The 56,205-nt window shown below is 59.3% G+C and carries 58 protein-coding genes (1 of these 58 only partly in view); 29 read left to right on the top strand and 29 right to left on the bottom strand.

Annotated elements, in window-relative coordinates:
- The 4 genes in view from PMI22_RS19985 to PMI22_RS20000 are tightly spaced (at most 34 nt apart) and all read right to left on the bottom strand, a layout consistent with a single transcriptional unit that may run on beyond the window.
- Positions 1-221 carry the 5' portion of a YeaC family protein gene (locus PMI22_RS19985; RefSeq protein ID WP_007944602.1) on the bottom strand. Its footprint begins 40 nt before the window's first position, so 221 of the gene's 261 nt are visible here — the first part of the coding sequence; its start codon is at positions 219-221; its stop codon lies off the left edge, out of view.
- A 34-nt stretch (positions 222-255) separates the two neighbouring features.
- A complete protein-coding gene (locus tag PMI22_RS19990; protein ID WP_007944597.1) occupies positions 256-1,125 on the bottom strand; it encodes a rhomboid family intramembrane serine protease in 870 nt (289 codons plus the stop codon).
- Positions 1,122-2,096 carry a metallophosphoesterase gene (locus tag PMI22_RS19995; RefSeq protein ID WP_405046857.1) on the bottom strand — a complete coding sequence of 325 codons (975 nt, stop codon included), beginning with the start codon at positions 2,094-2,096 and terminating at the stop codon, positions 1,122-1,124. The genes PMI22_RS19990 and PMI22_RS19995 overlap by 4 nt, the downstream gene beginning before the upstream one ends.
- Positions 2,093-2,983 (bottom strand): NAD(+) kinase, encoded by an 891-nt coding sequence (locus PMI22_RS20000; protein WP_007944594.1) that lies wholly within the window; start codon positions 2,981-2,983, stop codon positions 2,093-2,095. Before PMI22_RS20000 ends, PMI22_RS19995 begins: the two co-directional genes overlap by 4 nt.
- A gap of 108 nt (positions 2,984-3,091) precedes the next feature.
- On the opposite strand from PMI22_RS20000, the gene PMI22_RS20005 reads away from it, so the two are divergent.
- Positions 3,092-4,042, top strand: coding sequence for a DUF1853 family protein (locus PMI22_RS20005; RefSeq protein ID WP_007944593.1), 951 nt, complete (start codon positions 3,092-3,094; stop codon positions 4,040-4,042).
- Positions 4,043-4,085: 43 nt separating this feature from the next.
- Here PMI22_RS20005 and PMI22_RS20010 read toward each other — a convergent pair whose 3' ends face one another.
- Together PMI22_RS20010 and PMI22_RS20015 are read right to left on the bottom strand one after the other, a co-directional pair.
- The gene (locus PMI22_RS20010) at positions 4,086-5,369 is read right to left on the bottom strand and encodes an arsenic transporter (RefSeq protein WP_007944592.1); all 1,284 of its coding nucleotides are present in this window, start codon (positions 5,367-5,369) and stop codon (positions 4,086-4,088) included.
- Between the two features lie 276 nt (positions 5,370-5,645).
- A complete protein-coding gene (locus PMI22_RS20015; RefSeq protein ID WP_007944591.1) occupies positions 5,646-6,206 on the bottom strand; it encodes an NADPH-dependent FMN reductase in 561 nt (186 codons plus the stop codon).
- A gap of 176 nt (positions 6,207-6,382) precedes the next feature.
- Here PMI22_RS20015 and PMI22_RS20020 point away from each other — a divergent pair, with 176 nt between their 5' ends.
- Positions 6,383-6,643, top strand: coding sequence for a hypothetical protein (locus PMI22_RS20020; RefSeq protein ID WP_007944590.1), 261 nt, complete (start codon positions 6,383-6,385; stop codon positions 6,641-6,643).
- Between the two features lie 88 nt (positions 6,644-6,731).
- A complete protein-coding gene (locus PMI22_RS20025) occupies positions 6,732-7,625 on the top strand; it encodes a LysR family transcriptional regulator (RefSeq protein WP_007944589.1) in 894 nt (297 codons plus the stop codon).
- On the opposite strand, the gene PMI22_RS20030 is transcribed toward PMI22_RS20025, so the two are convergent.
- The 5 genes from PMI22_RS20030 to PMI22_RS20050 all read right to left on the bottom strand — a co-directional run bounded on the left by PMI22_RS20030 (position 7,591) and on the right by PMI22_RS20050 (position 12,980).
- Complete coding sequence (locus tag PMI22_RS20030) at positions 7,591-8,205, bottom strand: GNAT family N-acetyltransferase (RefSeq protein WP_007944587.1); 615 nt, start codon at positions 8,203-8,205, stop codon at positions 7,591-7,593. The genes PMI22_RS20025 and PMI22_RS20030 overlap by 35 nt on opposite strands.
- Positions 8,206-8,219: 14 nt before the next feature.
- Complete coding sequence (locus PMI22_RS20035) at positions 8,220-10,475, bottom strand: Orn/Lys/Arg decarboxylase N-terminal domain-containing protein (RefSeq protein WP_007944585.1); 2,256 nt, start codon at positions 10,473-10,475, stop codon at positions 8,220-8,222.
- Positions 10,476-10,771: 296 nt separating this feature from the next.
- Positions 10,772-11,530 carry a DNA polymerase III subunit epsilon gene (dnaQ, locus tag PMI22_RS20040; protein WP_007944584.1) on the bottom strand — a complete coding sequence of 253 codons (759 nt, stop codon included), beginning with the start codon at positions 11,528-11,530 and terminating at the stop codon, positions 10,772-10,774.
- A gap of 147 nt (positions 11,531-11,677) precedes the next feature.
- Positions 11,678-12,130 (bottom strand): ribonuclease HI, encoded by a 453-nt coding sequence (gene rnhA / locus PMI22_RS20045; protein ID WP_007944583.1) that lies wholly within the window; start codon positions 12,128-12,130, stop codon positions 11,678-11,680.
- A 91-nt stretch (positions 12,131-12,221) separates the two neighbouring features.
- Positions 12,222-12,980, bottom strand: a complete 759-nt coding sequence (locus tag PMI22_RS20050; RefSeq protein ID WP_007944582.1) for a methyltransferase domain-containing protein — start codon at positions 12,978-12,980, stop codon at positions 12,222-12,224.
- Between the two features lie 65 nt (positions 12,981-13,045).
- On the opposite strand from PMI22_RS20050, the gene gloB reads away from it, so the two are divergent.
- The 9 genes from gloB to PMI22_RS20095 all read left to right on the top strand — a co-directional run bounded on the left by gloB (position 13,046) and on the right by PMI22_RS20095 (position 24,357).
- On the top strand, positions 13,046-13,813 hold the full coding sequence (gloB, locus tag PMI22_RS20055) for a hydroxyacylglutathione hydrolase (RefSeq protein ID WP_007944580.1): 768 nt from the start codon (positions 13,046-13,048) through the stop codon (positions 13,811-13,813).
- A gap of 99 nt (positions 13,814-13,912) precedes the next feature.
- Positions 13,913-15,364 (top strand): transglycosylase SLT domain-containing protein, encoded by a 1,452-nt coding sequence (locus tag PMI22_RS20060; protein WP_007944578.1) that lies wholly within the window; start codon positions 13,913-13,915, stop codon positions 15,362-15,364.
- A gap of 192 nt (positions 15,365-15,556) precedes the next feature.
- The gene (locus PMI22_RS20065; protein WP_007944577.1) at positions 15,557-17,389 is read left to right on the top strand and encodes an extracellular solute-binding protein; all 1,833 of its coding nucleotides are present in this window, start codon (positions 15,557-15,559) and stop codon (positions 17,387-17,389) included.
- Positions 17,386-19,227 carry an extracellular solute-binding protein gene (locus PMI22_RS20070; protein ID WP_007944576.1) on the top strand — a complete coding sequence of 614 codons (1,842 nt, stop codon included), beginning with the start codon at positions 17,386-17,388 and terminating at the stop codon, positions 19,225-19,227. Before PMI22_RS20065 ends, PMI22_RS20070 begins: the two co-directional genes overlap by 4 nt.
- A gap of 4 nt (positions 19,228-19,231) precedes the next feature.
- Positions 19,232-20,305, top strand: a complete 1,074-nt coding sequence (locus PMI22_RS20075) for a microcin C ABC transporter permease YejB (protein WP_007944575.1) — start codon at positions 19,232-19,234, stop codon at positions 20,303-20,305.
- A 1-nt stretch (position 20,306) separates the two neighbouring features.
- On the top strand, positions 20,307-21,326 hold the full coding sequence (locus tag PMI22_RS20080; protein WP_007944574.1) for an ABC transporter permease: 1,020 nt from the start codon (positions 20,307-20,309) through the stop codon (positions 21,324-21,326).
- 1 nt (position 21,327) lies between these two features.
- Positions 21,328-22,935, top strand: a complete 1,608-nt coding sequence (locus PMI22_RS20085; RefSeq protein ID WP_007944573.1) for an ABC transporter ATP-binding protein — start codon at positions 21,328-21,330, stop codon at positions 22,933-22,935.
- Positions 22,936-22,959: 24 nt separating this feature from the next.
- A complete protein-coding gene (fabI, locus tag PMI22_RS20090; RefSeq protein WP_007944572.1) occupies positions 22,960-23,754 on the top strand; it encodes an enoyl-ACP reductase FabI in 795 nt (264 codons plus the stop codon).
- 177 nt (positions 23,755-23,931) lie between these two features.
- Positions 23,932-24,357 (top strand): VOC family protein, encoded by a 426-nt coding sequence (locus tag PMI22_RS20095; protein ID WP_007944571.1) that lies wholly within the window; start codon positions 23,932-23,934, stop codon positions 24,355-24,357.
- On the opposite strand, the gene PMI22_RS20100 is transcribed toward PMI22_RS20095, so the two are convergent.
- From PMI22_RS20100 to PMI22_RS20125, 6 genes are all read right to left on the bottom strand, one after another.
- Positions 24,335-24,925 carry a GGDEF domain-containing protein gene (locus tag PMI22_RS20100; RefSeq protein WP_007944566.1) on the bottom strand — a complete coding sequence of 197 codons (591 nt, stop codon included), beginning with the start codon at positions 24,923-24,925 and terminating at the stop codon, positions 24,335-24,337. The genes PMI22_RS20095 and PMI22_RS20100 overlap by 23 nt on opposite strands.
- Positions 24,926-24,998: 73 nt before the next feature.
- The gene (locus PMI22_RS20105; protein ID WP_007944565.1) at positions 24,999-25,577 is read right to left on the bottom strand and encodes a hypothetical protein; all 579 of its coding nucleotides are present in this window, start codon (positions 25,575-25,577) and stop codon (positions 24,999-25,001) included.
- A 1-nt stretch (position 25,578) separates the two neighbouring features.
- The gene (locus PMI22_RS20110; protein WP_007944564.1) at positions 25,579-27,747 is read right to left on the bottom strand and encodes a xanthine dehydrogenase family protein molybdopterin-binding subunit; all 2,169 of its coding nucleotides are present in this window, start codon (positions 27,745-27,747) and stop codon (positions 25,579-25,581) included.
- A 14-nt stretch (positions 27,748-27,761) separates the two neighbouring features.
- Positions 27,762-28,223 carry a (2Fe-2S)-binding protein gene (locus PMI22_RS20115; RefSeq protein ID WP_007944562.1) on the bottom strand — a complete coding sequence of 154 codons (462 nt, stop codon included), beginning with the start codon at positions 28,221-28,223 and terminating at the stop codon, positions 27,762-27,764.
- A 320-nt stretch (positions 28,224-28,543) separates the two neighbouring features.
- Positions 28,544-29,698, bottom strand: a complete 1,155-nt coding sequence (locus PMI22_RS20120) for an NnrS family protein (protein ID WP_033049036.1) — start codon at positions 29,696-29,698, stop codon at positions 28,544-28,546.
- Between the two features lies 1 nt (position 29,699).
- Positions 29,700-29,948, bottom strand: a complete 249-nt coding sequence (locus PMI22_RS20125; RefSeq protein ID WP_007944559.1) for a hypothetical protein — start codon at positions 29,946-29,948, stop codon at positions 29,700-29,702.
- Between the two features lie 254 nt (positions 29,949-30,202).
- Between PMI22_RS20125 and PMI22_RS20130 the strand changes: the two genes are divergently transcribed.
- Together PMI22_RS20130 and PMI22_RS20135 are read left to right on the top strand one after the other, a co-directional pair.
- The gene (locus PMI22_RS20130) at positions 30,203-30,706 is read left to right on the top strand and encodes a VOC family protein (RefSeq protein ID WP_007944558.1); all 504 of its coding nucleotides are present in this window, start codon (positions 30,203-30,205) and stop codon (positions 30,704-30,706) included.
- A gap of 35 nt (positions 30,707-30,741) precedes the next feature.
- The gene (locus PMI22_RS20135; RefSeq protein ID WP_007944557.1) at positions 30,742-31,575 is read left to right on the top strand and encodes an AraC family transcriptional regulator; all 834 of its coding nucleotides are present in this window, start codon (positions 30,742-30,744) and stop codon (positions 31,573-31,575) included.
- Here the strand turns inward: PMI22_RS20135 and PMI22_RS20140 are convergent, their stop codons facing one another.
- From PMI22_RS20140 to PMI22_RS20165, 6 genes are all read right to left on the bottom strand, one after another.
- Complete coding sequence (locus PMI22_RS20140; RefSeq protein WP_007944556.1) at positions 31,576-32,163, bottom strand: LysE family translocator; 588 nt, start codon at positions 32,161-32,163, stop codon at positions 31,576-31,578.
- A 248-nt stretch (positions 32,164-32,411) separates the two neighbouring features.
- Positions 32,412-33,920, bottom strand: coding sequence for a tripartite tricarboxylate transporter permease (locus PMI22_RS20145; protein ID WP_007944555.1), 1,509 nt, complete (start codon positions 33,918-33,920; stop codon positions 32,412-32,414).
- A gap of 24 nt (positions 33,921-33,944) precedes the next feature.
- Positions 33,945-34,439, bottom strand: coding sequence for a tripartite tricarboxylate transporter TctB family protein (locus tag PMI22_RS20150; RefSeq protein ID WP_007944554.1), 495 nt, complete (start codon positions 34,437-34,439; stop codon positions 33,945-33,947).
- 1 nt (position 34,440) lies between these two features.
- Positions 34,441-35,406 (bottom strand): tripartite tricarboxylate transporter substrate binding protein, encoded by a 966-nt coding sequence (locus PMI22_RS20155; RefSeq protein ID WP_007944552.1) that lies wholly within the window; start codon positions 35,404-35,406, stop codon positions 34,441-34,443.
- Between the two features lie 122 nt (positions 35,407-35,528).
- On the bottom strand, positions 35,529-36,581 hold the full coding sequence (locus PMI22_RS20160; RefSeq protein ID WP_007944551.1) for a sterol desaturase family protein: 1,053 nt from the start codon (positions 36,579-36,581) through the stop codon (positions 35,529-35,531).
- A 64-nt stretch (positions 36,582-36,645) separates the two neighbouring features.
- Positions 36,646-37,977, bottom strand: coding sequence for an aminotransferase-like domain-containing protein (locus PMI22_RS20165; RefSeq protein ID WP_007944549.1), 1,332 nt, complete (start codon positions 37,975-37,977; stop codon positions 36,646-36,648).
- Positions 37,978-38,063: 86 nt separating this feature from the next.
- Here PMI22_RS20165 and PMI22_RS20170 point away from each other — a divergent pair, with 86 nt between their 5' ends.
- The 4 genes from PMI22_RS20170 (at position 38,064) to PMI22_RS31705 (ending at position 40,459) form a co-directional block, all read left to right on the top strand.
- Positions 38,064-38,960 (top strand): DMT family transporter, encoded by an 897-nt coding sequence (locus PMI22_RS20170; protein ID WP_007944548.1) that lies wholly within the window; start codon positions 38,064-38,066, stop codon positions 38,958-38,960.
- 90 nt (positions 38,961-39,050) lie between these two features.
- Positions 39,051-39,671 carry a LysE family translocator gene (locus tag PMI22_RS20175; RefSeq protein ID WP_007944547.1) on the top strand — a complete coding sequence of 207 codons (621 nt, stop codon included), beginning with the start codon at positions 39,051-39,053 and terminating at the stop codon, positions 39,669-39,671.
- A gap of 43 nt (positions 39,672-39,714) precedes the next feature.
- Positions 39,715-40,269 carry a YdeI/OmpD-associated family protein gene (locus PMI22_RS20180; protein WP_007944546.1) on the top strand — a complete coding sequence of 185 codons (555 nt, stop codon included), beginning with the start codon at positions 39,715-39,717 and terminating at the stop codon, positions 40,267-40,269.
- 13 nt (positions 40,270-40,282) lie between these two features.
- Positions 40,283-40,459, top strand: a complete 177-nt coding sequence (locus PMI22_RS31705; protein WP_177323426.1) for a hypothetical protein — start codon at positions 40,283-40,285, stop codon at positions 40,457-40,459.
- Between the two features lie 195 nt (positions 40,460-40,654).
- Here the strand turns inward: PMI22_RS31705 and PMI22_RS31760 are convergent, their stop codons facing one another.
- Together PMI22_RS31760 and PMI22_RS20190 are read right to left on the bottom strand one after the other, a co-directional pair.
- Complete coding sequence (locus PMI22_RS31760; protein WP_007944545.1) at positions 40,655-41,359, bottom strand: hypothetical protein; 705 nt, start codon at positions 41,357-41,359, stop codon at positions 40,655-40,657.
- Positions 41,360-41,672: 313 nt separating this feature from the next.
- Entirely contained in the window at positions 41,673-42,014 is a 342-nt protein-coding gene (locus PMI22_RS20190) for a hypothetical protein (protein ID WP_007944543.1), read from the bottom strand.
- A 177-nt stretch (positions 42,015-42,191) separates the two neighbouring features.
- Between PMI22_RS20190 and PMI22_RS20195 the strand changes: the two genes are divergently transcribed.
- From PMI22_RS20195 to PMI22_RS20215, 5 genes are all read left to right on the top strand, one after another.
- Entirely contained in the window at positions 42,192-42,428 is a 237-nt protein-coding gene (locus tag PMI22_RS20195) for a hypothetical protein (protein ID WP_007944542.1), read from the top strand.
- A gap of 277 nt (positions 42,429-42,705) precedes the next feature.
- The gene (locus PMI22_RS20200; protein WP_007944541.1) at positions 42,706-43,557 is read left to right on the top strand and encodes a sugar phosphate isomerase/epimerase family protein; all 852 of its coding nucleotides are present in this window, start codon (positions 42,706-42,708) and stop codon (positions 43,555-43,557) included.
- A gap of 13 nt (positions 43,558-43,570) precedes the next feature.
- The gene (locus PMI22_RS20205) at positions 43,571-44,641 is read left to right on the top strand and encodes an isopenicillin N synthase family dioxygenase (protein ID WP_007944540.1); all 1,071 of its coding nucleotides are present in this window, start codon (positions 43,571-43,573) and stop codon (positions 44,639-44,641) included.
- A 46-nt stretch (positions 44,642-44,687) separates the two neighbouring features.
- Positions 44,688-45,482 (top strand): ABC transporter substrate-binding protein, encoded by a 795-nt coding sequence (locus tag PMI22_RS20210; RefSeq protein WP_007944539.1) that lies wholly within the window; start codon positions 44,688-44,690, stop codon positions 45,480-45,482.
- 64 nt (positions 45,483-45,546) lie between these two features.
- Positions 45,547-47,094, top strand: coding sequence for an amino acid ABC transporter permease/ATP-binding protein (locus PMI22_RS20215; protein ID WP_007944538.1), 1,548 nt, complete (start codon positions 45,547-45,549; stop codon positions 47,092-47,094).
- A 233-nt stretch (positions 47,095-47,327) separates the two neighbouring features.
- Here the strand turns inward: PMI22_RS20215 and PMI22_RS32235 are convergent, their stop codons facing one another.
- Positions 47,328-47,453: a hypothetical protein gene (locus PMI22_RS32235; RefSeq protein WP_007944537.1), complete on the bottom strand. Its 126-nt coding sequence runs from the start codon at positions 47,451-47,453 to the stop codon at positions 47,328-47,330.
- 351 nt (positions 47,454-47,804) lie between these two features.
- A complete protein-coding gene (locus PMI22_RS20220) occupies positions 47,805-48,215 on the bottom strand; it encodes a VOC family protein (protein ID WP_007944536.1) in 411 nt (136 codons plus the stop codon).
- A gap of 118 nt (positions 48,216-48,333) precedes the next feature.
- Here PMI22_RS20220 and PMI22_RS20225 point away from each other — a divergent pair, with 118 nt between their 5' ends.
- From PMI22_RS20225 to PMI22_RS20240, 4 genes are all read left to right on the top strand, one after another.
- Positions 48,334-49,416 carry a bifunctional transcriptional activator/DNA repair enzyme AdaA gene (locus tag PMI22_RS20225; RefSeq protein WP_007944535.1) on the top strand — a complete coding sequence of 361 codons (1,083 nt, stop codon included), beginning with the start codon at positions 48,334-48,336 and terminating at the stop codon, positions 49,414-49,416.
- A 31-nt stretch (positions 49,417-49,447) separates the two neighbouring features.
- Positions 49,448-50,251 (top strand): isocitrate lyase/PEP mutase family protein, encoded by an 804-nt coding sequence (locus tag PMI22_RS20230; RefSeq protein WP_007944534.1) that lies wholly within the window; start codon positions 49,448-49,450, stop codon positions 50,249-50,251.
- Positions 50,252-50,256: 5 nt separating this feature from the next.
- The gene (locus PMI22_RS20235; RefSeq protein WP_007944533.1) at positions 50,257-50,874 is read left to right on the top strand and encodes a DNA-3-methyladenine glycosylase family protein; all 618 of its coding nucleotides are present in this window, start codon (positions 50,257-50,259) and stop codon (positions 50,872-50,874) included.
- 77 nt (positions 50,875-50,951) lie between these two features.
- Positions 50,952-51,440 (top strand): GFA family protein, encoded by a 489-nt coding sequence (locus PMI22_RS20240; protein WP_007944532.1) that lies wholly within the window; start codon positions 50,952-50,954, stop codon positions 51,438-51,440.
- 13 nt (positions 51,441-51,453) lie between these two features.
- Here the strand turns inward: PMI22_RS20240 and PMI22_RS20245 are convergent, their stop codons facing one another.
- Entirely contained in the window at positions 51,454-52,062 is a 609-nt protein-coding gene (locus PMI22_RS20245) for a tRNA-(ms[2]io[6]A)-hydroxylase (protein WP_007944531.1), read from the bottom strand.
- 165 nt (positions 52,063-52,227) lie between these two features.
- Here PMI22_RS20245 and PMI22_RS20250 point away from each other — a divergent pair, with 165 nt between their 5' ends.
- A complete protein-coding gene (locus PMI22_RS20250; protein WP_007944530.1) occupies positions 52,228-53,088 on the top strand; it encodes a universal stress protein in 861 nt (286 codons plus the stop codon).
- Positions 53,089-53,122: 34 nt separating this feature from the next.
- On the opposite strand, the gene PMI22_RS20255 is transcribed toward PMI22_RS20250, so the two are convergent.
- On the bottom strand, positions 53,123-53,593 hold the full coding sequence (locus tag PMI22_RS20255; protein WP_007944528.1) for a DUF1289 domain-containing protein: 471 nt from the start codon (positions 53,591-53,593) through the stop codon (positions 53,123-53,125).
- A 406-nt stretch (positions 53,594-53,999) separates the two neighbouring features.
- Here PMI22_RS20255 and acnB point away from each other — a divergent pair.
- Positions 54,000-56,205, top strand: a 2,206-nt coding sequence (gene acnB, locus PMI22_RS20260; protein ID WP_033049035.1) for a bifunctional aconitate hydratase 2/2-methylisocitrate dehydratase, incomplete at its 3' end; no start/stop codon positions are given.

Raw genomic sequence — 56,205 nt, 5'->3', positions numbered from 1 at the left:
CTGATCGACTTTGAACTGCATTCCTGCGGGCCCATGTAACCGGTGCGCTCGTCTTCGGGCAGGTTCTGGATTTCCCAGGCGATCATCGCTTGCAGCGACAGTTCACGTTGCTCGGCGGTGAGCTTGTTACCGTCGGCCCATTTTCCGATTTCCACCGCCAGTTTCAGGCTCTGGTAGATATCGGGGGTGATGTTTTTGATCATTTCGTTAAAAGAGGACATCAAGGTCTCCGCGCTCTTTAATTCATAAACTGTTTTAGGCGGCCAGTTTACGGCGGTTGTACAAACCACCCAACAAACCGGTGAAGCATCCGATGAGTAACCCGCTGACATGGGCGGCGTTGGCGATTTCACCAAAGCCGATCATCGAGACCAGCCCGGACAGGCACAGCACCAGCCACACCAGCATCATCACCAGCACGCCGCGCGGCAGGCGATAAGCCGGGTTCGGCGCCAACAGCTGGAAGATCCAGCAATGCCCGAGCAGACCGTACAACACGCCGGACAACCCGCCGAACAAGGTCGGACCGCTGAAAAAGTACTGGGCGCAATTGGAAACGAGGCTGAACAGCAACGTCAGGCCGATCAGGTTGATGCTGCCCTGACGCGACTCGATACGCCGGCCCAGTTCCCAATACCACATGCCGTTCATGGCCAGGTGCAGGATGCCGAAGTGGATCAGCATCGGCGTCATCAGTCGCCACCACTGCCCCGCTGCCAGACTGTCGGCCAATGGCACGAAGTGGATGTACTCGCCGATCACGCGAAAATCGAGGAAGGTCAGCCAGCGCATCGTGTCGAGGTTTTCACCCAGCAGCGTCACCGCGCCCACGAGGATACTCAACAGCAAAACGGCCGCGGTCGCCTTGGCGTAGCGCAGTTGCTCGACAAAACCGGGACGGCGGGTGGTTTGCACCGCCGGAATGTCCAGTTGCTGATCAGGGTCACCAGCCGGAAACCGCTCGTACAGCGAGCGCACGTCTTCGCTGATGTTGGCAGGCACCCAAAGCACCTGTTCGCCCGACTCTTCGCTGACGCGATGCGGCACCTGCATGCGCTGCAACAGTTTGACGAACCCGCTCAAGTCCACCGCCAGCGGCAGCCGCAATACGGCAACAGCACTCATTGCAACACCTCCGGCCGTTCGACATCGACCCAGACAAATTTATTCGGATCGAGCCGGGTTTCCTGATCCAACCGATAGGCAACCAGTTTGCCGTAGAGCACGGCGCTGTAATCCAGACAGGCCAGGTTCGGCCGAATCGGCACCGGTTTGCCGCTGCGCCAGTAGTGGCCGACGAACAACAGTGGCTCATCGGCGCCGTAACGCAGCAGGGTGTTTTTTTCCGTGGACGTCAGGGGTGTCTGCGCCACTGGCTCGGGCAACGCGTCAGGCTGGAACACGATGTCTCCGTAGGTTTGCGGGTCGTCTTCCCAGAATTTTGTGCGAAAGAACGAACGCACCAGACCGTCGCCGCTGGTCATGGTCAGGCCATGGGGCAAGCGCATGTCGGTGCCGCGCAGCAGCCGGTCGAACACGGTGCAGGCGAAACTGCCCGGCTCGGCTGACGCCTGGAGGAAATGTTCATCGACACAGCCATTGGGGAACAGCGCGCGCAACGGCGCGATCAGGCCCGAATCCCAGCACGCATGCACCACCCGGAAACGGCCGGCATCGACAAATAACGGCAACTCGTAGAACCACTCCAGGAAGTCATGCCAGTCACCGGGATGGTTTTCGAACTGGGTCAGGGTTTCACCGAGCAAGCGGGCATGGCGCGGCGTATGCTCACGAACGAACTGCTTGCCGCTGCCCGGTAGCGCCGGTGTGCTCCAGCCCAGTGCGTTGAATTCATGGTTGCCCATGATGCACAACGCCTGGCCGGCCACGACCATGTCATGGACGATGTGCAGCGCCTCGCGAATTCGCGGGCCGCGATCAATGATATCGCCCACAAACACGGCCATCCGCGACGAATGCCGCCAGACGCCGCCTTGTTTGTGATAACCGAGCCGGTCGAGCAAGTGCTCAAGGGTCAGAGCGCAACCGTGCACGTCACCGATCAGGTCGTAGCTACGCGCGGGATCGAGCATCAGTCGCCTCCACCACCCAGTCGACTGCCCCAACCGAGCTTGGTCCGGCAGACTTCATAGTAATTGTGGTCAAGCGGATGAATCAGCCGCAACTTCTGCGCTTTCTTGCTGATGGTGATGGTGTCGCCGGGGGCGCAGGTGAAGTGGTTCTGCCCGTCACAGGAGACTTGCGGGTAAATCTGCATATCTTTGGACACAACGATTTTCAGCTCACTGTTGCCATCGACCACAATCGGCCTGCCCGACAAGGTATGGGGGTACATCGGCACAATCACAATAGCGTCAAGCTTGGGATGCATGATCGGTCCACCCGCCGACAGCGCGTAGGCGGTCGAACCGGTGGGCGTTGCGACGATCAGGCCGTCGGCCTTCTGACTGCAAACGAACTGGCCGTCGATGTAAAGCTCGAACTCGATCATCCGCGTCGATTTGCCGGGGTGCAGCACCACGTCATTGAGGGCATCGCCCTGACCGATGGCCTCGGCATGGCGGCGGACTTCGGCCTGCAGCAAAAAGCGGTTTTCCACCAGATAGTGGCCGTCGAGCACTTCGGCGACTTTGATTTCAAGCTCATCGGGGCGAATATCGGTCAGGAAACCGAGGCTGCCACGGTTGATGCCGAGCACCGGAATATTGTGCTTGGCCAGCGCCCGGGCGGCGCCGAGCAGGCTGCCGTCACCGCCGACCACAATCACCATGTCACAGACTTCGCCTAGCATCTTGCGTGACGAGGTTTGCAGGCCATGACCGGGAAGGACTTCGGCGATGGTGTCTTCGAGGATCACGTGCAAGTGACGATCGAGCAGAAACCGTTTCAGTCGGCGGACGGTATCCAGCACCTGAGAACTGCCCAGGCGACCGATGATGCCGATATTACGAAATTGCTCCATGGGGTTCCTGCGAGGACGGCGAAAAGGACGATTATGGGCGAAAGCGCGGGATAGACAAAATCCTTTCAGCCACAAGGGTGCACTCATGTTTAGGGCTATGCTCGCAAGATGATCCTATTTCCCGATTTGCTCTCGCTGCCCCATCAGTTGCGCCACCCCGAAGTGCGCGACCTGGCCTGGGTCATCCTCGCGCCGCCGATGCTCGTCGATACGCCGTGGCCGCAACGCCATCCGCTGGCCGGCAGCGAATGGGTGCAAGAGCCGGAACGGCTGGAGCGCTGGCTGCGGCAACTGGACCGTGACAGTTATGATTTGCTGCACTGGCTGTCCCAGGCCCGCACCCGGCGCCTGGGCCTGTACTACGAGCGACTGTGGCAGTACGCGGTGCGTCACGCGCCGGGGATCGAGCTGATTGCCGCCAACCTGCCGATCCGCCGTGAGGGCCATACACTGGGCGAACTGGATATGCTGCTGCGCGACCGCGACGGCGTGCATCACCTGGAACTGGCGATCAAGCTCTATCTCGGGCCGCAAAATGGCGACGGGCATGACACTGCGCAGTGGCTCGGCCCCGGTTGTCACGATCGGCTGGACCGCAAGCTGGCCCACCTGGCCCACCATCAATTGCCCATTTCTGCCCGCAGCGAAAGTCGCGAAGCGCTGGCGGCCCTGGATATCCAGCAGTTCAGTGCACACCTGTGGCTCGGCGGTTACCTGCTGTATCCGTGGCCGGGACGCTCCGCGCCTCCCGGCGGCGCACATCCGCAGCATTTGCGCGGTAGCTGGCTGCATCAGAAAGACTGGCCGGACTTTGTCGTACAACGCCCCTTCGGTCGCTGGCAACCCCTGCCCCGCCATGCCTGGCTGGCGCCGGCGCATTATCCAGCGGAGCACACCTGGAACGACGAGCAATTGCGCGCATGGCTCAACGAACTGGAGCCTCTGGCGCCCGCACAATTGATGGTGCGCCTGGTCGAGAATGCCGAGGGGGATTGGGAGGAAGCAGAGCGGTTGTTTCTGGTGGCGGATCTTTGGCCGAATGTGCCGGGTAGTGGTTGAGATGTGTGGTGTCTGGACTGGCCCGCGATGGGGTCGACTCGGTCTAGACCGACAACCGTAATGCCAAAGCCGCCAACGTCACCAACAACACCGGCACCGTCAACACCACCCCGACCTTGAAGTAATACCCCCAGCCAATCCGGATACTCTTGCGTTCCAGCACATGCAGCCACAGCAACGTCGCCAGACTGCCAATCGGCGTGATCTTCGGCCCCAGATCGCTGCCGATGACGTTGGCATAAATCATCGCCTCCTTCACCACACCATGGGCCTGACTCGCATCGATCGACAGCAAACCGATCAGCACCGTCGGCAAATTGTTCATCATCGACGACAGAATCGCCGTCAGCACGCCTGTGCCCATCGCCGCGCCCCAGACACCGTAATGGGCAAACCCGTCGAGCCATCCCGCCAGATACCCGGTCAACCCGGCATTACGCAGGCCATACACCACCAAATACATGCCTAGTGAAAAAATCACGATCTGCCACGGCGCTTCTTTCATCACCTTGCGCGTGGAAATCTTGTGGCCTCGGGCAGCGATACCCAGCAGCAACGCGGCGCACACCGCAGAAATGGCGCTGATCGGGATACCCAGCGGCTCCAGGGCAAAACATCCCAGCAACAAAATCCCCAAGACCACCCAACCGGCATAGAACGTCGCCTTGTCATGGATCGCGGTGGCCGGCTGCGCTAATTGGTCGGGGTCGTAATTCTTGGGAATGTCGCGCCGGAAGAACCACATCAGCATGGCCAGCGTCGCCGCGACGCTCACCAGATTGACCGGGATCATCACGGCCGCATACCGGTTGAACGTGATATCGAAGTAGTCGGCGGAAACAATGTTCACCAGGTTCGACACTACCAGCGGCAGGCTCGCGGTGTCGGCAATGAAACCGGCGCCCATCACGAACGCCAGCGTGGCGGCCGGGGAGAATCGCAGCGCCAGCAGCATGGAGATCACGATGGGCGTGAGAATCAGTGCCGCGCCGTCGTTGGCGAACAATGCCGAGACCAACGCCCCCAGCAACACCATATATGCAAAGAGTTTGCGCCCGCTGCCCCGGCCCCAACGCGCCACATGCAAGGCGGCCCAGGCAAAAAAACCCGCCTCGTCCAGCAGCAGACTGATGATGATCAGCGCCACAAACGTGCCGGTGGCGTTCCAGATGATCTGCCACACAATCGGGATATCGATTAGCTGCACGACGCCGAAAACCAGCGCCAGTACAGCGCCGAATACCGCACTCCAACCGACGCCCAGGCCTTTAGGTTGCCAGATCACCAGCGTGATGGTCAGCAGGAAAATGAGTGAGGCGATGAGCATGCAAAAACCTTGTGCGGAAAAACAAACCGCGATTCAGCCGCAATGCTCGGGCGGAGTAAAGCCAAAACTTGCTGCACACCGCGAGGCCCGCAGCTGTCGAGCAGCGCGAGGCTGCGTTCGGCTGCGAAGCAGTCGTAATACCTGCAAACGCGGTCTGTTTGAATTACCACGCCGCCTGATTTCACGAGTGCTTCGCAGCCGAACGCAGCCTCGCGCTGCTCGACAGCTGCTACCAGCGAACGCAGCCTCGCGCTGCTCGGCAGCTGCTACAGGCAATTAGGTCTTTTTGTGTTGTTCGACCCATTTTCCATAGGCGTCGATGAACTTCTGCAAAAACGGCTTCACCGATTCGGACAGTTTGTCCGCCTCGTCGAACAGCGACCCGGCACCTCCGAGATAGGCTTCCGGCTGCTGCATGCACGGCACATCCAGAAATACCATGGACTGACGCACGTTATGGTTGGCGCCAAACCCGCCAACAGCCCCCGGCGAAACACTGATGACTGCGCCCGGTTTGCCGCTCCAGGCACTCTGGCCATACGGCCGTGATCCCACGTCGATGGCATTCTTCAAAGGTGCCGGCACCGAACGGTTGTATTCCGGGGTGACGAACAGCACTGCGTCGGATGATCGCACCTGTTGCCGGAAAGTGCTGTAGGCTGCCGGCGGTGAAGCGCCATCGATGTCTTCGTTGTAGAGTGGCAAGTCACCAATTTCGACGATTTGAAGGTTGAGATTGGCTGGAGCAAGGTCGGCCAGTGCCAGTGCCACCTTGCGATTGATCGATGCCTTTCTCAAGCTGCCGACTATGACGGCGATCGTATAGACGTTGCTCATGGAAGATGTCTCGACTGTCCGATGGAAAGAACTTGTAGTTATAGATGACGAATCACCCAGCGGGCTGTTGAATTTCACACCCCTGACTATTTTTTTCTTGCACGAAAACTTACTTCGCCCTACCACGGTCTACACAACCGAAAATTGAGTGATTTATCTCCAGAGGTTCTAAACAGATGGCAGCAGTACTTGTCGGTCAGTTCCACGCAAGAGATGCGGAAGGCCGCGTATATTCCGTGCACGAGTTCCAGGAATCCACCCCGTCGGCAGACGGCCTCGGTGGTACGGAGTCTGTCACCACCTACAAACTGGCCATTGGCGACCGCGTCAGGAAGCTGGATGACAACCAGTTTCTGCTGGTCCAATCGGACGTAACCATCGTGCGCGAACCCGACACCTTTGTCGGTAGCGTGCCGGTAGCCAGCGTCGCGTCATAACCCCGCGTTATGAGCAGAAGTCATATGGATGCACTTGAGTTAGGATTCAGTCACTGATTCCCTCACCTGCCGAACATGGACTTCACGCATGCGTTTACGCCATATCGAAGTGATCCACGCACTTGTGCAAACCGGTCACCTGGGCACCGCCGCCGAATGGCTGCAGTTGCCGGTGGCCGAGGTTGAAGGCATTTTGCGCGAGGCCGAGGGTCAGTTGGGTTTCATGCTGTTTTCCAGCGTGCGTGGACGTTTGCAGGCGACCCGCGAAGCGCGGGAGCTTCAGGTCGAAATCGCCCACGTCTACGAAGCGCTTGAGCCCATCCAGCGCTTGGCCGCCAGCCTCAAGCAATATCAGGCTCCCCCCCTGCGCATCATCTGCACCCCGCCGCTGGCCCAACAATTGCTGCCCCAGAGCATCGCCGCCTTACGCCGACGGCTGCCCGATGCACCCTGCAACCTGCTGAGCCACCCGACCCGTGAGATCATCAGAACCCTGTTATTGCGCGAAAGCGATCTGGGATTGAGCCTGCAGGATCCCGATCACGCCGACATCCATTGCCAAGTGATTGCCCAAGGCAAGCTCCAGCTCCTGGCGCCCCATGGCTGGCTGCAGCCCAAGCAGAAATACATTTCGTTGCAAGATCTGGCAGGCCAGTCGATGGTCGGCCTGGAAGGCCACGACCCGCTGAGCCCGGCGCTCGAAAACAAATTGCAGGCCTTGCGCCCGGCTCCGCTCGTGCATATCCGGGTGCAGACGCATCAGATGATGCGCAGCATGGTCGAGGCCGGAGAGGGTCTGGCGATTGTCGACCCGTTTACCGCCCTGGGCGCCAAATCCAGCGGACTGGACGTTTGCCCACTGGCGCCGGCGGTGCCTGTCAGCCTCTACGCGCTGACCCTGAAAAACGGCGAACCCTCCACCGCCGTTCAGACCCTGCTGGACATCGTTACGGAACAAGCCGTGGCGATGCTGGCGAACTGAGCGGGTATTCCGGCGCATTATCGAACAAGCGATACCAAAACAGCGCCACTTCGGCGGTGTTTGGATCGATCCCGCGGTAGCGCAGATGATCGATCCCGCCAATCACATAACCACACCGCTCATAGAGCCGACAGGCGCCCAGATTGTTGTTCTGGGTTTCGAGCATGATGCCCGGCAGTTTTTTCTTGCGACTCCAGAACTGAGCCACGTCCAGCAACGCTTTGGCCACGCCATGGTGCCGCGCCGGCGCATGCACCGCCAGTTCGTCGATATGGGCAAAGCCGTTCCAGTTGGTGCTGACCACCAGATGACCGACGGGCTCATCGTCGAGATAGGCCATGAAAATCGCACTGTCAGTGGCATCGCGAAAACTGCTGAACTCTTCGGGATCGATGCCGTAGCACTTTCGATAAGGGGTGATCGGCGTGATCGGCCACTGCTCGACCGGCTTGCCCATTTCAGCAGCACCATAGGCGGCGACTTCAAAACTGAAATCACTGCCCCAGATGTAAGCCGCGAACCCGTCGTCGGCGACACGCACCGAAAGGCCGGGGTACTGGGGATTAATGACAGGTTGCATACTGGGAAAGGTCCTCATTCCTTGATGCAATCGACGGTGTAGTGCCGTCCATTGCCCTCGTCTTCGTGTTGCAAGCCATGCACATCGACGACGAATCCGGGGAAACTGCTATCAAATGTACGTGCAAATGAAAGGTAGTCGATGATTGACCGGGTCGCCTCGGTGAACCGCTCGCCCGGCATGATCAGTGGGATGCCCGGCGGATACGGAACCAGCATCACCGCTGCGATCCGCCCGTCCAGGGCGTCGATCGAAACCGCCTCCACCTCGCCCCGTACCAAATGATCATAGGCGTGAGCCGGCTTCATGACGATTTCCGGCAGCACGGTATACATGCGCTTGAGGTGTTTGGCCGTGGCGTTGCTGCGATAACAGGCGTGCAATTGATCGCACAAGTCGCGCAAGCCCATGCCTTGATAACGCCCGACGCTCTGTTGCGCCACACAGGGCAGGCAGGTCGCGAGGCTGACGTTGGCATCGTAGCTGCGCTTGAACTCCAGCAACTCGGTCAACAGCGTGCTCCATTTGCCTTTGGTGATGCCCATCGAAAACAGCACCAGGAACGAATACAGCCCGGTCTTCTCGACCACCAGCCCGCGCTCCCAAAGAAATTTACTGACCACCGCCGCCGGAATTCCGCGTTCGCTCAGCGCACCGCCCGCCGTCAGCCCGGGCATCACCAGAGTGACTTTGATCGGATCGAGCAAAACGTAATCGTCAGTCACGCCACCAAAACCGTGCCAGTCGGCATCGGGTTGCAGCAACCAGTCGTCGGTGACCACGCGATCAATGCCTTCCACCGACGGCGGCTGCCAGATGGAAAACCACCAGTCGTCCGCCGCGATGTGCTGTCGCAGATTGGCCAGGGCGCGACGAAAACTCAGGGCCTCGTCGAACATCTCCTGCAACAGCGAACGCCCGGCCGGACCTTCCATCATCGCCGAGGCCACGTCCAGCGACGCAATGATGCTGTACTGCGGCGACGTGGAGATGTGCATCATGAACGCTTCGTTGAAACGGTCGCGATCCAGCTGTCGTGCGCCGCCGTCCTGAACATGAATCATCGAGGCCTGACTGAACGCTGCCAGCAACTTGTGCGTGGAATGCGTGGTGAACACCAGTGGACTGTCTTCGCTGCGCGAGGTGCCCATGCCGTAACGTCCGGCGAAAAACTCATGGAACGGCGCGTAGGCGTACCAGGCTTCGTCAAAATGCAGCACCTCGACGCTGTTGCCCAGGCTCTGTTTGATCAACTCGGCGTTGTAGCAAAGACCGTCGTAGGTCGAGTTGGTGATGACCGCTAACTTGACCTTGGGCACTCGACCCAGGGTCAGCGGGCTGGCGTCGATCTTGGCCTGGATCGATTCGCGGCTGAATTCGCTCAACGGATTCGGGCCGATGATCCCCAATTCGTTGCGCTCCGGGCACAGGTACAACGGGATCGCGCCGGTCATGATGATCGAATGCAGCACCGACTTGTGACAGTTGCGGTCCACCAGCACCAGATCATCGCGGGCAACCATCGAATGCCAGACGATCTTGTTCGCGGTCGAAGTGCCATTGATCACGAAAAAAGTGTGATCGGCACCGAAATTACGCGCAGCGCGTGCTTCCGCTTCGGCCAGCGGACCGGTGTGATCGAGCAAGGAGCCCAATTCAGGCACCGACACGGATAAATCCGAACGCAGGGTGTTTTCCCCAAAAAACTGGTGAAACGCCTGCCCGACCGGGCTCTTGTGATACGCCACGCCGCCGCCGTGGCCCGGTGTGTGCCAGGAATAATTGGAGTCGGCGGTGTGTTGCACCAGCGCCTTGAAAAACGGTGGCAGCAGACCGTCCAGGTACTTGCGCGCGGCCCGGGCTACTTGCCGGGCCAGGAACGGCACCGTGTCTTCGAACAGATAAAGAATACCGCGCAACTGATTGAGTTCGGCCATCGCATCGGCCGGCGCGTTTTCCAGCGTCACTTGTTCGCCGAGGGCGAAGATCGGCAGGTCCGGCGCACGCACTCGCGCCAGACCGATCAGCTCGGCCATGTTTTGCAACAAATGTGAGTTGGTGCTGGCGTCTTCGGCGGCAATCAACATGCAGGAAAGGCCGTGATGGGTCGATGCGACCAACCGCCCTTCGGTGTAATCCACCGCCGAAACAATGCTGAAGCCTTCCTGCTCCAGCTCCCGTGCGATGCCCCGCACGCGATCACCGGCGACGGTGTCGACCTTGATGTCGCGGTGGACGATCAGGACCGGGAATTTCAAATCTTTATACATGGGGCTCAGTGTCCTGAGGCGGCAGACCGTGGCCTGCCAATACCCTCAGGGTAGAGGGTTGCTGCGGATGTGGCGAGTGCCGATGCCCCAAACCGGGTCGCCATGTGCACGCTAATGTCGCAATCGTGCAAGACCGGTAGCAGCTGCCGAGCACCGCGAGGCTGCGTCCGGCTGCGAAGCAGTCGTGAAATCAAACCCCGCGGTTTTACAGAACATCGCGCATTCAGGTTTTACGACTGCTTCGCAGCCGAACGCAGCCTCGCGCGGCTCGTCAGCTGCTACAGGCTCGGCAGCTGCTACGCCTGTGCTTTGGCATCCGCCAGTTGCTGCCACAGCGACGGGGCGCCAGCGGCCTTGGCGATGGCTTCAAGACGCGCCACGTGCTGGGCCAGGTCATCTTCGCTGGCGCGGATGATGCGGGCGCGTGTGCGGTCGGCCGGCAAGCGGCGGATTTCGGTGGCGGAGTTGTCCGCACCTTCGCCGGAGCCATTACCGTCGGACGCGTTACCCGCCAGCGACAGGCTGGTCTGGCCGCCAGTCATGGTCAGGTAGACGTCGGCGAGAATCTCGGAGTCGAGCAAGGCGCCGTGCAGTTCACGACCCGAGTTGTCGACGCCATAACGTTTGCACAAGGCGTCGAGACTGTTGCGCTGCCCCGGGTGACGTTCCCGGGCCATCATCAAGGTGTCGAGGATCGAGCAGTGTTGCGTGATGTCCGCACGATCGTGCTGGCCCATCAGGGCGAATTCGTTGTTGATGAAACCAACGTCGAACGCCGCGTTATGGATGATCAGTTGCGCGCCCTTGATGAACTCGAAGAACTCATCGGCCACTTCGGTGAAGCGCGGTTTACCTACCAGAAATTCGTTGGTGATGCCGTGGACGCCAATGGCGCCTTCGTCGCTCTCGCGATCCGGTTGCAGGTAAACGTGAAAATGCCGGCCGGTCAGGCGCCGACCGATCAACTCGACACAACCGATTTCAATAATCCGGTGGCCGTCGGTCACCGGCATGCCGGTGGTTTCGGTATCGAGTACAACGGATCTGGTGGCCATCAGTGCTCAGCTCTCAACGGGACATTCGTGCAAAAGCGGCGATGTTAACACGCTCGCCGGGGTGTTTCAGATAGACCGGGGCGCGGCCATCGCGGACAAGTCGAATCGTCGCACCGCCGCTCCCACAGGGAACGATCAGTGTGTGATTTATGCCTGTTTGAACCCACGCACCTCATCCACCCCCCTGTTGGCCAGCTGGTCCGCTCGTTCGTTACCGTGGTGACCAATGTGCCCACGCACCCATTTCCAGGTGACGTTGTGGCGATTGACCTGCTCATCCAGCAACTTCCACAAATCAGCATTTTTAACCGGTTCCTTCGCAGCGGTTTTCCAGCCGCGCTTCTTCCAGTTGTCCATCCATTCGTTGATGCCTTTCATCACGTACTGGGAGTCGGTTACCAGCAGCACGTCGCACGAACGCTTGAGCTCTTCGAGGCCACGAATCGCGCCCATCAGCTCCATGCGGTTGTTGGTGGTGTTGGCTTCGCCGCCCCACAGTTCCTTTTCCACGCCTTTGCACACCAGCAGTGCACCCCAGCCACCCGGGCCAGGGTTGCCTTTGCAGGCACCATCGGTAAAGAGTTCTACGCTATCGCTCATGCCAATCTATCCAGAAAATGCGGTGGCTCGACGATCCGTGATCGACGATGCCCGAGGCCGGGGCTGACCCGACCGGGAAAATAAAAAGGTATTACGGTTCGATGCGGCGACGATTGACCTTGGCCATCGGCAAGGGAATCAGCTTGCCCATCGGTTCGCGCCGTTCCTGACGAAGTGGGCGCAGGCCCACCACAATCTTGCGGGCCACCAATAAATAGAAGCCGCCGCCCGACAATTGCCAGTCACCAGCCTTGCGCTCCCAACCGGCCAGACGAGCCTGCCAGGCGGGTGACGCAAGCGGCGGACGATAGCACCCGAAGCGGCGTTTCTCCAGCGCGAAACCCAGCAGGTTGAGCCAGTCGGCGACGCGCGACGGTGAGATACAACGTGCCTTGCGCATGGCGTCATGGGCGAACACATGGCGCAGGCCCCACGTGCTCCACGGATTGATACCGATGATCAGCAAATGCCCGCCGGGGCGCACGCTGCTCGCCGCTTCACGCAGCAAACCATGGGGCGACAGGCAGAAATCCAGCCCATGCTGCAACACCACCACGTCTGCGGCGTGCTCGCTCAACGGCCAGGCTTGTTCTTCACAAACGATTTCGACGCCAGGCAACGGCGCACCGAGCCGCACATTGCGCTGCACCTGGGGAGCCGACGGCGGCGTCTGGGCCGACGGACCGTAATGCACCAGATAACCGCCGAAGAAACGCCCCAACTCGTCTTCGAGCATGCGTCGTTCTTCATCCAGCAAAAATTGTCCGATAGGGCCGGACAGCCATTCACGGGCCGCGCTGATCAATGTCAGCCACTCGGGATCAGCCTGAGCGAACGCTTTATCGGTCATTGCATTCTCCAACGCGCCAGGAAGTTCTAAGATGCGCCATTGTTTTCCGCTTGGCGAATCCGACGATGATACAGATCAGTGCCCTGCCCGCCTTCACCGACAACTACATCTGGTTGTTACAAGACCACCGCACCCAGCGCTGCGCCGTGGTCGATCCGGGTGATGCCGCCCCCGTACAGGCCTGGCTTGCGGCGCATCCGGGTTGGGTATTGAGCGATATTCTGATCACTCATCACCACCATGACCATGTCGGTGGCGTCGAGTTACTGAAAAAAGCGACAAACGCAAAAGTTTATGGCCCCGCCAGCGAGAACATCCCGGGCCGGGACGTGGCGCTCAAAGACAACGACCGCGCCAGCGTACTGGGCTGGGACTTCGATGTTTACGCCGTCCCCGGCCATACCCTGGGGCACATTGCCTATTACCATCATGGTCTGTTGTTTTGCGGTGACACCCTGTTTGCTGCCGGTTGCGGACGGTTGTTCGAAGGCACGCCTGAACAGATGCACACCTCACTGACACGCCTGGCCGCCTTGCCGGAAGACACGCTGGTGTATTGCACCCACGAATACACCTTGAGCAACCTGAAATTTGCTGCGGCAGTGGAGCCCGATAATCAAGACATCGCCGCTCGCCTGGCCAAAGTGACGCAGCAACGTGAAGCCGGGATCATGACGTTGCCTTCGACGCTGGCCCTGGAAACGCTCACCAACCCGTTTTTACGTGTTTCTGAAACATCTGTTAAAGAAAAAGTGGACGAACGGAATGGCCCCGATAACCGGGCACCGAGTAAGGTTTTTTCGGCTTTGAGAGCTTGGAAAGATACGTTCTAAGCGATCTTCATTTTGTAATGAAAATACTGAATGGTTGACCGCAGGGGGTGCGCTTTCTAGAATCGACCGACATTTTTGCCCGGAACTTACTTCCAGCCAATGTCGTCATCTATTAGCAAAGTCATCAATACAGACGCATTGACCCGCCTGGCTCAAGCCATAGCGGTGGCTGTGTCCGCCACTCTGGCGGGTTGTTCCAGCCATGTGCCGCAGACCGACGCGACACACACCCCGAAAATCGCCGCCCGCGCCAAACAGCCACCCATTTGGCTCAGCGAAAAACCAAGCCCGCTGGCCGCACAGGACGTCTGGGAGCGCATGCGCCTGGGCTTCCAGTTGCAGGATGGCCTGGGCGTCAACCCGCGTATCGAGCAGCAGCGGCTGTGGTTCGCCAGTAACCCGTCCTTCCTCGAAAACGCCGGCGAGCGCGGCAGCCTGTACATTCACTACATCATCGAACGCCTTGAAGCACGCAACATGCCGCTTGAACTGGCGTTGCTGCCGGTGATTGAAAGTGCCTACAACCCGATGGCCTATTCCCGGGCTCACGCGGTGGGTCTTTGGCAATTCATCCCCTCCACCGGCCGCTACTACAACCTGCGCCAGACCCATGCCTATGATGGCCGACGCGACATTACGGCTTCGACCACGGCGGCCCTGGATTACCTGAGCCGCCTGCACGACATGTTCAACGGTGACTGGATGCTCGCCCTCGCCGCCTACAACGCCGGCGAAGGCACGGTCAGCCGCGCTATCGAGCGCAACGAAAGACTCGGCCTGCCGACCGATTACTGGAACCTGTCACTGCCCTCGGAAACCCAGGCCTACGTGCCCAAGCTGCTGGCCTTGTCGCAAGTGGTACTGGCACCCGAAGCCTACGGTGTAAACCTCAGCCCGATCGCCAACGAACCGTACTTCAAGGTCGTCGAAATCAACCAGCGCATGGACCTGTCCACGGTTGCCGCGGTGGCCAACATCGACGAAGACGAACTGTTCCAGCTCAACCCGGCGTTCAAACAACGCACCACTCTCGACGGCCCACAGCATTTGCTGGTGCCCACGTCCAAGGCGCAGTTGCTGACCACCAGCCTGTCCACCATGCGTCCGGAAGAGCTGATAAGCAAGAAGCCACTCAGACCTGTCTTCGACAACGCAGATGTTTCTCAAGTCGCCAGCGCCAAGCGCACCTACCGCGTCAAGCGCGGCGACAGCCTTGCCACCATCGCCAAGGCCAACAACGTCGCCGTCAAAGATCTGCAACGCTGGAACAAGCTGTCGGGCAAGAATCTCAAGGCGGGTCAGACACTGGTGATGCGCGATACCGCCAAGCGCAGCAGTGGTCGCGTCAATACGGTCGTCGCCTCAAACAGCAAAACTGGCAAGACCGGCAAAAAGAATTCCCAGACTCAATACAAGGTGCAGCAAGGCGACTCGTTATACATCGTTGCCAAACGCTTCAATGTCGAGATGCAGCATCTCAAGCGCTGGAACCCCCGTGTCGGCAAGGCGCTCAAGCCTGGACAGGTGCTGAAGGTATCTTCGCCACATTAAAAAGAACCCCTGATATCAGGGGTTTTTTTCGCCTGAAGCTTGCCAAAACCCATGTAGCAGCTGGCGAAGCCTGCGTCGGCCGGTCCGCGCAAGATCAATTAACGGCCCATTAACCCCCTGTCTTTTTCCTGTCGATACAAGCTGTTACTGTACGGACCACTTAGCCCAAGCCACCTGGATCGGATCCCTGACTTGAAGCGCCCCCTCATTCTGCTCCTGATCAGCCTGGCCTTGAGCTCTCCCGCAAGTGCGACGATCAGCGAAAGCCATGGTTATGCGCAGTTCGGCACGCTCAAGTACCCGGCCCGATTTACCCATTTCGACTGGGTCAACCCGCAAGCGCCCAAGGGCGGCACGTTGCGGGTGATGGCGTTTGGCACCTTCGATACGCTCAATCCTTATACCTTCAAAGGCTCAAGCCCGGTCTCTACGGCCAATTTCCTGCAATACGGGATCAATGAGTTGAATGAGCCGCTGATGGTCGGCACCGGCCAGTACGCGCCATCCGGTGACGAGCCTACCTCCAGTTATGGCCTGATCGCCCAGTCGGTGGAATACAGCGAGGATCGTAGTTGGGTGGTGTTCAACCTGCGCCCCGAAGCGCGGTTCCACGATGGCTCGCCGATTACTGCGCGCGACGTCGCGTTCTCCTACCGCCGGCTGCTCAAGGAAGGTCATCCGCAGTACCGCACCAATCTTCAGGAAGTCGCGCGGGTCGATATTCTCAACCCCCATCGCGTTCGATTCGTTTTCAAGCGCGCCGGCAATCCGCTATTGATCCTGCGCCTGGGCGAATTGCCGGTCATGTCTGCGCGTTACTGGAAAGGTCGCGACTTCAAGGCAACCACCTTCGAGCCTCCCTTGGGCAGCGGGCCGTATCGCATCACCTCGGTGACGCCCGGGCGGCAAATTGTGTTTGAGCGGGTCAAGGACTACTGGGGCAAAGATCTGCCGGTCAATCGCGGCAAGTACAACGTTGATCGCATGGAGGTCGAGTTTTACCGTGACAGCGATGTCGCCTTCGAGGCGTTCAAGGCCGGCGAGTTCGACGTTTACATCGAGCATCAAGCCAAGAATTGGCAAAACGGCTACAACTTCCCGGCGGTCCGCCGCGGCGACGTGATCAAGGCGCAGATCGCGCATCAGATTCCGACTCAGAGTCAGGGGCTGTTCATGAACACCCGGCGCCCGACCTTTGCCGAGGCCAAAGTCCGCGAAGCCCTGGGACTGATGTTTGACTTCGAGTGGACCAACCGCACGCTTTTCAGTGGCGCCTACAAGCGCACCCTGAGTTACTACCCCAACAGTGAATTCTCTGCCACCGGCCTGCCGGTCGGTCATGAGTGGCTGATGCTCAAGCCGTACCGCGAACAGTTGCCCGCCAAACTCTTCACCGAGCCCTTCAGCCTGCCGCAAACCGATGGCCGCGGCATTCCAAGGGAAACCCTGCGAAAATCCCTGGCACTGCTCGCCGAGGCGGGCTGGAAGCTCAATGGCCAGCGTGTGCAGAACGCTGTCGGGCAACCGCTGCGATTCGAGATCCTGCTGGTCAACCCGAACCTGGAGCGTATCCTCCAGCCCTACGTCGAGAACCTCGCCAGCATTGGAATCGACGCGCGACTGCGCACCGTCGACCGCGCCCAGTACAAACAGCGCCTCGATCAGTTCGACTTCGACATGATTTTGATGACCCTCAACCAGACCCTCAGCCCGGGTCTGGAGCAGTGGCAGTATTTTCATTCCAGCCAGGTCGGGATCAAGGGCAGTAAAAACTACGCCGGTATCGCCAACCCGGTGGTCGACCATTTGCTCGAACAACTGCTCGCCGCCCAGAGCCGCGACGAACAAGTCGCCGCGGGCAAAGCCCTCGACCGTGTGTTGTTGTGGCAGCACTACAGCATTCCCAACTGGTACCTCAATTATCACCGCCTGGCTTACCGTAACCGGTTGGCCTTTGTCACCACGCCGCCCTACACCCTGGGCCTGAGCGCATGGTGGCTGAAGTCTTCGGAGAAAGATCGATGAAACCCGTACGCGCCCTGCTCTTGCAGGCCAGCGGTCTGCTGTTCGCCGGGGTGGCCTGCGCCGCCCCGCAACACGCTTTGACCCTCTACAACGAACCGCCAAAGTACCCGGCGGACTTTAAACATTTCGACTATGTGAACCCGGATGCGCCCAAGGGCGGGATCTTTCGTCAGGCAGGTTTCGGTGGCTTCGACAGCCTCAATCCGTTTATCAGCAAGGGCGTACCGGCCGACGACATCGGCATGATCTACGACACCCTCGCCAGACAAGGGCTGGACGAACCGTTCACCGAATATGGCCTGGTGGCCGGCAAGATCGAGAAAGCCCCGGACAACAGCTGGGTGCGTTTCTACCTGCGCCCTGAAGCGCGCTTCCACGATGGCCATCCGATTCGTGCCGAAGACGTGGTGTTCAGCTTCCAGATGCTGACCAAGGACGGCGCGCCGCTCTACCGCGCTTACTACAACGACGTCGAGGAAGCGATCGCCGAAGACCCGCTGACCGTGCTGTTCAAGTTCAAGCACAACAACAACCGTGAGTTGCCGCTGATCCTCGGCCAGTTGCCGGTGTTGCCCAAGCATTGGTGGGCCGACCGCGATTTCAACAAGGGCAACCTGGAGATGCCGCTGGGCAGTGGCCCGTACAAAGTCAGTCAAGTGAAGGCCGGACGTTCGATTCGCTATGAGCGGGTCAAGGATTACTGGGGCAAGGACTTGCCGGTCAATCGCGGGTTCTACAACTTTGATGTGATGACCACTGATTACTACCGCGACAACACCGTGGCGCTCGAAGCATTCAAGGCCGGACAGTTCGATTACTGGCTGGAGATGACCGCCAAGAACTGGGCCAACGCCTACAACGTCCCGGCCGTCACCGAAGGCCGGTTGATCAAGGAACAGATCCCCAACGGCAACACCACCGGCATGCAGGGTTTTGTGTACAACCTGCGTCGCCCGTTGTTCCAGGACGTGCGTGTGCGTGAAGCCCTGTCATTGCTGCTGGATTTTGAATGGACCAACAAGCAATTGTTCAACGGCGCTTACGCGCGCACCCGCAGCTATTTCGAGAACTCGGAAATGGCCGCCACCGGCTTGCCGGATGCCGATCAACTGGCTGTGCTCGATCCGTTTCGGGGCAAGATCCCCGAGCAGGTGTTCAGCGAAGCGTTCCAGAACCCGGTGACCGATGCCAGCGGAATGATTCGCGACCACCAGCGCAAAGCCTATCAACTGCTGCAAGAGGCCGGCTGGCGGATCGTCGATGACAAAATGGTCGATGCCACCGGCAAACCGGTGACCATCGAATTCCTGTTGGCCCAGACCGAATTCGAGCGGGTGCTGCTGCCGTTCAAGCGTAATCTCAGCGACCTGGGAATCGACCTGGTGATCCGCCGGGTCGACGTTTCGCAGTACATCAACCGCGTGCGCTCACGGGACTTCGACATGATCGTCGGCAGCTTCCCGCAGTCCAGTTCTCCTGGTAACGAACAGCGCGAATTCTGGATGTCCGCCGCCGCCGACAAACCTAGCAGTCGCAATTCCATGGGCCTCAAAGACCCGGTGGTGGACCAACTGGTCGAGCAACTGATCAACGCCGATTCGCGCAAAAGCCTGGTGGCGCACGCCCGTGCACTGGACCGCGTGCTGCAATGGGGTTATTACGTGATCCCCAACTGGCACATCAAGACCTGGCGCGTGGCGTACTGGAACCACATCGGCCATCCGAAAATCTCACCGCTGTACGACATCGGCACAAACACCTGGTGGATCAAGCCTGACGCGAAACCTGCGATAGAAGTCGAAGCCATCCTGCAAGCCACCCCTGCGGGCACGGAGTAATCAGATGCTGGCGTATATTTTTCGGCGACTGCTGCTGATCATTCCGACCTTGTTCGGTATTTTGCTGATCAACTTTGTGATCATCCAGGCCGCTCCCGGCGGCCCGGTAGAGCAGATGATCGCCAAGCTCGAAGGCTTCGAAGGCGCCACCAGCCGCATTGCCGGTGGCGGTGCCGAAGTGTCGGTGGCCGGCTCTGCCTATCGCGGCGCCCAGGGCCTGGACCCGGCGCTGGTAAAGGAAATCGAGCACATGTACGGCTTCGACAAGTCGGCGCCTGAACGCTTGTGGATCATGGTCAAGAACTATGCGTCGCTGGATTTCGGCGACAGCTTCTTTCGCGATGCCAAGGTCATCGACCTGATCAAGGAAAAGATGCCGGTGTCGATCTCCCTCGGGTTGTGGAGCACGCTGATCATGTACCTGGTGTCGATCCCGCTGGGGATCGCCAAAGCCACGCGACACGGTAGCCACTTCGATGTCTGGACCAGTTCGGCGATCATCGTCGGCTACGCGATCCCGGCGTTCCTGTTTGCGATCCTGTTGATCGTGGTGTTTGCCGGTGGCAGTTATTTTGACTGGTTCCCGTTGCGCGGGCTGACGTCGAACAATTTCGACGAACTGAGCATGGGCGGCAAAATCCTCGATTACTTCTGGCACCTGGCCTTGCCGGTCACGGCGCTGGTCATCGGCAACTTCGCGACCATGACCCTGCTGACCAAAAACAGCTTCCTCGATGAAATCAACAAGCAGTACGTGGTCACCGCCAAAGCCAAAGGCCTGACCCGTCACCGCGTGCTGTACGGCCATGTGTTCCGCAACGCCATGTTGCTGGTGATCGCCGGGTTCCCGTCAGCGTTTATCGGGATCTTTTTTACCGGGTCGTTGCTGGTGGAAGTGATTTTCTCCCTCGACGGCCTCGGTCTGATGAGTTTTGAAGCGGCGATCAACCGCGATTACCCGGTGGTGTTCGGCACGCTGTTTATCTTCACCTTGCTGGGCCTGGTGGTGAAACTGATCGGCGACCTCACCTACACCTTTGTCGATCCGCGCATCGACTTCGAAAGCCGGGAGCATTGAGATGAACCTGTCCCCGCTCAATCGACGCCGTTTCGAACTGTTCAAGGCCAACAAGCGTGGCTGGTGGTCGCTGTGGCTGTTTCTGGTGTTGTTCGGCCTGAGCCTTGGCGCCGAGCTGATCGCCAACGACAAACCGCTGGCGGTGCATTACGACAACAGCTGGTACTTCCCGGCGCTCAAGCGCTACCCGGAAACCACGTTCGGCGGCGAATTCCCGCTGGAAGCCAACTACAAGAGCCCGTACATCCGCGAACTGCTCAAGGCCAAGGACGCCTGGGTGCTGTGGGCGCCGATTCCCTACAGTTACCAAAGCATCAACTACGACCTGAAAGTCCCGGCCCCGGCGCCACCGTCGATGGAAAACCTGCTCGGAACCGACGATCAGGGCCGCGACGTGCTGGCACGGGTGATTTACGGCTTCCGGATTTCGGTGTTGTTCGCCCTCACCCTGACCATTCTCAGCTCGATCATTGGTGTGATTGCCGGAGCCTTGCAGGGTTTCTATGGCGGCTGGGTGGACCTGGCCGGGCAGCGTTTTCTGGAAATCTGGTCCGGCTTGCCGGTGTTGTACCTGCTGATCATCCTGGCCAGCTTCGTGCAGCCAAACTTCTGGTGGCTGCTGGGTATCATGCTGCTGTTTTCGTGGATGAGCCTGGTGGACGTGGTGCGCGCCGAGTTCCTGCGCGGGCGCAACCTTGAATACGTGCGTGCGGCGCGGGCGCTGGGGATGCAGAACGGTGCGATCATGTTCCGCCACATCCTGCCCAATGCCATGGTCTCGACCATGACGTTCATGCCGTTCATCCTGACCGGCGCGATCGGCACCCTGACCGCGCTGGACTTCCTCGGTTTCGGCTTGCCACCCGGCGCGCCGTCGCTGGGTGAGCTGGTGGCCCAGGGCAAATCCAACCTGCAAGCGCCCTGGCTCGGCATCAGCGCGTTTGCGGTGCTGGCGATCATGTTGAGTTTGCTGGTGTTTATCGGCGAGTCCGCTCGCGATGCCTTCGACCCGAGGAAGTGAAATGAATCCGGACAATCTGATCGAAGTGCGCGACCTGTCCGTCGAGTTTGGCGTCGGCGAGCGTGTGCAACGGGTGGTCGAGGGCGTGAACTTTGATATCCGCCGTGGCGAAACCCTGGCGCTGGTCGGTGAGAGCGGTTCGGGCAAGTCGGTCACCGCCCACTCGATCCTGCGACTGCTGCCCTACCCGATCGCACGGCATCCGTCCGGCACCATCGAGTACGCCGGGAAAAACCTGCTGGCCCAGAATGAAAAGACCCTGCGCCACATCCGCGGCAACCGGATCGCGATGATCTTCCAGGAGCCGATGACCTCGCTCAACCCGCTGCACTCCATCGAAAAGCAGATCAACGAAGTGCTGGGCATCCACAAAGGCCTGATCGGCAAAGTGGCGACCAAACGCACCCTGGAACTGCTGGAGATGGTCGGTATTCCCGAGCCGGAAAAACGCCTGAAAGCCCTACCCCATGAATTGTCCGGCGGCCAGCGCCAACGGGTCATGATCGCCATGGCCCTGGCCAATGAGCCGGAATTGCTGATCGCAGACGAACCGACCACGGCGCTGGACGTGACCGTTCAGCTGAAAATCCTCGAATTACTCAAGCAATTACAGGCCCGATTGGGCATGGCGTTGCTGCTGATCAGCCACGATTTGAACCTTGTGCGAAGAATTGCGCATCGCGTATGTGTCATGCAGCGCGGTTGCATCGTCGAACAGGCATCGTGCGAAGAGTTGTTCCGCGCGCCGCAGCATCCGTACACTCGGGAATTGCTGGCAGCGGAACCCAGCGGCAAGCCGGCGACCAATGTTATCGGGCCGCCATTGCTGCAAGTCGAAGACCTGAAAGTCTGGTTCCCGATCAAGAAAGGCCTGCTGAAAAAGACCGTTGACCACATCAAAGCGGTGGACGGGATCAATTTCAGCCTGCCGCAGGGGCAGACCCTGGGGATTGTGGGTGAAAGCGGTTCGGGCAAATCGACGCTCGGTCTGGCGATTTTGCGGCTGATCGGCAGCAAGGGTGCGATTCGTTTTGAAGGCAAGCAGCTAGACTGCCTGACGCAGAACGAGGTTCGGCCGTTGCGGCGGCAGATGCAGGTGGTGTTTCAGGACCCGTTTGGCAGCCTGAGCCCACGGATGTGCGTGAGCCAGATCGTCGGCGAAGGCCTGCGGATCCACAAGATGGGCACCGAGGCGGAACAGGAACAAGCGATTATTGCGGCACTCAAGGAGGTAGGTCTGGACCCGGAAACCCGGAACCGCTACCCCCACGAATTTTCCGGCGGGCAACGGCAGAGAATCGCCATTGCCCGGGCATTAGTGCTAAAACCGGCGTTGATTTTGCTGGACGAGCCGACCTCGGCCCTCGACCGCACCGTACAACGCCAAGTGGTGGAGCTGCTGCGTTCACTGCAAACCAAGTACAACCTGACGTATTTGTTTATCAGCCATGACCTGGCTGTCGTCAAAGCACTGAGCCACCAGCTGATGGTGGTCAAGCAGGGCCAAGTGGTCGAACAGGGGGACGCGCAAAGTATCTTTGCCGCCCCCCAACATCCGTATACACAGCAGTTGCTGGAAGCCGCTTTCCTGGCACCAGCCACTGCGTAATAACCTGAAAGAGAGGAGCAACACATGGGTTTTCTCGCCGGTAAGCGCGTACTGATCGTCGGTGTCGCCAGCAAGCTGTCCATCGCATCCGGCATCGCTGCCGCCATGCATCGCGAGGGCGCTGAGCTTGCCTTCACTTATCAGAACGACAAACTCAAGGGTCGTGTCGAAGAGTTCGCACAGAGCTGGGGTTCGAGCCCTGAACTGTGCTTTCCGTGCGACGTGGCCAGCGATGAAGAAATCGCCAAGGTCTTCGTTGAACTGAGCAAGAAGTGGGACGGCCTGGATTGCATCGTGCACTCCGTCGGCTTCGCCCCAGGCGACCAACTGGACGGCGACTTCACCGAAGCCACCACCCGTGAAGGTTTCCGCATCGCTCACGACATCAGCGCCTACAGCTTCGTGGCCCTGGCCAAAGCCGGTCGCGAAATGATGAAAGGCCGCAACGGTAGCCTGCTGACCCTGTCGTACCTGGGCGCCGAGCGCACCATGCCGAACTACAACGTGATGGGCATGGCCAAGGCTTCGCTGGAAGCTGGCGTGCGTTACCTGGCCGGCTCCCTGGGCCCGGACGGCACCCGCGTCAACTGCGTATCGGCTGGCCCGATCCGCACCCTCGCCGCTTCCGGCATCAAGAACTTCCGCAAGATGCTGGCTGCCAACGAAGCGCAAACCCCGCTGCGTCGCAACGTCACCATCGACGAAGTCGGCAACGCCGGCGCCTTCCTGTGCTCGGACCTGGCGTCCGGCATCAGCGGCGAAATCATGTACGTAGACGGTGGTTTCAACACCACTGCGATGGGCAGCCTGGAAGAGTAATCTTTCAGCTGACCAAAAAAACCCGCCGTTGCTGGCGGGTTTTTTTATGCCTGCGCTTCCGGGGCGCACGCTCCCACAGGAGTAAGTAGTTCAGCTGTCGGGCCTTCAATCTTCTTACAATCGAAAAGCACAGCGCTAAACTCAGCCTCACACCTACCACCCTCCGAGGCCTGCCCTATGCAACTGTCCCCTTTTCACTTGGCGATTCCAGTGTATGACCTGACCGCCGCACGGAATTTTTATGGCGAAGTGTTCGGTCTTGAAGAGGGCCGCTCCAGCGACCACTGGGTCGATTTCAACTTTTTCGGCCATCAATTGGTGATTCACCTGGCACCGAAAAATGCCTCCCAGGAAGCAGCGCACACCAATGCCGTGGACGGTCACAACGTGCCTGTTCCGCACTTCGGTGTGGTGTTGAGCATGAGTGAGTGGGAGGCGCTGGCGCAGCGTCTGACCGCGCTGGGCTCGTCGTTCGTGATCGAACCGGGTATTCGCTTTCAGGGGCTGGTGGGCGAGCAAGCGACGATGTTCCTGTTCGATCCGTGCGGCAATGCACTGGAATTCAAAGCCTTTAAAGACATCAGTCAGTTGTTTGCCAAGTGAACGCGTCCGCCTCGGCCAGCAGCCCTTCGATCGAGCCGTGACTCAGGGGGTCGTATTCGATCTGGCCGAGACTGAAGCGCAGGTCGTTGGCGCGATGGGCTGAGGCATTTCGTTCGGCGAGTATTTCTTCGAGCCGGGATTTGATCGCGTCGAGTTCGACCGTGCCTGAACCCGTGAGCAACGCGACAAATTTATCGCTGCCCAGTCGGCCGATAACATCGCTTTCGCGGAAGGCAATGCGCAGCACGTCGGCGAATATTTTCAGCGCTTTGTCGCTCGCGGCACTGCCGTACAGGTAATGCAAGCGTTTGAAATCATCAAGATTGAATAGCAACAACGTGGCCGGTTTCTCCAGCCTCTGGCAGGCGTCCAGGCCTTGCTCGGCCAGCGTGGCGAACCCGTGACGGTTGGGGAGCAGGGTCAACTCGTCCATGCTCGCCATCTGTACGCCCGACAGTTCCTGCTCGGCCTTGCGCGCCAGGTCACGCAACCATTCGCGTTCTTCCTGCGGGGAACGTGAAGGAATGCCACCAGCACCTGGTTTGACCGGTTTGCCTGGGATTAACATGGCTAACTCCATTGGCGGGTATGATCTTTAGAGTCGGTCATACCCGCATTGACTCCGTGTTACGGACCACCGGTCAACTGCCCGCCAGCGGACAGGGCCCTCCCGCCTCCGCCCACAGCTTGAATTGCGTGACGAAGACATCGTGAGACACCGACACCGGCGCCCTGCCCTCACCGGGATTCCAGCCCCATAGCACCAACTTGTCTTCGCTGACATGCTTGATCAATGCGGCGAAATCACGGTCGCCATTGCTGGAGCGGTCCTTGATCATTGCGCATAACTTGTCGGCTGGCAGACCGATCCAGGCCATTTTGTGCGCCGCGGGCGGCAGGCTCCAGTGCGGTGCCCCCGGGGGCGTATGCAGCCCGTAGCTGGCCGGCGGGTTGGACTCTGCGTGACACGTGGTACACGGCAAACCGGCCGCGCCTTTGCCGTCCATCCCGCGCACCACGTTCATCGCGTGGGGAATCCCGGCATCGAATTGCAGCGGCGAATCGCCCGGAATATGGCAGTTCTGGCAACGCGGGCTTTGAAAGACTTTCTGCACCGTATCGAAGGCCTTTATCGCCTCCTTGTCGTCCGCATACAGGTGTTCGGTGTAGACCGCCAGGCCGATCAACAGCACCGCCCCCAGCATCAGATGTCGCTTCATCTCACACCCCCGACAGTTGCAGCGGCAGCTCGCGCAAGCGCTGCCCGGTCAGAGCGAAGACAGCATTGGCGACCGCTGGCGCAGTGGGTGGAACGCCCACCTCGCCGATGCCTCCGGGCTTGTCGCTGCTGGGCACGATATGCACCTCGACCACCGGCATTTCGTTCAGCCGAAGCACTTGATAATCGTGAAAGTTGGACTGCACCACCTGCCCGCCTTCCAACGTCAGTTTGCTGTGCAAGGCGAAACTGAGGCCAAAGGTGATGCCCGATTCCATCTGCGCGGCGATACTCTGTGGGTTGACCGCAATGCCGCAATCCACGGCGCACACCACCCGGTGCACGCGGATTTCAAGATTGTCCTGGGACACTTCGGCGACCTGCGCCACGTAGCTGCCGAACGACTCGTGTACCGCCACGCCCACCGCGTGACCATCGGGCAAGGGGGCGCCCCAATTGGCTTTTTCGACCGCCAGATTGAGCACGCCCAAGTGTCGCGGATGGTTTTTCAGCAAGGTTCGCCGGTATTCCACCGGGTCCTTGCCGGCCGCCTCGGCCAATTCATCGATCAACGACTCCATGACAAACGCCGTGTGGGTGTGCCCGACCGAGCGCAGCCACAATACGGCGATGCCGGTTTTCGGTGAGTGCAGTTCCACCTGGTGATTGGCCAAGTGTTCGAGGTAAGGGCTGTCAGCGACGCCTTCGACCGAAGTCTTGTCGACGCCCCCCTTGACCATGCTCGCCTCCAGCGATGTGTCGGCCATAATCGACTGCCCGACCAGCACATGCTTCCAGGCCACCGGCATTCCGTCGGCATCCAGCCCGACATTCGCCTGATGCAGGAACATCGAACGGTAGTAACCGCCGCGAATGTCGTCCTCACGGGACCACACGGTTTTCACCGGTGCGCCCGCCACCTTGGCGACCTGCACCGCTTCAGCGACAAAATCGGACGTCGGATTGGCCCGGCGACCAAAACCGCCGCCGAGAAACTCGGTATGAATCTCTACCTGTTCGGGTTTGAGCCCGGTAATTTTTCCGGCGATCATTTGATCCAGCGTCTGAAACTGGGTGCCCGTCCAGATCTCGCATTTGTCCTGGCTGATTTTCACCGTGCAATTGAGCGGCTCCATCGGCGCATGGGCCAGGTACGGCACGCTGTATTCGACGTCGATCTTCTTCGCCGCTTTAGCCAGTGCGGCCGTTGCATCGCCCGCCTTACTGGCCGAAATCCCTGGCGTGGTGGCGAGTTTGCGGAAGCTCTCCAGCAGTTTCCGACTGTCCAGGCCGGTGTTCGGCCCCAGGTCCCAGTCTATTTGCAGCGCATCGCGCCCCAGCTTCGCCGCCCAGTAATGATCGGCAATCACCGCAACGCCCGAGGGCACTTGCACCACTTTATGCACGCCCGGCACGGCCAGTGCCGCGGCGCCTTCGAAGGATTTGACGCTGCCACCGAACACTGGCGGGCGGGCAACCATGGCGGTCATCAAACCGTCGAATTGCACATCCATGCCGAACTTGGCCTTGCCGGTAATTTTCTCCGGCGTGTCCAGGCGTTTGGTGGGTTTACCGATGATCTTCCAGTCCTTGGCCTCCTTGAACTTGATCGAGGCCGGATCCGGCACCGGCAACTGGCCGGCGTCATCGGCCAGTTCGCCATAGGTAGCGCGCTGGTCGCCCGCGATGACCACGCCAGATTCGGTGCGGAGCTGCGAAGGTGCAACATCAAACCGCTTGGCTGCCGCTTCGACCAACATCAGGCGCGCGGCCGCCCCGGCCTGGCGGTAGCGGTCGAATTCCATCCAGGTCGAGGTCGAACCGCCGGTGATCTGCATCCCGCCAAAACCGGCCATTCCATACAAAGCAGCGGAGGCTGGCGAGTGTTCGACGCGGATTTTCGACCAGTCGGCGTCCAGTTCTTCGGCGATCAACATGGTCAGGCCGGTCCAGATGCCCTGGCCCATTTCCGAATGGCCGAGCAGGACGGTGACGCTGTTGTCGTTGCCGATCCGCAGGAAGGCATTGGGCGCAAAAATGTTGCCTTGATTCTCCGCGCCCAAGGCAAAGCGATGGGCACCGGGGATGACAAACCCCACCACCAGACCACTGCCCAACAGGGCGCTGCCCTTGAGAAAACCACGGCGCGACAACGGGGGGTTGCTGTTCATGGCTTCAGACTCCCTCAACTCGAACCCATCTGGGCGGCACGTTTGACCGCTGCGCGAATCCTTGGGTAGGTGCCGCAGCGGCAGATGTTGCCGGAGAGCGCCTGGTCGATGTCGCTGTCGGTGGGTTGGGGAATCTTCGCCAGCAACGCGGCGGCGGACATGATTTGCCCAGATTGGCAGTAACCGCACTGCACCACATCCAGTTCAGCCCAGGCTTGTTGCACCGGGTGCGTACCGTCGGTAGACAGGCCTTCGATGGTGAGGATTTTCTGTCCGTGCGCCACGGCTGTAGCGGGCGTGACGCAGGAACGCAACGGCGCACCATCGACATGCACGGTGCAGGCACCGCACTGGGCCATGCCACAGCCGAATTTGGTGCCCGTGAGGTGCGCAACATCGCGTAGCACCCAGAGCAGTGGCATGTCCGCCGGGACATCGAGCTCCTGATCCTTGCCATTGATGTTGAGGGTCAGCATTGCGAAATACCTCAGACTCACGGTGTTCTGAAGGGCATCGCAGTGGCATCCAACGGCCTGTGCGCGCCTTGGGGTTCTCCCTTCAGCTAAGCGCAAAATGCCGGGCGGGACCGGTTCATCGACCACCGGTCACCCCTTCAAGACCAATCGGATGGCTTGTAGCAGCTGCCGAGCAGCGCGAGGCTGCGTCCGGCGACGAAGTCGTCGTAAGCCCTGAGAATGCGGTTTATCTGCACACCGCAGTGTCTGACTTCACGACGACTTCGTCGCCGGACGCAGCCTCGCGCTGCTCGGCAGCTGCTACAGGGCGGCCTGGAGCGCTAGACCCTTGGCGTGAACAGGATCGCCGTATAGCGCGTCAGGAACAGGCCGAACGCCGCGCACCACAGCAGCGCCGAGATTCCCAGCCCGACCCCGGAATACGGGACCAGCAAAACCCGGCACACCCCAGCGACGACCAGCATGGCAAACCCCAGCACCACGGTTTTCGATGCCAGCAGCTGCCGCCCGGTGTGGCCGAGACTGACACGAGCAATCATCGCCAGGATCAACCCGCCAATACCGCCCACGGCCAGCGCATGGGTGGCCAGACTTTGTTGTGGCATCATCCCCGCATGCCACAGCGCCATTGCCAGCGCAGCGATCACCAACCAGGCATAGGCGAGGTACAGCGACCACAACAGCGGCACCCGCCAGATGCCTCGATCATGCCAGCGCCACAAACGCAGCAGATGCAACGCCCCCATCAGCAGAAACAACGCTGCCAACCACAACCTCGGGACGTCGTTGAAACCACTGGCGAAGGACACCGCCGCCAGCAATGAACTCACCAACAGAATTTTAGTGGGCAGCGGATGCGCCGCAGGCGTGGCAGGACGGTTCAAACCGCGCTGAATGAAAAACGGGATGACCCGCCCGCCAATCACTGTCATCAGCGCCGCCACCAGCCACAGGGCCGCCAGCACACCGCGGCGCTGTAGCCCGACATCATCGGTGGCGATCCCCCATAGCGTCAGCGCCTGACAGCCGGCTATCAGGGCCACCACCAACAAAACCGGATAGTTCTCACGCTTGCCGGCCGCCACCAGATCCCGACCCAACATCCAGGCCAACAACGGCAAAAAAGGTGTCTGCAGAGCGATCATCAGCTGTGCGGGGATCGGCATTAACCAAGCCAATCGCGCCAGCACCCAGACCAGCAGTAACCCGACCAAGGGCCAGCCGCTCAAGCCGGGGCGCCCGGTCCAGTTCGGCACCGCCGTCAACAGAAACCCGGCGATGATGGCCGTGGCAAACCCGAACGGCATCTCGTGCCGATGCCAGCTCAACATGCCGCCCACCGGTTGCGCACCGGGCAAGCGGCCATACAACCAAAGCGCCCAGATCGCCACTGCAACTGCCGCAAACACGGCGCCGGCGAAAAAGAACGGTCGAAACCCGAGACTGAATACCGGTACCGCAGCCAGTTTGCGCATCTCAAGCCACCGCATGGGTCAGGCCTTTACCCAACCGGTATTGGGCCAGCAGGCGCATGACGTAGCCAATCTTGATGAGGGTCGGCCCGACGATGGTCATTGCATGCATCGCTACCAACACTACGATCGACAAGTGACCGCCGTACAGGTAGGCGCCATAGATACCGGCCAGCAGCATGGCTAGGCCAGCACCAAGCACTTTGCTCGACAGGTGCAGAACGGTCAGTGGGTTGTTGAGAAAATCGAACATTTTGCCGTACTCCTCAAGCGGGTCAGTTGTACGTTGGATATATCAAGTGTCGTGCCAGGTATTTACCCCTGTTTAATCAATACCTTGAGTGCTACGTGGTCATATCGACAACACTCGAAAAGAGTCTATATGACCTTTAAATATGTCAATCCGACTACATTTCTTATGAAGTTATCGATCTACGGTCCAACTGATCGACCCCAGGCTGACTACGCTGATAGTCCAGCATGAGTAACCCGTAGAGGAGCGCCATCATGCAACGCGTGCAAAAACTGACTCCCTGCCTCTGGTTCGACACTCAGGCCGAAGAGGCGGCGAAGTATTACTGTTCGATCTTCGATCATTCAAAAATCACCGGCACCACCCATTACGGCAAGGCAGGCCAGGATGTTCACGGCATGCCAGAAGGCCTGGTGCTGACGATCAGCTTCGAGCTGGACGGGCAACCGTTTACCGGCCTCAATGGCGGCCCCCATTTCAAGTTCAATGAAGCAATTTCCTTTCAGGTCAACTGCCAGACACAGGAGGAAATCGACCATTACTGGGGCACTCTTTCCGCCGGTGGCGAGCCCCAGGCCCAGCAATGTGGTTGGCTCAAGGACAAATACGGGTTGTCCTGGCAAATCGTCCCGATCCCGTTCATGGAGATGTTGAAAGATCCGGATACGACCAAGTCCCAACGCGCCATGCACGCCATGATGCAGATGAAAAAGCTCGACATCGCCGCCTTGCAACGAGCCTTTGACGGCGAGAGCTAATACACTCCAGGGCTGACCTGTCGAGGACGCTGACGATGAAGCACGCCGCCGCCAAAAACGCTGACAAGGCTCCGCGCTTCTGGCGTGATGACGCCCTGCCCTTCATTGAGGCCCGTTCCATCGCCGACGGTCGCGACGTCTGCTACACCCGGCATGCCCACAAGCACTTTTCCATCGGTGCGATCACTGCCGGGTGCAGCACTTACCTGCATGAACAGTCGGCGTTTCAGGTCAGCGCGGGCACCGTGGTGCTGATGAACCCCGACGATGTTCACGCCTGCAATCCGATCGATGACCAGCCATGGTCGTACCTGATGCTATACGTCGAGACACCCTGGCTGACCGATTTGCAGCATCAGCTTGGCTTCAGCCACGACTTGGCATTTCGACGTTTTTCCACCACTCATACCCGTGATATCCAGTTGTTTACCGGCCTGAAAGCGTTGTACGAAATACTCGTCGATCCCGTGCAGGACGTGCTGTGCAAACACAGCGCGGCGGTGGAGTTTTTCACTGACGTACAACAGCGGCTCAACCCCGTTGACCAACCTCTGCGCGAACCCAATTTCAAGCTGGAACGCGCGGCCGACTACATCCGCGACAACTGCACGCAACTGCTCAAGCTCGAAGACATTTGCCAAGCCGCTCAGTTGTCGCCGTCGTACCTGATCCGCGCCTTCAAGCACCATTACGGCATGACACCCCACGCGTTTTTGATCAATCGGCGCATCCAGTTCGCCCGCGACCAATTGCGCAACGGCAAATTGATTGCCGATGTGGCGCTGGAAGCGGGGTTTGCTGATCAGGCGCATTTTCAACGGGCGTTTAAACAACATTTGGCAGCGACGCCGGGGCAGTATCGTGGCTGATCAGGGCAACAATAAATAAACCGCACTGCCCGCCAACAGCAACGCCATGGTCCGATTGAACAAGCGCATGCCCGCCGGGTTGCCCAGGTAGCCGCGTAAAAAAGTCCCGGCATAGGCCCAGCAGCCGACGGACAGATAGCAGATCACCAGATACACCGCTGCAAACTGCCAGACCAATCGCGCCTCGCCGTCCGCGACAAAGGCGCCCATCCCCGCCACACAGGCCAGCCAGGCTTTCGGGTTGAGCCATTGCATGATCGCGCCATAGAGCATCGACGGCGCCCGGCCCGACGCCTTGGCATCGAGACGACCATCGTCCGCCGCCAGTTTCCAGGCCATGAACAGCAAAAACGCCACACCCGCCAGTTGCACCACCCGCGTCAGCGCCGGCCACACGCGCAATACTTCATGCAGGCCCAGGCCCATCAGCACCAGCAACAGCACGAACCCCAGCGTTGCCCCGGCAACGTGCCGTTGACTGGCACGAAAGCCAAACTGCGCGCCCGAACTTAACGCCACAATATTCACCGGCCCCGGCGTTATGGACGCCACCAGCGCAAACGTCGCCATGGAGATCATCAGACTCATCGCACACCTTCTTCAATTCAGGGAAGTCAGCGCTCAAGTTACTGAGCGCCCTGCTCCGGCGTATTGAAGAAAACTGCCTAAAGCGATGCGACAGTTTTTTTGTAGCAGCTGGCGAAGCCTGCGTCCGGCGGTGAAGCCGTCGTCAGACCAGACAACTCGGTGTTTCAGGTACAACGTGCATTCAGGTTTACGACGGCTTCGCCGCCGAACGCAGCCTTCGGCAGCTGCTACACAGGTCGCGCGTTGATTCAATCATCCTCATGCAGTTTGATGCCCCGAGCGTGGAGCAAATGCGGAACGATCAACACCAAAAGCGTCAGCGTGAGGAACGACGCAGCGATGGGCTCAGTGACGAAGATCAGCCAGTCACCCTGACTGATGGACAAGGCGTTGCGCAGTTGCTTTTCAGCCATCGGCCCCAGCAACATACCGACGATCACCGGTGCCACGGGGAAATCGAAACGCCGCATCAGCACTCCGCCCCAGCCAATGCCGAGCATCAGCAGCAGATCGAACGAAGAGTGGCGCATGCCGTACACGCCAATGGTGGCAAACACCAGAATGCCGGCGTTCAAGTAAGGCCGTGGAATTTGCAGCAGCTTGACCCACAAGCCCACCAACGGCAGGTTCAGCACCAGCAGGATGACATTGCCGATGTACAGCGAGGCAACGAGGGTCCAGACCAGGTCACCCGAAGTCTGGAACAACATCGGGCCCGGTTGCAGGTTGTAGTTCTGGAACGCGGCCAACAGGATGGCCGCCGTTGCGGAGGTCGGAATGCCCAGCGTCAGCAGCGGCACCAACGACCCCGTCGCGCTGGCATTGTTGGCCGCCTCGGGGCCGGCGACGCCCTCAATCGCGCCCTCGCCCTTGCTGCCCGCAAACTCTTTCGGGAACTTGCTCAGCTTGCGTTCGGCGGAATAGGACAGAAACGTCGGAATTTCGGCACCACCGGCAGGAATCGAACCAAACGGAAAACCGATCAGCGTGCCGCGCAGCCAGGCCGGTACCGAGCGTTTCCAGTCGGCGCGGGTCATCCACAATGAGGTCAAGCGGTGCCGCCCGCTGCTTTCTTCTTTTTGATACAGCAAGCTGTACAGCGCCTCCCCCACGGCAAACAAGCCCACCGCCACCAGCACCACTTCGATGCCATCCACCAATTCCGGCACCCCCAGCGTGTAACGGGCGATGCCCGAGGTCGAGTCGAGACCGATCAGGCCGATGGCCAGGCCCACCCCAAGCGAGGCGAAACCGCGCAGCATCGACGCGCCCAGCACCGCCGACACGGTGGTGAACGACAGCACCAGAATCGCGAAATATTCCGCCGGGCCGAATTTCAGCGCCAGCGTGGCGACGATGGGGGCAAACAGGGTCAGCAGAATCGTGGCGATGGTCCCGGCCACGAACGAACCGATCGCCGCCGTGGCGAGCGCCGGCCCGGCCCGGCCGTTGCGGGCCATCAAGTTACCTTCCAGGGCCGTGACCATGGAGGATGACTCCCCCGGCGTGTTTAGCAAAATAGAGGTGGTCGAGCCGCCAAACTGCGCGCCGTAGTAGATGCCGGCGAACATGATCAGCGCGCCAGTGGGGTCGACCTTGGCGGTGATGGGCAGCAACAGCGCAACGGTCAGCGCCGGTCCGATACCGGGCAACACCCCAATCGCCGTGCCGAGCAAACAGCCGATAAACCCCCACATCAGATTGATCGGCGACAGTGCGGCGGAAAACCCCATCGCCAGGCTTGCGAGAATATCCACCGGGTTCATCTCCTTCGGCCCGGCTCAGATCCAGGCGTTGACAAGGGGCGGCAGGGAGACGCCGAGCCCGGCGTTGAACAGCCAGTAAATCGGCAACGTCAGGGCAATGCCGATGGCCAGGTCCCGCAGCGGATGGCGACTGCCAAACCCACGTGCCGCACAGGCAAACAGTAGCCCGGCGGAGAGGACGAAGCCGATGAGGTTAATCAGCAATGCCACCCCCATCAGCCCCGCCGTGACCCACGCCGCACCGGATTTGCCACCGGGCAGCGCTTTGGCAGACTCGTCGTCGTGGTCCGCCAATTCGCGAAAGCCGCCGGTGCAGGCTTGAACACTCAGCAGCAACCCGACGACGCCCAGGAACACCGCCAGCCCGTAGGGGTAGACATCGGCGGCCAAAACGACGTAGCCCATCTCGGGCGGAAACCGCCAGGCGCCGACCGCCAGGACGGCACTGATGGCGATCAGTCCAAGGCCGATGGCCAACTGTGGCGGCACAACCTTGCGCAACCCGGTCATGTCAAAGCAGCCCGACGTTGACCAGCATCGCCCGCAGCCGCACATGTTCTTCGTCGACAAACTTGCCGAATGCATCGCCGGTCAACACGCTCGGCGACCACGCGTTGGTGTTGAGGTTGTCTTGCCAGGACTGGGTTTTGGTGGCAGTGACGACGGCGTCGGTCAGTTCCTGGCGCTGCTCGGGGCTCAGACCTGCGGCGCCGTACACACCGCGCCAATTGCCAATGATCACGTCGTAGCCTTTCTCTTTGAGGGTCGGCGCATCGATACCGGCAACGCGCTCCGGCGCGCCGATGGCGAGGACGCGGAACTGGCCGCTCTTGATGTATTGACCCAGCTCGGCATAGCCGCCAGTGATCACTTTGAGCTGGCCGCCGAGCGCCTGAGCCACCACTTCACCGCCACCGCCGAAGGCGACGTAATTCACCTTGTTGACCGGGACATCCATTTTGCCGGCCAGCTCGGCGATGCCGATGTGATCGACCGAGCCTTTGGAGCCGCCGCCCCAGGTGATGCTGGTGGGTTTGTCTTTGAAGGCCTTGAGCAAATCCTCAAGGGTTTTGAAGTCGGACTCCTTGCGCACGGCGATCACGTTGTATTCAGTAAACAGCCGGGCAATCGGTGTCACGTCCTTCAAGGTGATTTGCGGTTTGTTCTGTTCGATGCCGGCGACCATGATCGCCCCCACCACCAGCAACGCACCCACCTCCCCTTTGGTGCTGTTGGCGAACTGCGCAAGCCCCAGCGTACCGCCAGCGCCGCCCTTGTTTTCGAAGGTGGCGGACTTGGCCACTTTGGCCTCGATCATGGCCTTGCCCAGTTCCCGTGCGGTCTGGTCATAACCACCACCGACCGACCCTGGGGCCATGAACTTGACGGTATCCAGCGCCATTGCGGGTGTTGAAAGTGCGGCAGCGGTGATCGCCACGGCAGCGGCGAAATTTAAACGACGGAACAAAGCGAACATGAGTGGACTCCTGATCTTGTTTTTGTAGGTGCCGGTTGAATCTCGCTCAGGAGCAACCCCTGCTCACTGAACATGCGTCTAATGAACAAGCGTAGGTCATGGATGTGTTTGAGGGCGGGCTGTTACCGAAGTGGAACGTCCTTCGACTGTTCAACTACCTCGGTGGCAAGGCTCTGCTCAGGTTTTGTCAGGTGGATTTTGCGGGCGATGTCCACAAATGGCGTCACGATCAGGCTGTACACCGTCAGGTAACGTGAGTGATCCGCTTCGCCGGTGCCAAAGCGCAGCGCCTCGGGTTTGGAGGTGGTGACGTAGAGCGTGCCGAACATCCAGTCCCAGAGCGACAGGTTGATGCCGAAGTTCTTGTTGACGTGTTTCGGCGCGTCGCTGTGATGAATCTGGTGCTGGGCGGGGCTGTTGAGCACATGTTCGACCACGGGCCCAAACGACAACCACACATGGGTATGGCGCAGGTTGGCGGCAAACCCGTTGAGGATCAGCACCATCCAGGTCACGCCGAACAGGGTGTAGCGGCTGATTTCGCCGCCACAGGCGTACCAGAAGACACCGGCGTAAACACCGACGCACAGTGTATTGGTGAGTTTTTCGACGATTTTTTCCACAAAGTGCAGCCGGCTAGCGGTCGCCGGGACCAGCACGGGGGCCGAATGGTGGACCTTGTGGAAATCCCACAGCCAGCGGGTATGGAAGGCGCGATGGCCCCAATAGTTGGCGAAATCCTTGACCAGAAACACGCCGAGCCCATAGAGCAGCGACAACGCGAGGTGTTCCTCGACTTGAGTGCGCGCGCCCCACAGGTTGGTGAAAAAGCTCACGTAGTCGGCGGAGCGCAGGATGTGTGGGTCCACCAGTCCGACGATGGGCAGCACCAGCATGACTTTCAGAATGGCGCGGACGAAGTAGTAGCGATAATCCAGCAACGCCGACTGATGCAGGTAAACCTGCTTGCCGCCGATGAATTGCCAGAGGGTTGGTGCGCTGGTCAGCCCGCGAGATTTCCTGAAACGGAACAGCCCGTAGGCAACGCTGTAGGAGGTCGCCAGAAACAACAGGCCGAAACGGCCATTCAAATCAAAAATGCCAAGAAACTGCTGGGTAACTGGCGTTATCACCCATCGGGACAGGTAGTCATAGACAAACGACAATGCATCCACGACCGCCTGGCCTCCAAAAAAGTGAGGGAATTGTAGTTCAGCCGGCCAAAGGCGCTAGCGCTTTTTACGTGTAAGCCTCCACTACCCACTTCACTTTCACCAACGCGTGGCGAAGCGTGGCCAGGTCCACCGAGCCCAGCGCCAACCGCAAGGCGTGCGGAACATGAACCGATACCGCAAACGGCTCGGCGGTGGAGACCGAGACCTGTTCACGCATCAAGGCCACGGCGATCTGGTCTGCCCGTGCGTCTTCCGACAGGGGCAGCCATAGAAAGTACGACGATGGATGGCGGATGACGCGAAGGCCGCTTAGCTCCTCATCCGCCAGCTTCTGCCGGGCTCGCGCGTCTTCGCGCTTTTGCGCTTCGAGGCGGGTAACAGTGCCATCGTCGAGCCAGGCGCAAGCGATGGCTGTCATGACGCCCGGAGTGTTCCAGGTGGTCGCCCTGATCGAACGCTCCAGTGCGGCGACCCTTTGCGCCGGTGCTGCGATGAAACCCACGCGCAGACCGGTGGCGACATTCTTGGAAAAGCCGGACACGTAGACGGTGCGTTCCGGGGCCAGCTCAGCGAGGGGCGGCGGCGCTTGCTCGGCGAGAAACGCGTACGCCCCGTCCTCAATGATGTGCAGGTCATGCTGGCGCGCTATCGATACCAGTTGTTCGCGTTGATCGGCGGGCATCACCCAGCCCATCGGGTTATGCAGGGTCGGTATGGTGTAGACGGCACGCACGGTCCGGCTGCGGCACAGCTTTTCCAGCGCCTCCAGATCCGGCCCCTGCTCCGTGACGGGGATGGCGACGATTTCAAGGTGGAGCGATTCCGCCAGCACTTTGAAACCTGAATAGGTCAATGCGTCGGCCGCGATCACGTCACCGGGTCGCAGCAGCGCCATCAGCGTCACCGCCAGGCCATGCTGGGCGCCACTGACAATTAGCACCTGCTCGGCCTCAACCGTCAGCCCACGGCTACGCAAATGGCGGGCGATGGAGGCGCGCTCATGCGCACGTCCGGCGTGGGGTTGATAGCGCAAGTGCGACTCCAGGTCGCCGGACAACGCCAGTTGGCGCAAGGCATTGCGCAACAGATCGCCTTGCCCCTGCAACGAGGGATAGTTGAAGTTGAGATCGATCACCCCCGCCGCGACGTCTGGCTGATCGATGCCATGACTGGGCGGCAACGAGGTCTCGCGAACAAACGTCCCGCGTCCGGTTTCACCACTGACCAGGCCCATGGCTTCCAGCTCGGCATACACCCGGCTGGCGGTGACCAGCGCCAGACCTTCGCTGACGGCCAACTGGCGGTGCGTCGGCAAGCGCGTGCCGGGCAACAAGCGCCCCGAGTGAATATCGGCAGCAAAAGTGTCCACCAGCGACTTGTAGCGGGAGCGTGCCATTGTGGGATGTATCCATGACAATTTTTTGATTGTTCTTAATCCTGGCTCATAGGATGCCCTGACACAACCCGATACGGAGACAGGCGATGGAAAGGGCCTCAACGCTTAAAAGCCCGGCGCTGGACAAACACGCAAGCGGACTGATCAATGGCTTGATCGGCGTGCTGATCTTCAGCGGCTCGCTGCCCGCCACCCGGGTGGCCGTGCTCGAATTCAACCCCGTGTTCCTGACGGTCGCCCGCGCCACTATCGCCGGTGTGCTGGCGCTGTGCATGCTGTGGCTGTTCAAGCAACAACGCCCAGCGCGCAGCCAGTTGCTGCCTTTGATCATCGTGGCACTGGGCGTGGTGGTCGGCTTTCCGTTGCTGACGGCGCTGGCGTTGCAATACGTGACGTCGGCGCACTCCATCGTCTTCGTCGGCCTGCTGCCGCTTGCCACCGCCGTCTTCGGGGTATTGCGCGGTGGCGAGCGCCCAAGACCGGCGTTCTGGCTGTTTTCGGTGCTGGGGAGTTTGCTGGTGATTGGCTTCGCCGTTTCTCAGGGGTTGAGCACGTCCCCCATCGGCGACGTCCTGATGCTGTTGGCGATTCTGGCGTGTGGCCTGGGGTATGCCGAAGGCGCAAAACTCTCCAGAACACTGGGCGGCTGGCAGGTGATTTGCTGGGCCTTGGTGCTGTCGCTGCCGCTGATGGCCGTGTTGACCTGGTGGCGGATGCCCGTTTCGTTTTCCGGGATCAGTGTGCCGGCCTGGGTGAGCCTGGGGTATGTGTCGCTGTTCAGCATGCTGATCGGCTTCGTGTTCTGGTATCGCGGGCTGGCGCAAGGCGGGATCGCGGCGGTGGGACAGCTGCAGTTGTTACAGCCGTTTTTCGGCTTGGCACTCGCGGCGACGTTGCTGCACGAACAGGTCAGCATCGGCATGCTCGGGGTCACCGTGGCCGTGATTTTCTGTGTGGCGGGCGCGAGAAAATTCGCCAAATGAAAGTGTACTGCGGCTTGCGTTCATGGCTGTAACGGGCGAGCCGCACACCGTCCATGATAAAAATGGCGCTCTCGCTTTCGGAGACTCGCCATGGACCTCGCCACCCTCACCCTTTTCCTCCCGGCGTGCTTTGCCCTGAACATGGCACCCGGCCCGAATAACCTGCTGTCCGTCAGCAACTCGACGCGTTACGGCTATCGCACCTCCTGCGTGGCCGGGATCGGTCGGTTACTGGCATTTGCCGGCATGATCGCCCTCGCCTCCGCCGGATTGGCCGTGGTGCTGCAAACCTCCGAAATGTTGTTCTACGGGATCAAAGTTGTCGGCGCGGCTTACCTGTTTTACCTCGCCTGGCAATTGTGGCGTGCTGATCCTGGCGCCGAGCGCGCTGACACCCGCGCACCCGTCGGTGTGCTGGCGTTGGCGCGACAGGAGTTTTTGGTGGCGGCCGGTAATCCCAAGGCGATCCTGATCTTCACCGCATTCCTGCCCCAATTCGTCGACCCGACCCGCGCGGTGACACCACAATTCGCGCTGCTCGGTACGTTGTTTTTGATGCTGGAGTGGATCGCGATCAGTGCATACGCCTATATGGGGCTGCACATTCGCCGCTGGTTCGCCGAGCCACGTGGCAAGCGGATTTTCAATCGGTGCTGCGCAGGGTTGTTGTCGGCGGCGGCTTCGGTGTTATTGATGGCGAAGCGGGTTTGATCAAGCGGGTGAGACGGTCCATTTAGTAGCTGGAGGTGTTGCAATGACAACAATCGATGTGAAATCCCGATTCGAAGCAAAGCTTCTTCGTCCGGCAAAGCCTGGTGATGGTAAGTCGTGGGCGTTCGTAGTGCTGCCAAGAGACGTGAGTGAACAGCTTCCGAGGCGAGGAAGGACGACAGTTGAAGGCACGATCAATGGACACCCATTCCAGGCAACACTTGAGCCGGATGGTCAGCTGAGCCATTGGCTGCAGATCAGTAGAGCGTTACACGAAGCCGCAGGCGCGGCCGTTGGGGATATCGTCACACTAGAGCTAACCCCTGTGAAGAAAGAACCCGAACCTGACATCCCAGCAGATTTTCAAGAGGCACTGGCAGCCACGCCTGAGGCTCGTAAAGTCTGGAACAGTACGACGACCATCGCACGAGTAGACTGGATACACTGGATTACTTCAGCCAAGCAACTCAAGACGCGCGCAAAACGAATCGGTGATGCCTGCGATATGCTCGCATCCGGCAAAAAGCAGGTTTGCTGTTTCGACCAGTCTGGCTACTACAGTAAGGCCTTGCGTGCGCCCGAGGCAGAAGATTTATAGATGGGACATTCTGTTGAATACGCCTGACAAGGCGCTCAACACCCACGAAGTACGTGCCGTTTATATTTCCGCGATGGGACAAGAGCTCGGTGCTGATTTCTACGAACTCTATAGAGAGCTCGTAGAGTTTGATGTTCTTCGAAAAAAACAATTACCTAACCGTGCAGTCGCTTCCACCACTCATCACTGATTCCGCGCCAAGGGTGGAGGCTCAGGATCTCTGCACTAAGGCAATAGTGGCAGCATAGTTTGCCCGCGGGCATCGCAACAAGCATATAGCACGTCAAGATCACAACTACCTCAGCAACCGAAACTACAATCCTTCTGGAGAGCAAATCGCGTCACTAAATCATGTACTGCAAAATTCCGAGGAAACTCTAGAGATTCAAAGCGCTTTCGAAACAATAATTGATATGCCGGTTTGGCAATACCCCAGCACTCCGTGCCCGGCTTGCTTGGCACCGGCATTCAGTTCAGAGAAACCCTTATGATTTTTACCTGTTGCTGGATCCATGTAACTACCGTCACTTCTTTGAACGACCCAATGCAAACCAACGGGTAAACCTACAAGCGTTACCGCCATCGCTTCTATTCTTGCCTGACCTGCCGCAAGCTCATTTGGCCCATTCACTACAGCACATCCGATACCAGACAGCCTCGATTTCGCATCCGGATAGAACCAGCTCAGGGCTTTTGAGAATATGGTCGGAGTCTCTACGACCTTCATTTCAAGACCTAACAACCTCCCTGCCGTAACAATACCATCCGGCATGGAATAGCCTGCGTCCATCAAGTTACCGCAGTGTTTTCTTTGCGTGTCATTACCGCTCGTTATCGTGTAAATATCACTTTCACAACGGTTATCCAACTCCAGGGTATCGCAACCTACCTGCTCCGACATAGACCCGGCCAAGACGGGAATTTTTTCTATACCCAGCTCTTTCGCCACACACAACAGGCTGGCGGCACCACAGGAGTTTGCGAAAGCCTGTTTTTTTGCAAGGTGCTCGTCTGGCATTTCAATGTTTAGAGCATCATCAGCATTTGACAACTGGACTACTGATCGCATATTCGATACTGAATTCAGCATGGGATACTCCATCTACTTTTGAAATTGAAACCCATAGGGATGCATTTCAAGTAATCAATCGTTCACGGCACATGTTTAGCGTTAAGGATGAAAACGAGAAGCGGTGAGATGTTACGGGCTGAGCTTGGGCGAATCCTGCGCAAATTATTGGGTCTTCGACAGCCCATCGACCCGGTTTGACCGCACTACTGAAAACATCATTGACAAACTGCCAGCAGAAAAAAAGCCCCACAACCGAAAGCGGTGCGGGGCAAAAAATTGGTTGGTTGCGGCCAACCAAAGGAGCTCAGTGAAAAGCGCTTGCGAGCCGGGGTCAGATGCATTCCTGTGCGGCGCGCTCAAAGGCCGAAGGCAGGAAGTTCGAGGCCAGCAATTGGCGCTCGTAGATGAACACCTTGCCACCCTTCCCGGCCTTGTAGGCTTCCAGCACGTTGTCCGTCGAGACTTTGCTCGGCACCACGATCCGGTAGCTGCGTGAGGTTTGCGAGACAGTCGGGCTCAACGCACTGCCCTGCAATTTAGGCACGACACAGTCGGCGTATTGGGCAGGCGTCTTGCTGGTCTGCAAGGTCAGAGTCGGGTCGTTCGGCGCAGAGGCACAACCGGCGAGCAACATTAAGGCAAATGCCATGGCAGGCACGAATAAAGGGCGCATGCGTTTCATCCAAAAAATAAACGGTCCGGTTCATCAATGGCGGCGATTTTCCGACTATTGTCGATAAAGTAGAAACTGCCTTTCGTAATGGTCACTATTACGCCTAGCAATAGTTGCGCGCCGTGCAGGTGGATAAACACTCAATCACCACCAGAACAGATTGATGAGGATCTCCCCTTGAGAACTTTTGACCTGATCCGTGACGCCGTTTTGCCCGATTTCCGTGACCGGGTGGCCGAGTACCTGGTCGAGTACGAAACCGTACTGATGGGCGAAAACACATCCGACTCGGCACTTGTGCAGGCCACCGCCAATCAGTTGCGCGGTTATTTGCGCGGTTTGAACACCATGCGAGTGCTGGGTATGGCGGACTGGGAGGAACTGGATCGTCGGGTGGTGAATACGTGGCTTTAGCGCCCTGGCGTTGGATGTTGTTTGGATGTATCACAATGATTTCACAATAATGGCACCGCTCGCTGATCGTCAGCGTAGGCGCCTCCTCGCCTATAAAACGCTCCCGCCATCCCAAGATAAATAGCTAGCTATTCGTTGATGAAAGTCTGAAGTATTCATTTGAACTTTCAGATTCTTTCACGCCTCAGCCTGTGCCTAACATCGGCACCACAGCGAACCCGCCACGGCATCGCTGGGTGGGGATCAGGTTGCGCCAGGATTTTATTGAGGATTACCGATGAAGCTGGAAATATTCCGCACGCTGTGGGGTTACACCGCGAGCAAGGCCCAAGCGTTGGAGGAGCTGCTGCAAGCGGGCTTTGATGGCATGGAAGCACGCCTGCCCCTGGACGCCCGTGAGCGCGTTGAGTTCGGCGCCTTCCTCCAGGCCAATCGCCTGGGCTATATCAGCACAGTCTTCACCGCGTACGACGTGTTGCCAGACCAGTCGGCAACGCCTGTCGTTCACCTCATTGACCTTGACCAGAAACTCGCCTGGGCCGCCGAGCTCGGCCCGCGCTTCGTCAACGTGCTGGCGGGCAATGATCGCTGGTCCCTGCCACAACAAGTGGAATTCTTTGGCCAAGCGCTGGAACTGACGCGCAAACATGGCCAGGTCTGCAGTTTCGAAACCCATCGTTCGCGGTCGCTGTTCAACCCGTGGGTGACGCTGGAGTTGATCCGCCAGCTACCCGATCTGTTGTTCACCAGTGACATCAGCCATTGGGTCGTGACCTGCGAGCGCCTGTTGAACGACCCGGCCGATGACCTGAGCGCTTTCATCGAGCGGGTTCACCATATCCAGGCTCGGGTCGGTTACGACCAGGGCCCGCAGGTTCCGCACCCGGCGGCGCCCGAATATGCAAAAGAACTGGCCTTCCATCAGCAGCACTGGGAAAGCATTTGGTGCTCGCAGCAAGCCCGCGGTTACCAGGTCAGCACCCTGACCCCGGAATTCGGCGCCGACGGCTACCTGCATCATTTGCCGTTCACCAATGTACCGGTTGCTGACCTGTGGTCATTGAACGTGTGGATGGGCCGGACCGAGCGTGAACACTTCAACCGTTTCCACCACTCAAGCCATCCTTAGGAGCCGATGCGTCATGCCTGACAATAAAAACAACAGCGCCAGCACTGACACACATAAAGCCAATTTCAACAGCATCCCGGTGGTCAACATCGCCGGTTTGTTCAGCTTTGAGCTGGAGCACCGCCTGGCCGTGGCCGAACAATTGGGGCGCGCTGCCAGCGAGGTCGGGTTCCTCTATATCACTGATCACGGTATCGACCCGCAGCTGATCGCCAACCTGCGCAAGGCTGCCAAGGACTTTTTCGACCAGCCCCTCGACACCAAGATGCGGCACTACATCGGCACTTCGCAAACCCACAAGGGCTTTGTACCTGAAGGCGAAGAGGTCTATTCCAAAGGCAAGCCGGACCACAAGGAGGCCTTCGACGTCGGCTTCGAAGTCCCGGCCGATGACCCGCTGGTGCTGGCCAACACTCCATTGCTGGGGCCTAATGACTGGCCACAGCTGGCGGATTTCAAGACATCGGTTCAGGCCTACTATGAAGCGATCTTTGCCTTGGGCCGGCGCCTGTTCGGCGGCTTTGCCCTGACCCTGGGCCTGGAGGAAAACTATTTCGACAGCCTGGTCACCCGTCCGCCCTCCAAGCTGCGCCTGATCCACTACCCCTTCGACGGTGCCGCCCATGACGCACCGGGGCTTGGAGCCCATACTGATTACGAGTGCTTCACCATCCTCCTGGCCGACAAACCAGGCCTTGAGGTGATGAACAATCATGGGCAATGGATCGATGCCCCACCGATTGCCGATGCCTTTGTGGTCAACATCGGCGACATGCTGGAAGTGATGACAGCAGGCGCATTCGTTGCCACTGCACACCGGGTTCGCAGCGTGCGCGAGGAGCGTTACTCCTTTCCATTGTTTTATGCCTGCGACTACCACACCCAGATCAAACCGCTGCCCGGGTTCGCCCAGCCAGGCAACGTCTACGAAGAAATCACGATCGGCGAACACATGTATGGCCAGGCACTGCAGACGTATCAATATCTGCGCGCGAGGGTGGCCAATGGGGAAGTTCAACTGCCAGGCAAGGCACGCAAGCCCGCCAGTTTCGGACATTTGAAAAATCAGGCTCAACCGTCCTGATTGAAGTTTTCAGCTACCCCCTTACCTACGCCGGAGTCAGTACGAAATGAAAAACAATAAAAAGAACCTGTTGAGCTTGGCTATATTGGCAGCCGGTATGCTCGGTGCCTCGGTGGGCATGGCCGCGTCAGACACGCTCAAGGTCGGCATGGAAATCACCTACCCTCCCTTCGAGTCCTATGACAAGGATAAAAACGTCGTCGGTTCGGACCCCGAGCTGGCCGCCGCATTGGCCAGGCACATGAACGCCAAGGTGGAGTTCGTCGACACCAAGTTCCCGAGCCTGATCCTGGGCCTGAACTCCGGCAAATACGACGCGGTTATTTCCGGCATGTACATCACGCCAGAGCGCCAGACTCAAGCCCAGACCATCGCCTATGCCAACACTGGTGCCGCGGTCATGGTGCCCAAAGGCAGCGAGATCAATGCGAAAAAACCTGAAGACCTGTGTGGCTTGAAACTGGGCCTGGAACAGGGCACGACCTGGGTCAAGGAATTCAGGAAACTGTCCGATGAATATTGCGTGCCGAACAACAAAGGTGCCATCACCGTCAGCGAATACCCTTCGGCGCCCGAAGTGACCCAGGCCCTGTTGTCCAAGAACATTCAGGCCCAGGTTGAAATCGCCGGCGCCGCAAAACTGATCGCGGAAAAGACCAACGGCCGGGTAGTGATCACTACCGATCACCCGATCTATCAGCAAACCCTGGGCATCTTCGTCAAGAAAGGTAACGAAGAAACCTTCCAGGCGGTGCAAAAGGCCTTCGAGGAGACCAAGAAGAGTGGTGAGTACGCCGCTATTCTTAAGAAATACGCCTTGGAAGAACCGACTGCCAACTAAGAACGTGTCCTTGTAGTCTGGTCATCTGCCGCCCCTGCATCGGGGCCGCAGAGTGAGGTGCCCTATGCAATTCGATTGGTCGTATTTCTTCTCCCTGTTCTCCCTGCCAGACTTCTGGAATGCCTGCGTCACGGTGGTCCAGCTCAGTGCCCTGGCCTGGTTCATCGGCATGCTGCTGGGGTTTCTCCTGGCCACGGCCAAGCTGTCCCAGTCACCCTTGCTGCGCATTCCCGCAGCGGTCTACATTTGGTTCTTCCGCAGCATCCCGTTGCTGGTGCTGGTGGTCTTCGTCTACAACCTGCCGCAATTGTTTCCCGGCAGCGGCCCGATCCTGTCCAACCCCTTCTACTCCGGTTTGCTGGCCCTGGTGGTCACCGAAGCGGCGTACATGGCGGAAATCCACCGTGGCGGTCTGATCTCCGTGGCCAAGGGGCAGAAAGAAGCCGGGCGCGCGTTGGGTGTCGGCCTGTTCGGCATGCAGCGCTTGATCGTGATTCCCCAGGCTTTCCGTATCTCGCTGCCCACGTTGATTAATGAATACATCACGGTGGTCAAACTGACCTCGCTGGTCTCGGTGATCTCGCTCACGGAAATTCTTACGGTCGGCCAGCGCCTCTACGCCACCAACTTCCTGGTCATGGAAACCCTGGCGGCGGTAGGCGTCTACTACGTGTTGATCGTTACCGTGTTTGGTTTTTTCCTGCAGCGCCTGGAGCGCTACCTGGACCTGAACTTCCGCAAGCCGCAAACACTCGACGCGCCCGCCGTAGCCAAGCTCAAGGCCTGCGCCGAAGCCTTGCCCGACAGCACACGCAAAGTAGCGGGCAACAACCTGACGCCTATCCTGCAACTGAAGAACATCCAGAAGAGTTATGGCACACACAAAGTGCTGCTGGGGATCGACCTGAAGGTCGAATACGGCCAGGTGGTCTCGATCATTGGCCCATCCGGTTCCGGTAAAACTTCGCTGATCCGCACGGTCAACGGCCTGGAAACCATCGATACCGGCGACATTCTGTTGTTCGGCGAACAATTCATCGAGGCGTCGGACAAACCCAATAGCTCGCGCTTGCGCAAAGGCGTGCGCCACATTGGCATGGTGTTCCAGAACTTCAACCTGTTCCCCCACCGCACCATTCTCGACAACGTCACGCTGGCGCCGCGTTACCACGGCCAGCCGGGCGAACTGAGTGAACATCGCGCTTATGCGCTGCTGGACAAGGTCGGCCTGCTGGCCCATGCCCACAAGTACCCGCATCAACTGTCCGGCGGGCAGCAACAGCGCGTGGCGATTGCGCGGGCCCTGGCGATGGAACCGCAGATCATGCTGTTCGACGAGCCGACTTCGGCCCTCGACCCGGAACTGGTCAACGACGTGCTGAACGTGATTCGTGATCTGGCCAAGGAAGGCATGACCATGCTGATCGTGACCCACGAAATGGACTTCGCCATGTCGATTTCCGACCGGGTGATCTTCATGGAGAATGGCAATATTCAACTCGATGCCGCGCCTGAAACCATACGCTGCGATGCCGAAGGAGAACGAGTGCGGCGCTTTATGGGGATCGATGTTCCATTGCCAAACCGTTCTGCAACGGTGGATCTGGCATGAACAGGCACCCCCTTTCTTTGAGCTTCCCACTTTCAGGAAAACACCGATGAATCTTGGAATTGCGGGACGCTGGTTTGCGCCGCCAGCAAGGGGCTAGGGGGCGTTCTGAATTAGTTTCCCCGCTGCGTTGTCGGCCTTAAAGCGGGCCAGGCAAGGCGCAGGCCGCAGGGAATCGTGTGCCCCTTCCAAGGCAGCGACCGGCCTGCAGTCAACAGGGCAGGTCGCTGGCCGAGTTAGCTCAGGCGGTGCAAAAGTATCCCGTACTCATCCCACCAGAAGACCAGGGACAACAACGCTAACCCGCAGGTGCCGGTCATGACTGTGCGCACCCAATCTGCCACCGTCATTTGGAGATCCATAATCCGTCCTCCTTCTGGGTGGAAGATTTACCAGGACGCTGGGTTGGTTCGACGAGTTTATCGTCGGAACCTTCGGCAAGGACCGAATGTTCTACGCACATATTATTGTTCTCTTCAGGACTGATCGTCATACGGCCTGGCATTGCAAGCTGCCCAATTGCCGGGCTTGCAGCGCACACCATGAGAAGGAGTTTATCGACGGTGGGACTGCCAATCTTTCATTTGGCGACAGCGCGTTGTCATTTCATGACAGCTCATGACCGTTGATCCGGGATGGTTTTAAGCCTTTGGTGCAGACAAACGCTCAAGCTGACGGAACCTCAATCCAAAGCTCCGTCAGCTACCCCGCTGTTACCTTGACGGCCCTTTGAGCTCGACCTGATTGCCATCCGGATCAAAGCAATAAAGTGACAAGCCATAACCTTCGGCACCGAAGCGCCTGGCCGCTTTCTCGGCCGCCAGACCAAAGGACTGCAAGTGGCTGATGAGTGCCGCTTCGTCGAAGGGCTCGATGCGCAGGCAGACATGGTCGAGGTTACGCCCCTCTTGCCCGGCGGCGGCACCGCCCTTGCGCCCGAGCTCACCGTCCAGGCTGACCAGGTCGATCATGGAGGTCCCTGCGCGCAGATGCACCAGCCCCAGATTGTCTTGGCGCTTGACCAACTCAGCGCCGAATACCTGCGCGTAGAACGTGATGCTTCGCTCCAGGTCCTTGACGCGCAGCACGATGTGATCGATGTGTTGAATCGTAAACGGTTGCATGAAATCACTCCCTGTTTGACTGCCTGATCAGTAACCCGACCACTGTAGTCCAGAGTCACAAAAATTCATTGTCGATTTTCCGGTGGAGACACTGCCAACAGGGTTTTATGCTCGACCCATGAACATACAGACCGCACTACTGCCGCCCCACGCCGAAATGGTTCGCGCCATGCTCGAACGCGACACTGCCTATGAGGGGGTGTTCTTCACGGCCGTGAAAACCACCGGGATTTTTTGCCGCCCCGGCTGTACGGCACGCTCGCCGAAACCAGAGAACGTCGAGTTCTTTGCGCACGCCGATGAATGCCTGGCGGCGGGTTATCGCGCGTGTCTGCGCTGCAAGCCGCTGGACGCTGCGGCCATCGCGCCCGACTGGGTGCAGAGGTTGCTGAGGTCGGTGAACGCCGATCCCGAGCAACGCTGGACCGACGCCCAGTTGCTGGCCGAGGGCATCGAGCCGTTGAAACTGCGGCGCTGGTTCAAGCAGCAACTGGGCATGACCTTTCATGCCTGGCTGCGCACCCGTCGCCTCGGCATGGCACTGGGCGGGATCAAACAGGGCGATTCCATCGACAGCGCGGCATTCGACTCGGGTTATGAATCCCTCAGTGGTTTTCGTGACGCCTTTCAAAAGTCGTTCCACATCACCCCGGGCCGAGCTGCGCAGAGTGAACCCTTGCTCTTCACTCGGCTGACCACGCCACTGGGGCCGATGATCGCCATGGCCGAGCGCCGTGGGCTGGTACTGCTGGAATTCCTCGACCGTCCGGCGTTGACCTGCGAAGTCGAAGAACTGCAGAACCGGTATGGCTACGCGGTCGCGCCGGGACACAACGCGCATCTGCAACAGATCGAGGTGGAACTGGCACAGTACTTCGCCGGCAAACTCAGCGAATTCAGCGTTGCACTGTACCTGCCCGGCAGTGAGTTTTCCCGGCAGGTCTGGGCCGAATTGGCGAAGATCCCGTACGGTAAGACCAGCACCTACGGCAGCATCGCCAGGCAATTGGGCAAGCCCGGTGCCAGTCGCGCCGTGGGCTTGGCCAACGGGCACAACCGGCTGTCCATCGTGGTGCCCTGCCACCGGGTCATCGGTGCGGATGGCTCGCTGACCGGCTATGGTGGAGGACAACCGCGCAAGGCATTTCTGCTACGGCTGGAAAGCGCGGCATTACAGGTCACCCAACCACTCGCGTTCTGATTACCTCAACTGTCATCAGGAAGGACATTCGATGGACAGACAATTCCACCAATTGCACCACGAAGGCTTGCTGATCCTCACTAACGTCGCGGATGCCACCGGGGCCCGTATCGTCGAGCAACTGGGCTGCAAAGCCGTGGCCACCAGCAGCGCGGCGGTGGCCTGGGCTCATGGTTACGCGGACGGCAACGCCCTGCCCCTCGAACGTCTGGTATCAACCGTCGAATCCATCGCCCGCGTGATTTCGCTGCCGTTGACCGTGGACGTCGAGGCCGGCTATTCCGATGATCTGACGCGGGTTGCCCAAGTGATTGAAGCGGTGATTGCGGCCGGGGCGGTCGGGATCAATATCGAGGACGGCGCTTCTGCGCCCGAGTTGCTGGTGCGCAAGATCGAAGTGGCCCGCAAAGTGGCCGATCAGCGCAATGTGAAGCTGTTCATCAATGCCCGCACCGATGTGTACCTGCGAGGATTGGTACCGGCCGAAGATCGCGTCGCTGAAACCCTCAAGCGTGCTGCTCTGTACCAAGCGGCAGGTGCCGATGGGCTGTTTGCGGCGGGTGTCTCGGCGGAGTATGAAATCGCTGCGCTGTGCCACGGCACGACGTTGCCGGTGAATGTGCTGGGCCTGTCGGGGTTGCCATCGCTTGAAGCATTGAAAGCACTGGGCGTGCGACGTTTGAGTGCCGGTTCGGGCATCGCCGAGTTTTTGTATGGCGCCATGGCCGGGTTGACCCAAAGCTTTCTGGAAACCGGCAAACTCGACAGCAGTCACCTCAAGGCTCTTACTTACGGTGAAGTTAACGCCTTGCTGAAAACAACCGGAAACCCTTGATTGTCATGCCCGATCCCTATCTGCCGGCGACCCGGTTTTTAGCGTCCCTCGACGCAGACTGGGCGCGCCACATCGCCGCCATCGGCCCGTGCCTGCACCAGCCCCATGCGGCTCGTGATCCGTATGAGTCGCTGGTGCGGGCGATTGCCTATCAGCAACTGCACGCCAAGGCCGGGGATGCGATTGTCGGGCGGTTGCTGGCGTTGTTTCCGTCGGCGGCATTCCCACGGCCGGAACAGATCCTGGCAGCGGGGTTCGATCAACTGCGCAGTTGCGGGTTTTCGGCGGGCAAGATCGCAACCATTCAGGGGATTGCCCAGGCAACGCTGGACGGCGTGGTGCCGGAGTATGCGACCGCGTTGGCGATGGAAGATGAGGCCCTGATCGAGCGCTTGATCACCTTGCGCGGGGTTGGGCGCTGGACGGTTGAGATGTTGCTGATTTACAGCCTCGAACGCCCGGATATCTTGCCCGCCGATGACTTTGGTGTGCGTGAAGGCTATCGCCGGCTGAAGGGGTTGGAGGTGCAGCCGACGCGTAAGCAGATGGTAGAGATCGGGTTGGCGTGGAGCCCGTATCGGACGGTGGCGGCTTGGTATTTGTGGCGGGTGCCCAGCAAGTAGACCGCGTTATCGTTCATCGCGAGCAGGCCCGCCCGGGCCCTGAAGGCGGAGAAGCCCAATACTTGAGGGAGACAACCATGCAGCTAGAAGGCTCCTGCCATTGTGGCGCGGTATCGTTCAGCCTGAACAGCGCCCACCCCTACCCTTATCAGCGTTGCTACTGCTCGATCTGCCGCAAGACTCAAGGCGGCGGCGGTTATGCGATCAATCTCGGCGGCGATGCCAAGAGCCTCAAGGTGCGCGGTCGCAAGCACATCGCGATTTACCATGCACGCCTCAAGGCTGAAGGCGATAAACGGGCGCACAGCAGCAGCGCCGAACGGCATTTCTGCTCCCTTTGCGGTACGGGACTGTGGCTGTTCAGCCCCGAATGGCCTGAACTGATCCACCCGTTTGCATCCGCCATAGACACCCCGTTACCGGTGCCGCCAGAACACACGCACTTGATGCTCGGTTCAAAAGCGCCATGGGTGGAAGTCGAGGCGCATTCCGGCGATCAGCAATTCGAGGTCTATCCCGAAGAGTCCATCGCCGACTGGCACGAACGCCTCGGCTTGAGCCGCTAAAGCGTTTTAAACGTCAGGCCGCAACGGGCACGCCGCTGTGGAAACGGAATTCCACGTCCGGCGACTCGATCAGCTCCTGCTCGGCCGCGCGCACCTTATCGATCACTTGCGCGATGTCCTTGGCGTCGCCGTACTGGTAAGCCAGTTTCAGGTAACCCTGGAAATGCCGGGCCTCGCTTTTCAGCAGCCCGAAGTAGAACTTGCCCAGTTCTTCATCCAGATGCGGCACCAGCGCCTCGAAACGCTCGCAGCTGCGGGCTTCGATGAAGGCCCCTACCACCAGCGTATCCACCAGTTTCACCGGTTCATGGCTGCGCACCACTTTGCGCAGGCCCGAGGCGTAGCGACCAGCGGACAATTGGCGCAGCTCGATCTTGCGCTTTTTCATCAGGCGCATGACTTGCTCATGGTGCACCAGTTCTTCCCGGGCCAGGCGCGACATCAGGTTGATCAGGTCGACGTGGGAGTGGTACTTGGCAATCAGGCTCAGCGCCGTGCTGGCCGCTTTGAATTCGCAGTTCTTGTGGTCGATCAGTAATGTTTCCTGATCGGCCAGCGCGGCCTGCACCCAGCCGTCAGGGGTACGGCAGCCGAGGAACTCGTGAATTTCGGGAAGGATCATGGGGCTCACGGATAAAGGGTTCAAAATCGAAGGGCGCCGATTATACCGGCCTGCGGGCAGACCACCAGTCGCCAACCGTTGATATGCATCAAGTACCTGGTTGGCGAGCAGCAACTATAGTTGTGCAACGCCGTGCTTTTTTACCCGTTTATGGAGATCCCGATCATGCAAGCCATTCGCAGCATTCTGGTGGTCATAGAACCGGAACATTCGGAGAGCCTGGCGCTCAAACGGGCCAAATTGATTGCCGGTGTGACCCAGGCCCACCTGCACCTGCTGGTTGGTGATCCCAAGCATGATCACAACGGCATGTTGGGAGTGCTCAAGGCTGCGCTTGTAGCCGACGGCTACAGCGTCACGACCGAGCAAGCCTGGAATCAGAGCCTGCACCAAACCATCATCGACGTGCAGCAAGCCGAGGGCTGCGGGCTGGTGGTCAAGCAGCATTACCAGGACAACCCGCTGAAAAAGGCCTTGCTGACCCCGGATGACTGGAAACTGCTGCGTGAATGCCCGACACCGGTGTTGCTGGTAAAAACGTCCGGCTCCTGGAGAGACAAAGTCATCCTGGCCGCCATCGACGTGGGCAATAGCGATGGCGAACACCGCCACCTGCACAACACCATCATTGATTACGGCTATGACATCGCCAGCCTGGCCAAGGCGCATTTACACGTCATCAGTGCGCATCCGTCGCCGATGCTGTCATCGGCCGACCCGACCTTCCAGCTCAAGGAAACCATCGAGGCGCGCTATCGCGAGCAGTGCCGGGCGTTCCAGGCGGAATTCGACATCGACGATGACCATTTGCATATCGAGGAAGGCCCGGCGGATGTGTTGATTCCATTCATGGTGCACAAACTGCAAGCGGCAGTGACCGTGATCGGCACCGTGGCGCGCTCAGGGTTGTCGGGGGCGTTGATCGGCAATACGGCGGAAGTGGTGCTGGATAAGGTGGAGAGCGATGTACTGGTGCTCAAGCCGCAGGAGATTGAGGATCACCTTGAGGAATTGGCTCAGCATTGAAATCTATGGCGTCTGCTCGCGAAGCTTTTAAGATTTAACCGCCAAAGGCGTCTTTTAAGAATCCCGGTGCAATGTAACGCTGGTAATGCGCTTCAGACAGCAAGAAAAATTCTCGATCAATGGCATCACGCAATTCCGGCAGGTTCCAGTCGCGAAACTCCGGCATCAGCACCATCCCGTAGGCCTCCAGGTTATTGATCACCCGCGCCCCACGGGCAATCAGCTGATACGCCCAGCAATACTCCGACTGATGCGGCACAAAACGAATTTTGCGTTGCTCCAGTTGCAAACGCAGACGCTGAGGGTCGAAAACCTCCAGCTTGCTGGCCATCACCTGGGACAGCAATAGCTCAAGACGCAGCCATACCGCGCGCTTTTCCTCCTCGTTGTAACCATTCCAGCTGATCACTTCGTGGTGGAAACGCTTGCAGCCACGGCACACCAAGTCACCGTAAACAGTGGAGCAAAGGCCGACGCAGGGGGTCTTGATGGTCTGATTGGGCATAGGTAGGCAAAACACGGAAAAGCAGAACAGGCGCGCATGTTAGCCCTTTGTCTAACATTCATCACCCCTCAAAGTTAAAGGCCTAACTTACCTTTAATTTCTTTTTGCCGTAGAATCAGCCAGCCTTTTAAGGCGCCAATGTCCGTTAGAAGCTGTTTTCAAAGCGTCACGAGCACAGTCGTTCCTTCAGAGCGGTGTTGGCGAAGGGTTTTTCCAGCGGGGAAAAGCTCAGCGCCAACCCTCATCAGCTCCCGTTCTGCAGGCGTAAAACTTTGAAAGCAGCTTCTGTAAGGAATTGTCGGTAATTCTGGCTAAATGGCTCACAACGCCATGCAGCGCATGAGTACGGCAATTCGGGATGAGCGTCCCGGACACCCATTTGGGACCACTGATGAGGGTAATAACTGTGCTTGAAGCCTACCGCAAACATATCGAAGAGCGTGCAGCACTGGGTATCGTTCCCCAGCCGCTTAACGCCGAACAAACTGCAGGCCTGATCGAGCTGCTGAAGAATCCCCCGGCTGGCGAAGAAGCTTTCCTCGTTGACCTGATCACCAATCGCGTTCCACCTGGAGTGGACGAAGCCGCCTATGTAAAGGCCGGTTTCCTGTCCGCCCTCGCCAAAGGCGAAGCCAATTCCCCTCTGATCGACAAGAAGCGCGCTGTTGAACTGCTCGGCACCATGCAGGGCGGCTACAACATCGTCACGCTGGTCAACCTGCTGGACGACGCCGAACTGGCCCCGGTCGCTGCCGAAGAACTCAAGCACACCCTGCTGATGTTCGACGCTTTCCACGACGTCGCTGAACGCGCCAAGAACGGTAACGTTCACGCCAAAGGCGTGCTGCAATCCTGGGCCGACGGCGAGTGGTTCAAAAACCGCCCTGTGCTGGCCGACAAGATCAGCCTGCGCGTGTTCAAGGTCACCGGCGAAACCAACACCGACGACCTGTCCCCTGCCCCGGACGCCTGGTCCCGCCCGGACATCCCGCTGCACGCCCTGGCCATGCTGAAAATGGCTCGCGACGGCATCGTGCCGGACGAACAAGGCGTCACCGGCCCGATGAAGCAGATCGAAGAAATGCGCGGCCAAGGCTTCCCGATCGCCTACGTCGGTGACGTGGTCGGTACCGGTTCGTCGCGTAAATCCGCCACCAACTCGGTGCTGTGGTTCTTCGGCGATGACGTGCCTTATGTGCCGAACAAGCGCGCTGGCGGTTTCTGCTTCGGCAACAAGATTGCTCCGATCTTCTACAACACCATGGAAGATGCCGGCGCCCTGCCAATCGAATTCGACGTGTCCAATATGCACATGGGCGACGTGATCGACCTGTACCCGCATGCTGGCAAAGTCTGCAAGCACGGTACCGATGAAGTCATCACCACCTTCGAAATGAAGACCCCGGTGTTGTTGGACGAAGTCCGTGCCGGCGGTCGTATTCCGCTGATCATTGGCCGTGGCCTGACCGAGAAGGCGCGTGCCGAGCTGGGTCTGCCGCCGTCGACTCTGTTCAACAAGCCTGAAGCGCCGGCTGAAAGCACCAAGGGTTTCACCCTGGCACAGAAAATGGTCGGCAAGGCGTGTGGCGTGACGGGCGTTCGTCCGGGCACTTACTGCGAACCGAAAATGACCACCGTGGGTTCTCAGGACACCACCGGTCCAATGACCCGTGACGAACTGAAAGACCTGGCGTGCCTGGGTTTCTCGACCGATCTGGTGATGCAGTCCTTCTGCCACACCGCGGCTTACCCCAAGCCAGTGGACGTGACCACTCACCACACGCTGCCGGATTTCATGCGCAACCGGGGCGGCGTTTCGCTCAAGCCGGGTGACGGCATCATCCACAGCTGGCTGAACCGCATGCTGCTGCCGGACACCGTCGGTACCGGCGGTGACTCGCACACCCGTTTCCCGATCGGCATTTCGTTCCCGGCCGGTTCCGGTTTGATCGCCTTCGCGGCCGCCACCGGCGTCATGCCGCTGGACATGCCTGAGTCCGTCCTGGTGCGTTTCAAAGGCAAAATGCAACCGGGCATCACCCTGCGTGACCTGGTCCATTCGATTCCTTACTACGCCATCAAGGCCGGTCTGCTGACGGTAGAAAAGAAAGGCAAGATCAACGCCTTTTCCGGCCGCATTCTGGAAATCGAAGGCCTGGACAACCTGACCGTCGAACAGGCTTTCGAGCTGTCCGACGCCTCGGCTGAACGTTCGGCTGCCGGCTGTACCATCAAACTCCCGGAAAAGGCCATTGCCGAGTACCTGACCTCCAACATCACCCTGCTGCGCTGGATGATCGGCGAAGGCTACGGCGATGCGCGCACCCTGGAACGTCGTGCTCAAGCGATGGAAGCCTGGCTGGCCAACCCTGAGTTGCTGGTTGCCGATGCTGACGCCGAATACGCTGAAATCATCGAGATTGACCTGGCAGAAATCACCCAACCGATTCTCTGCGCACCGAACGACCCGGACGACGCTCGTCTGCTGTCGACCGCTGAAGGTCAGAAAATCGACGAGGTGTTCATCGGTTCTTGCATGACCAACATCGGTCACTTCCGCGCGGCCGGCAAGTTGCTGGAACAGGTCGACGGTCAGCTGCCAACCCGTCTGT

The sequence above is a fragment of the Pseudomonas sp. GM21 genome (assembly GCF_000282215.1).
GTDB lineage: Bacteria > Pseudomonadota > Gammaproteobacteria > Pseudomonadales > Pseudomonadaceae > Aquipseudomonas.
This window is presented reverse-complemented; position numbering and strand designations above follow the sequence as displayed.

Bases quoted from the DNA above. Each gene is read 5' to 3' on its own strand.
- PMI22_RS20125 (WP_007944559.1), bottom strand. From the start codon at position 29,948: ATGTTCGATTTTCTCAACAACCCACTGACCGTTCTGCACCTGTCGAGC.
- PMI22_RS20020 (WP_007944590.1), top strand. From the start codon at position 6,383: ATGGCAGCAGTACTTGTCGGTCAGTTCCACGCAAGAGATGCGGAAGGC.
- PMI22_RS20150 (WP_007944554.1), bottom strand. From the start codon at position 34,439: ATGACCGGGTTGCGCAAGGTTGTGCCGCCACAGTTGGCCATCGGCCTT.
- PMI22_RS19990 (WP_007944597.1), bottom strand. From the start codon at position 1,125: ATGAGTGCTGTTGCCGTATTGCGGCTGCCGCTGGCGGTGGACTTGAGC.
- PMI22_RS20100 (WP_007944566.1), bottom strand. From the start codon at position 24,925: ATGTTAATCCCAGGCAAACCGGTCAAACCAGGTGCTGGTGGCATTCCT.
- PMI22_RS20135 (WP_007944557.1), top strand. From the start codon at position 30,742: ATGAAGCACGCCGCCGCCAAAAACGCTGACAAGGCTCCGCGCTTCTGG.
- PMI22_RS20005 (WP_007944593.1), top strand. From the start codon at position 3,092: ATGATCCTATTTCCCGATTTGCTCTCGCTGCCCCATCAGTTGCGCCAC.
- PMI22_RS20215 (WP_007944538.1), top strand. From the start codon at position 45,547: ATGCAATTCGATTGGTCGTATTTCTTCTCCCTGTTCTCCCTGCCAGAC.
- PMI22_RS20000 (WP_007944594.1), bottom strand. From the start codon at position 2,983: ATGGAGCAATTTCGTAATATCGGCATCATCGGTCGCCTGGGCAGTTCT.
- PMI22_RS20245 (WP_007944531.1), bottom strand. From the start codon at position 52,062: ATGATCCTTCCCGAAATTCACGAGTTCCTCGGCTGCCGTACCCCTGAC.
- PMI22_RS20180 (WP_007944546.1), top strand. From the start codon at position 39,715: ATGACAACAATCGATGTGAAATCCCGATTCGAAGCAAAGCTTCTTCGT.
- PMI22_RS20025 (WP_007944589.1), top strand. From the start codon at position 6,732: ATGCGTTTACGCCATATCGAAGTGATCCACGCACTTGTGCAAACCGGT.
- PMI22_RS20225 (WP_007944535.1), top strand. From the start codon at position 48,334: ATGAACATACAGACCGCACTACTGCCGCCCCACGCCGAAATGGTTCGC.
- PMI22_RS20200 (WP_007944541.1), top strand. From the start codon at position 42,706: ATGAAGCTGGAAATATTCCGCACGCTGTGGGGTTACACCGCGAGCAAG.
- PMI22_RS20235 (WP_007944533.1), top strand. From the start codon at position 50,257: ATGCCCGATCCCTATCTGCCGGCGACCCGGTTTTTAGCGTCCCTCGAC.
- gloB (WP_007944580.1), top strand. From the start codon at position 13,046: ATGATACAGATCAGTGCCCTGCCCGCCTTCACCGACAACTACATCTGG.
- PMI22_RS20130 (WP_007944558.1), top strand. From the start codon at position 30,203: ATGCAACGCGTGCAAAAACTGACTCCCTGCCTCTGGTTCGACACTCAG.
- PMI22_RS31760 (WP_007944545.1), bottom strand. From the start codon at position 41,359: ATGCTGAATTCAGTATCGAATATGCGATCAGTAGTCCAGTTGTCAAAT.
- PMI22_RS20230 (WP_007944534.1), top strand. From the start codon at position 49,448: ATGGACAGACAATTCCACCAATTGCACCACGAAGGCTTGCTGATCCTC.
- PMI22_RS20165 (WP_007944549.1), bottom strand. From the start codon at position 37,977: ATGGCACGCTCCCGCTACAAGTCGCTGGTGGACACTTTTGCTGCCGAT.
- PMI22_RS20190 (WP_007944543.1), bottom strand. From the start codon at position 42,014: ATGCGCCCTTTATTCGTGCCTGCCATGGCATTTGCCTTAATGTTGCTC.
- PMI22_RS20095 (WP_007944571.1), top strand. From the start codon at position 23,932: ATGCAACTGTCCCCTTTTCACTTGGCGATTCCAGTGTATGACCTGACC.
- PMI22_RS20155 (WP_007944552.1), bottom strand. From the start codon at position 35,406: ATGTTCGCTTTGTTCCGTCGTTTAAATTTCGCCGCTGCCGTGGCGATC.
- PMI22_RS20140 (WP_007944556.1), bottom strand. From the start codon at position 32,163: ATGAGTCTGATGATCTCCATGGCGACGTTTGCGCTGGTGGCGTCCATA.
- PMI22_RS20070 (WP_007944576.1), top strand. From the start codon at position 17,386: ATGAAACCCGTACGCGCCCTGCTCTTGCAGGCCAGCGGTCTGCTGTTC.
- PMI22_RS20050 (WP_007944582.1), bottom strand. From the start codon at position 12,980: ATGACCGATAAAGCGTTCGCTCAGGCTGATCCCGAGTGGCTGACATTG.
- PMI22_RS20010 (WP_007944592.1), bottom strand. From the start codon at position 5,369: ATGCTCATCGCCTCACTCATTTTCCTGCTGACCATCACGCTGGTGATC.
- PMI22_RS20255 (WP_007944528.1), bottom strand. From the start codon at position 53,593: ATGCCCAATCAGACCATCAAGACCCCCTGCGTCGGCCTTTGCTCCACT.
- PMI22_RS20030 (WP_007944587.1), bottom strand. From the start codon at position 8,205: ATGCAACCTGTCATTAATCCCCAGTACCCCGGCCTTTCGGTGCGTGTC.
- PMI22_RS20175 (WP_007944547.1), top strand. From the start codon at position 39,051: ATGGACCTCGCCACCCTCACCCTTTTCCTCCCGGCGTGCTTTGCCCTG.
- PMI22_RS20035 (WP_007944585.1), bottom strand. From the start codon at position 10,475: ATGTATAAAGATTTGAAATTCCCGGTCCTGATCGTCCACCGCGACATC.
- PMI22_RS20205 (WP_007944540.1), top strand. From the start codon at position 43,571: ATGCCTGACAATAAAAACAACAGCGCCAGCACTGACACACATAAAGCC.
- PMI22_RS20080 (WP_007944574.1), top strand. From the start codon at position 20,307: ATGAACCTGTCCCCGCTCAATCGACGCCGTTTCGAACTGTTCAAGGCC.
- PMI22_RS20115 (WP_007944562.1), bottom strand. From the start codon at position 28,223: ATGCTGACCCTCAACATCAATGGCAAGGATCAGGAGCTCGATGTCCCG.
- PMI22_RS20085 (WP_007944573.1), top strand. From the start codon at position 21,328: ATGAATCCGGACAATCTGATCGAAGTGCGCGACCTGTCCGTCGAGTTT.
- PMI22_RS20250 (WP_007944530.1), top strand. From the start codon at position 52,228: ATGCAAGCCATTCGCAGCATTCTGGTGGTCATAGAACCGGAACATTCG.
- PMI22_RS20060 (WP_007944578.1), top strand. From the start codon at position 13,913: ATGTCGTCATCTATTAGCAAAGTCATCAATACAGACGCATTGACCCGC.
- PMI22_RS20120 (WP_033049036.1), bottom strand. From the start codon at position 29,698: ATGCGCAAACTGGCTGCGGTACCGGTATTCAGTCTCGGGTTTCGACCG.
- PMI22_RS32235 (WP_007944537.1), bottom strand. From the start codon at position 47,453: ATGGATCTCCAAATGACGGTGGCAGATTGGGTGCGCACAGTCATGACC.
- PMI22_RS20015 (WP_007944591.1), bottom strand. From the start codon at position 6,206: ATGAGCAACGTCTATACGATCGCCGTCATAGTCGGCAGCTTGAGAAAG.
- PMI22_RS20170 (WP_007944548.1), top strand. From the start codon at position 38,064: ATGGAAAGGGCCTCAACGCTTAAAAGCCCGGCGCTGGACAAACACGCA.
- fabI (WP_007944572.1), top strand. From the start codon at position 22,960: ATGGGTTTTCTCGCCGGTAAGCGCGTACTGATCGTCGGTGTCGCCAGC.
- PMI22_RS20220 (WP_007944536.1), bottom strand. From the start codon at position 48,215: ATGCAACCGTTTACGATTCAACACATCGATCACATCGTGCTGCGCGTC.
- PMI22_RS20210 (WP_007944539.1), top strand. From the start codon at position 44,688: ATGAAAAACAATAAAAAGAACCTGTTGAGCTTGGCTATATTGGCAGCC.
- dnaQ (WP_007944584.1), bottom strand. From the start codon at position 11,530: ATGGCCACCAGATCCGTTGTACTCGATACCGAAACCACCGGCATGCCG.
- rnhA (WP_007944583.1), bottom strand. From the start codon at position 12,130: ATGAGCGATAGCGTAGAACTCTTTACCGATGGTGCCTGCAAAGGCAAC.
- PMI22_RS20110 (WP_007944564.1), bottom strand. From the start codon at position 27,747: ATGAACAGCAACCCCCCGTTGTCGCGCCGTGGTTTTCTCAAGGGCAGC.
- PMI22_RS20075 (WP_007944575.1), top strand. From the start codon at position 19,232: ATGCTGGCGTATATTTTTCGGCGACTGCTGCTGATCATTCCGACCTTG.
- PMI22_RS20105 (WP_007944565.1), bottom strand. From the start codon at position 25,577: ATGAAGCGACATCTGATGCTGGGGGCGGTGCTGTTGATCGGCCTGGCG.
- PMI22_RS20240 (WP_007944532.1), top strand. From the start codon at position 50,952: ATGCAGCTAGAAGGCTCCTGCCATTGTGGCGCGGTATCGTTCAGCCTG.